Below are 57,671 nucleotides of genomic sequence, written 5' to 3' on the forward strand. Positions count from 1 at the left end.
CCCACTTAGGTTGAAAACTGAGGGGATGAGTTGTGGGTAGGGGTGAAAGGCCAATCAAACTCCGTGATAGCTGGTTCTCCCCGAAATGCATTTAGGTGCAGCGTCGCGTGTTTCTCACCGGAGGTAGAGCTACTGGATGGTCTAGGGGGCCCACAAGCTTACCGAAATCAGCCAAACTCCGAATGCCGGTGAGTGAGAGCGCGGCAGTGAGACTGCGGGCGATAAGGTTCGTAGTCGAGAGGGAAACAGCCCAGATCGCCAGCTAAGGTCCCTAAGCGTGTACTAAGTGGAAAAGGATGTGGGGTCGCGAAGACAACCAGGAGGTTGGCTTAGAAGCAGCCACCCTTGAAAGAGTGCGTAATAGCTCACTGGTCAAGTGATCCTGCGCCGACAATGTAGCGGGGCTCAAGTACACCACCGAAGCTGCGGCATTCACGCAATAGCCCCCAGTTGATCCAAGGATTTTCTGGCAGGTGTGTGGATGGGTAGGGGAGCGTCGTGTGGCCATGGAAGCGGCAGGGTGACCTAGCCGTGGAGGCCACACGAGTGAGAATGCAGGCATGAGTAGCGAAAGACGAGTGAGAAACTCGTCCGCCGAATGACCAAGGGTTCCTGGGCCAGGTTAATCCGCCCAGGGTGAGTCGGGACCTAAGACGAGGCCGACAGGCGTAGCCGATGGACAACGGGTTGATATTCCCGTACCCGTGTGAACGCGCCCATGGTGAATCAGTGATACTAACCATCCTGAAGCCACGAGAAGACCTTCGGGTCTCGAGTTGGTGGATGCATGGGACCTGATCTGGTAGTAGCCAAGCGATGGGGTGACGCAGGAAGGTAGCTGAGCCAGTCAGTGGTAATACTGGTGTAAGCGTGTAGGGCGTGACCTAGGCAAATCCGGGTCACACATAGCCTGAGACGTGATGCGTAGCCGATTGAGGCGAATTCAGTGATCCTATGCTGCCGAGAAAAGCCTCTAGCGAGCTTTCACACGGCCCGTACCCCAAACCGACACAGGTGGTCAGGTAGAGAATACTAAGGCGATCGAGATAACTATGGTTAAGGAACTCGGCAAAATGCCCCCGTAACTTCGGGAGAAGGGGGGCCCTGTTTGGTGACGACATTTACTGTCTGAGCTGGGTGGGGCCGCAGAGACCAGTGAGAAGCGACTGTTTACTAAAAACACAGGTCCGTGCGAAGTCGTAAGACGATGTATACGGACTGACGCCTGCCCGGTGCTGGAAGGTTAAGAGGACCGGTTAGTTCCTTCGGGAGCGAAGCTGAGAATTTAAGCCCCAGTAAACGGCGGTGGTAACTATAACCATCCTAAGGTAGCGAAATTCCTTGTCGGGTAAGTTCCGACCTGCACGAATGGCGTAACGACTTCTCAGCTGTCTCAACCGTAGACTCGGCGAAATTGCATTACGAGTAAAGATGCTCGTTACGCGCGGCAGGACGAAAAGACCCCGGGACCTTCACTACAGCTTGGTATTGGTGTTCGGTTCGGTTTGTGTAGGATAGGTGGGAGACTGTGAAACGGTGACGCCAGTTATCGTGGAGTCGTTGTTGAAATACCACTCTGATCGAATTGGACCTCTAACCTCGGACCATGATCTGGTTCAGGGACAGTGCCTGGTGGGTAGTTTAACTGGGGCGGTTGCCTCCCAAAATGTAACGGAGGCGCCCAAAGGTTCCCTCAGCCTGGTTGGCAATCAGGTGTCGAGTGCAAGTGCACAAGGGAGCTTGACTGTGAGACTGACAGGTCGAGCAGGGACGAAAGTCGGGACTAGTGATCCGGCACCGGCAAGTGGAAGCGGTGTCGCTCAACGGATAAAAGGTACCCCGGGGATAACAGGCTGATCTTCCCCAAGAGTCCATATCGACGGGATGGTTTGGCACCTCGATGTCGGCTCGTCGCATCCTGGGGCTGGAGTAGGTCCCAAGGGTTGGGCTGTTCGCCCATTAAAGCGGCACGCGAGCTGGGTTTAGAACGTCGTGAGACAGTTCGGTCTCTATCCGCCGCGCGCGTTAGAAACTTGAGGAAGGCTGTCCCTAGTACGAGAGGACCGGGACGGACGAACCTCTGGTGTGCCAGTTGTTCCGCCAGGAGCACCGCTGGTTAGCTACGTTCGGAAGGGATAACCGCTGAAAGCATCTAAGCGGGAAGCCTGTTCCAAGATGAGGTTTCTCACCCCCTCGAGGGGGTAAGGCCCCCGGCAGACCACCGGGTTGATAGGCCAGAACTGGAAGTGCAGTAATGCATGCAGGTGACTGGTACTAATAGGCCGAGGACTTACCACAAAGAAGCTACGCGTCCACTGTGCGGTATCTGAAACAACACACAGATACTGATGAGAAACCCTGTTTTCTCCGTCATCCATCCACCCGGTAACGGGTTCGGGTTGGTGCACGGTGAAACCAGGTGATCAGAAGTTGGTTACTGTGACAGTTTCATAGAGTTACGGCGGTCATAGCGAAGGGGAAACGCCCGGTCCCATTCCGAACCCGGAAGCTAAGCCCTTCAGCGCCGATGGTACTGCACTCGACAGGGTGTGGGAGAGTAGGACACCGCCGAACACAATGTAGAGAAGCCCCCCAACCAGTGATGGTTGGGGGGCTTTCTCGTACCCAAAACACCCTGAAACATCCCGTCGCCGGCACCCCCCGGATCGAGCGAACGGCACGTCCGTCGCCTCAGATCGACCGAACGTACCGTTCACACCATCACGAGCGGAAGCACGACTGACGACGACGGCCGCTTTGCCCTGATCAGTCGATGCCGTCGGCGGTGGCAGTTGCATACTTCGGCCGGCCAGTGGGCAGATACCGCTGGATCGTCACGCCCTTTGGTGTGGCTCGCGATTCGGCCAGCTCGAGTGCGATATCCGGTCCGGTATCGGGAAAGAGTCGTGTGCCCTGGCCTACGACCACCGGAACGATCAGCAGGATCATCTCGTCGACGAGATCGTTCGCGAGAAGCCAGCGGCACAACTCGCCACTGCCGTGCACCTGAAGCTCGCCGCCGGGTCTGGCTTTCAGTTCGCCGATCGCTGCGGCGGTGTCACCTGAAAGGGCCGTGGTGTTCTTCCATTGCGGATCGGTGACCGTAGTCGAGGCAAGATACTTGGGCCGCGTATTCAAGGCGCTTGCGATCGGGTTGACCTCTGGATTCTCGAACGCGCCCCAATAACCGGCGAAGATGTCATAGGTCCGCCGACCGAACAGGAAGGCGTCGGCGCGCTGGTAGACCTGGACAAGGTAAGACATGGCTTCTGTGTCCACCAGTGGCGCGGACCATCCGCCGCGTTCGAATCCGCCGCGTCGATCTTCGTCCGGCCCACCGAGTCCTTGCATCACCCCGTCGAGAGTGACGATGGTAAATGTCGTCAGTTTCATAGTCGTACCCATCTCCCCGGCATCGTCGGATTTCCGCTGTTTCGATATAGACCGTCGGGAAGCGGGAAAGTCATCGAGCGAACGTGGCGTTCATCGCCTTGGATCGACCGAACGTGCCGTTCGCTCAGGGTGGGCGGTGAGATCAGGGCTGAACGGGCACCGAGTCTGCCGGGGTGGTCTCGGACTCCAAGGCGTCGCAGGGAATTGCGAGCTCGGTCTGTTCGAGCCGGCCACGAAGGGTGATGTTCTCCGTGATCGACCACTGTGCGGCTTCGGCGCTGTCAGCGGCGGCCACAGCCCGTCCGGACGCGGCGAGGTTACCCGGAACCGTCTTGGCGACCTCGGACAGTCGCGCTGCTTCGTTGACGGGATCACCGATGACGGTGTACTCGAATCTTTCTCGCGCACCGACGTTTCCGGCAACAGCAATTCCCGCAGCGACGCCGATACCCGCGCTCACTTCCGGAACTTCGGCACGCAGGCGCTGCTGAATCTTGCGGGCGGCGGCGAGTGCACTGCCGGCGTGATCGTCGAGTGTCGTCGGCGCTCCGAAAATTGCCAGCGCCGCGTCGCCTTCGAACTTGTTGACGAATCCGCCGTGTGCATCTACCTCGTCGACGATGACGTCAAAGAATCGATTGAGTAGAGCGACCACCGCGGTAGGGGAGTTGGTGGCCGCGATCGTGGTCGAGCCGATGACGTCGACGAAGAGAACGGCAACGTCGCGTTCTTCACCGCCGAGTTCCGGGTTTCGGCGAACCGCGTTTGCGGCAACCTCGTGTCCGACGTGGCGCCCGAAGAGGTCGCGAATCCTCTCGCGCTCGCGCAGGCCCTCGGCCATGCGATTGAAGCCGGTCTGCAGCAGTCCCAGTTCGGTCCCGTCGTACACGACGACGGACGCGGTGAGGTCGCCACGGGTGACTTGCTCCATGCCTCGGCGTACGGACCGAATGGGGGCCGCGGCTGATCGGATGTTGATGTACGTCAGCCCGAGTCCGACGCACAGAGTGATCCCGCCGATGACGAGGATCGCGGTCGCGAGGGCTTGCCACGAAGCAGGTCGGATGAAGCTGAAGACCGCTACGAGCATCAAGCCGGTGACGGGGACCCCGCTTCCGAGCAGCCAGACGAGGATTGTCCGGCCGGTCAGTCCGAGAACGGCAGCCTTGCGGGGCGCTCCGGATTCGAGTGCACGCGCAGCAATCGGGCGGAGTGCGAACTCGCTGAGCAGGTAGCAGAAAGCGCAGGTGGTGATACCGCTGAAAGCCACGGTGAACAGAACTTTCGGAATGGTGTCGGGGTCGACGATTCCGTACATGGTCGTGAAGGTGATGAGCGCGGCCGTCCACAGGACGGCTTGCACTCGGGTCAGCCGCCACGGCCCGCGCAACGCCGCGCGTTGATTCTGCTCGGTTGGCCGGTGATCCTCGGTGGCCCACCGGAGATCCCTCATGAGGCGTTTGGTGCCCCACAGAAGTCCGATGAGAAAGACACACCCGATGAAGACGGGCACGGCAATAAAGTTGATCCACGCGAATTCGGGGTGGATGATCTCGGGTCCGGGAACCACGAATCCGACGAGCACGATCGCCAGCACCGCTCCGATCAGGTTGGTGACCAGGAGAGGGGCGGTGAGTAGTGCTTGGACGCGGATTCGGCGGCGCCTGGGGCTTTCGTCGGTGGATCCGAGCAGCCACGACCCCAGGGGCGCACTCGGGACACGGCTTCGCTGCATAGTGTGTCGAGAGTAGTCGTAATGATCGCTTAGGGTGGTCCGGTGCGCCTAGTTATTGCTCGTTGCCGTGTCGATTATGTGGGACGCCTGACCTCCCACCTCCCTACCGCAAGACGACTGCTGTTGGTGAAGGCCGACGGCTCGGTCAGCATTCATGCCGACGATCGGGCGTACAAGCCGCTGAACTGGATGAGTCCGCCGTGCTGGTTGGTCGAGACCACCGGCGACAGCGACGACATCTTGTGGGTCGTCACCAACAAGGCGGGCGAGGAGCTTCGGATCACTCTCGAAGAGGTCGAGCACGATTCGTCGTATGAACTCGGTCTCGATCCGGGATTGATCAAGGACGGAGTCGAGGCACACCTTCAAGAACTTCTGGCGGAGCATGTCGAGACACTCGGCCCCGGCTACACGTTGGTGCGGCGCGAGTACATGACGGCCATCGGGCCGGTCGACCTTCTGGTCCGTGACGCGGACGGTGCATCGGTGGCGGTGGAGATCAAGCGCCGCGGCGAGATCGACGGCGTCGAGCAGTTGACGCGGTACCTGGAGTTGCTCAACCGCGATCCTCTGCTCGCGCCGGTCACGGGAGTTTTTGCAGCGCAACAGATCAAGCCGCAGGCAAAGACTTTGGCCAACGACCGTGGGATCCGTTGCCTGGTCTTGGACTACGAGGCCTTGCGTGGTACCGAAAGCACCGAGTTCCGACTTTTCTGACGCTGTTTAGACTCGAACCATGCCGCGCCGCAAACCTTCGCCGAAGCAATCCCGTCGAACGGATACTCGGCGTGCTCGGGATTCGAGCGCGGAATCGCAGTCACCCAGTGGTGTGTTGTTCGGCGGGGCGCTGGTCCGGGAGGAGCCAGGGCCGGGCGGTGAAATGTACATGGTGAGGCCGATACCCGGCTCCAACGCGACGAAGTTCTATCGCTGCCCCGGTTGTGATCACGACATCAGGCCCGGTGTCGCCCATGTTGTGACGTGGCCTTCGGAACCGGGCGGCGCGAACGAACGTCGACACTGGCACACCGGCTGCTGGTCAGGCCGCGGAACTCGCAGCCTGACCAGACGGTGGTCCTGAGCGTCGATCAGTTCCGGGACTGGGCTCGCTGCTCGACGGCGCGGGTGTCGATCTCGGCGGTGTTGGTCTCGTCCGAGTCCTCGAGCACATCGTCTTCGTCGATACTCGGTTCTGAGTCGACCGGATCTGAGTCGGCCTTCTTGTCTTCGATCTCGAGATCTTCCTCGGCTTCGACGATGACCGGAGCGGGCGGTGCATCGAGGAGTTCGCTCTCCCGGTTGACCGATGCGAGCATGGCCGGAACCGAATCGAGTTGTCCCCGAATGCCCAAGAGCTGAGCCAGAATTCGACCACGGAGAACACGCAGTTCTTCGGTCAGTTCCTTCGCGTGAGCGATCTTGCGCTCGGACTGATCGGTGGCGGCCTGCAGCCTGCGCTGAGCCTCGTGCGACGCATCGGAGAGTCGACGCTCGGCCTCTGCCTTGCTCGACGACTCCAGGTCGTTGACGGCGGCGACGACCTTGGCGCGACGCTCGGACATCGAGATGTCGAAGTCTTCGCGGATCTGAGTGCGCTTGGCCTCGGACTCGGCAGCCAGGCGATCCCGCTCGGCCTGTGCGGCTTCGACGATCCGGGCGGCTTCGGTACGGGCCTGCGCCATGGTCTGCTCGTGCATGGTTTCCATCGCGTTGCGACGGTCCTCGAGTTCGGCAATCAGCGACTCGTAGTGTCCGCGCAGGCGGGCGCCGTCCTGTTCGGCGATGGAGGTCATCTCGGCTGCGTCGGCCTCGGCCTTCGCGCGCACCTCCGAAGCCTCGTCGGAGGCAAGGCGCAGCATGCGGCTGATGCGATCGCTCATGCCCTCCGCAGTGGTGGGCGGTACCGAGAGGCGGTCGACGTCCTTGCGGAGGTCGTCGATGTCGTCGCGTGCATCGTCGAGCTGCTTGGCAAGGTCACGGGCCTGCGCAGCGGCAGCATCACGATCGGCCGCGGTAACTCGCAGCTCCGCGTCGAATCGCTCGAAGTAGTTACGTACCTCGTCGCGGTCGTATCCCTTCCGTGCGATCTGGAACGGAAGTTGGATCGAACCGCGGTCCTGCTCGTATGCCATGGCGACAATCTACCTGGCATACGAGCTGGAGTCGGGTCTGCTAGTGGCTCGCGTCGGGTTCGACCAGTTCCACCAGGACGCCGCCGGCGTCCTTCGGGTGAATGAAGTTGATGCGCGAGTTGGCCGTACCGCGCCGGGGAGCGTCGTACAGCAACCGAACACCGCGCTCGCGAAGCTCGGCGGAGATGGCGTCGATGTCGGTGACCCGGTAGGCGAGCTGCTGCAGTCCGGGGCCGCTTCGGTCGATGAACTTGGCGATGGTCGAGTTCTCGTCCAGTGGTGCGAGCAGCTGAACGGCAGTGGATCCGGCGGGGGAGCCGACGACGGAGAGCATGGCTTCGCGCACGCCCTGCGATTCGTTGATTTCCTCGTGGGTCGACACCATGCCCAGGTGCTGCGTGTACCACGCGATTGCCGCGTCGAGATCGGGCACCGCGATTCCGACGTGATCGATCGCGACGACGAGGTCGGACGACAAAGGTGCGAGTGCAGAACTGGGGGAGGTCTGTGTCATACCTTTCACGGTAGCGCTACCGTTTGAGGAGTACACGTCGGGATGTGACTTGGCTCTTAGGCCGCACGGAACCGACGACTATGTCTCTTTTGCAGCCGGAGGAAATCGTGACCAGTTCTGTGATTGTTGCGGGAGCTCGTACCCCGATGGGTCGACTCCTCGGATCGTTGAAAGACCTCTCCGGGTCCGACCTCGGCGGCATCGCCATCAAAGGCGCCCTCGACAAGTCCGGAGTCGCCCCCGAACAAGTCGACTACGTCATCATGGGACAGGTCCTCACCGCCGGCGCCGGCCAGATGCCCGCCCGCCAAGCCGCCGTCGCCGCCGGCATCCCCATGAACGTCCCCGCCCTGAGCATCAACAAAGTGTGCCTCTCCGGCATCGACGCCATCGCCCTCGCCGACCAACTCATCCGCGCCGGCGAATTCGACATCGTCGTCGCGGGCGGGCAGGAATCGATGTCCCGCGCACCCCACATGCTCGAAAAAAGCCGCGAAGGCTTCAAATACGGCGACGTCACCCTCCGCGACCACATGGCCTACGACGGCCTCCACGACATCTTCACCGACCAGGCCATGGGCCTGCTCACCGAACAAGTCAACCAACAAGAAACCGCCCACATCACCCGCGCCGAGCAGGACGCCTTCGCCGCCGCCTCACACCAGAACGCGGCCCGCGCCTGGAAAGACGGCTACTTCGACAACGAAGTAGTCCCCGTCTCCATCCCCCAACGCAAGGGTGACCCGATCGTCTTCGCGCAGGACGAAGGCATCCGCGCCGACACCACCACCGAATCCCTCGGCAAACTGCGTCCCGCGTTCAGCAAGGGCGGCACCATCACCGCCGGCTCCGCCTCCCCGATCTCCGACGGCGCCGCCGCCGTGATCGTGATGAGCAAAACCAAAGCCGAAGAACTCGGCCTGACCTGGATCGCGGAAATCGGCGCCCACGGCGTCGTCGCCGGACCCGACTCCACCCTCCAGTCCCAACCCGCCCGCGCCATCGCCAAGGCCTGCGCCAAGGAAGGCATCGACCCCACCGACCTCGACCTCGTCGAAATCAACGAAGCGTTCGCCGCCGTCGGGATCGCCTCCACCCGCGAACTCGGCCTCGACCCCGCCAAGGTCAACGTCAACGGCGGCGCCATCGCCGTCGGACACCCCCTCGGCATGTCCGGCGCCCGCATCGCCCTGCACCTCGCCCTCGAACTGCAACGCCGCGGCGGCGGCATCGGCGCAGCCGCACTCTGCGGCGGCGGCGGACAAGGCGACGCACTCATCATCCGCGTCCCCAAGGCGTGAGTGTCTAAATACACCTGAACGAGCGCTCTCGCTCTGCGACGCCCCGTGGTTTTGCTCACACAACTACGGGGCGTCGTAGTTGTTCGGGCACAATGGCCTCATGGCGAACATCTTTGACGTATCCACTCCCGCGAAACGCTTCCGTCTGGTGGCGTGGTGGGAAGCTGTGACCTGGGCGGCCTTGCTGGTTGCCATGTTCTTCAAGTGGGTCCTCGGACACGAAGAAGCGATTCGCATCCCCGGAATGGTCCACGGCACCGCGGGCTTCCTGGTGTTCATCGTTGTTGCTCTGCTGACTGCGTGGTCGCTCAAGTGGGACATCAAGACCACGATCCTTGCGCTGATCTCGAGCGTTCCCCCGTTCGGCACCGTGATATTCGAACGCTGGGCAGTGCGAAACGGCAAGCTCGGTGAGCTGTCCACGGAGTTCGAGGCGTCCAAGGGCAACGCGGCGCTCGTCTGAGTGCTGCATCCCTCTACGTAGCTTCGCGCAACTCGTGACAAACTGGGAGTCGTGACTCGACCAGGTTCCAGGCCCCCCGCGCGTTCGTCCGCAGTTGCTGCCGCCATGAGCGGCGCAGTCGACTTGTCCGCCTTCAAAGAGCGGGCCACGGCCCCACCACCGCCGCGTAACACCAGCGGCGACGGGGCCGTTTCTGCTGTCTCCGGGGCAGTGATCGAGGTGACCGAGGAGAACTTCGAAAGCGAAGTCCTGCTGAAGTCGAGCCAGGTGCCGGTCATCGTCAACATCGGTGGCCGCGCATACGAGCCCTCGGTCGTGTTCACCGAAGTTCTCGAATCATTGGCGGCGCGCGCCGGCGGCAAGTGGATTCTTGCCAACGTCGACGTCGACGTGAGTCCTCGCATCGCGCAGGCATTCGGTGTCCAGTCGGTGCCGACGGTTGTTGCCGTCGCAGCTGGTCAGCCGTTGGCCGATTTTCAGGGCGCTCAGCCAGAGGCGCAGCTCAGTCAGTGGTTCGACGCAGTGCTCCAAGCTGTCGAGGGCAAGTTGAGTGGGCCGGTGTCCGACGGGGACGAACCGGTGGAGGAGGTCGAGGATCCTCGCTTCGTGGCCGCTGAAACCGCGCTGGACGAGGGCGATCTCGACGCCGCCATCGCTGCGTACCAGGTGATTCTCGACGCCGAACCCAACAACGCGGAGGCCAAGAGCGCTGTCCGCCAGGTGAAGTTCATGGCTCGGGTTCAGGGCGTCGATCCCGAGTCGATTGCGGCCGCGGATGCTGATCCGTCCAATCTCGAACTGCAGTTCGCTGCAGCCGACCTGGAAATGTTCGCCCAGCAACCCGAGGCTGCGTTCGCTCGCTTGATCTCGGTGGTATCGCGAACCGCCGGCGACGACAAGGCCGCAGCGCGGACGCGCCTGCTCGAATTGTTCGAACTGTTCGACCCGGCAGAACCGATCGTCATCGCGGCCCGGCGTAAGTTGGCTTCCGCTCTCTACTGACGTGTGGACCGGCAGCCGCTACTCCGTGTAGCGGCTGTCGCACACTTCTCGGCCACCCAGTACACCGGTCCGGAACGCGTCGACGCGCGCAAACCCGCTCGGCACCGTCTCACCGTTGACGTCACTGGCGGCGAGGCCGTCGGTCAGCAGCCCCGATACGGCTTCGTCGAGGTCGCCGGGGGAGAGTGTGACTTGAGCTCCGGACGCCGCAGCGTTGGTGGGACTGAGCGCTGCGGTGATGACGCCGGACAGGCAGGCGGCGCGCAAGGCAGTCTGCGGAGTGTCGAGCGATTGGCCGTTCTCCTTCTGCATCGCGAGGGTGTACCTCGACGCGAGCAGGACGTAGGCGTTGTAGTCACCGGTGATGTTGGTCTGGATCAACTCACGTCGACCGACGCGACCCGGCGTGCCGCGCTCGGCCAGGTCGTCGACGCTGATTCCGATGGTGTTCGTCGACGGGCAGTACGAGACGGGCTCGGTCGCAACGGCGTCGCTGCACCCGGTGTCTGCGCCGGTGAACACGACCTTCGGCGGCTCGGGTAGATCGAAGATCGCTTGGAATGTCTTCACGAACTCGTCGAGCGTTGCCTCGGTGACAGGCAGTTCTCCGGAGTCGTTGCCTTCGGCGAACTGTTGCGGGAGGTCTGCGCGTCGTGACTCGATTTCGTCGGCGTCCATCTTCGCGCAGGCGCCGGCGCCGTCGGTGAAGCCGATCTGAGTGGCGGTGACGCGCTCGAACGCCGAACCATGGTGGCTCTCAGGATCATTAGGGTCTTCGTCGCGGATGGCGACCGCCGAGGCCAACACCTTGTTGAGGCCGTCGGAGGTGTTCATCGTGAAGTGTGCGGCCTTGTCCTCGGCGACGTGCCGCAAGAAGGCGCCACCGAAACAGTCGGCTTGCTGTTCTCGCACCAGGGCCGCATCTCGTTTGCCGCCGACGATCCCGGCTTTGCGTTGAACGGCGTGGCCGTACTCGTGCGCGAAAATGAAGGCGACGGCCACTTCGCCGAACTTCTCTCGTACCTCGGGCAGTAGCAGTTCGCGATCCCAACCGATGGTGTGATCGATGCTGCAGTACCCGGCGTTGATGAGTTCTTCGGTGGTCTCTTCGCAGAAGTCCGGGCCGTTCGATTCGGTGGGGTCCCACGAGATCAGCTCGTCAACCGGCTCGAAGGGCTTGTCGAACAGAGCCGGGTACTCGGCGGCCCAGTAAGTTTCGATGTCGGTGATGGCATTGGCCGCCAGGGCGTCGATGTCCCCGCCGTCGGTACCGGTGATTGCTCGGTCGGCATTGGGGGCTCCCGGGCGCAATCCGCTGGGGCCTGCTGTTGCGTCGAGTCCGGCGACGCGGAACGGATCGTGATAGATCGAGACGGCGTGCCCGTTCGTTCCGCTTGCACAACCGGCGAGCAGTGCGGCCACTGCGAACAGTGACGACGTGACAATGACTACTCGCCGGCCGACCATCAACGCTCCAGACTTATCCAAATCGCTCCAGCAGCTGGCAGCGCCACCTGTGCGGAGGCTGGCCGACCGTGCCACGAACGCGACGTTGCCGTGACCGCTCCGAGGTTCCCGACTCCGGAGCCGCCGTACACCTCGGCATCGGTGTTGAGAATTTCCACCCATCGGCCGGGCTCTGGTAGCCCGACGCGGTAGCTCGAGTGCTCACTGCCCGAAAAGTTGAACAGGCAGGCGACAATCGAACCGTCAGTACCGTAACGCAGAAAACTGAGGACGTTGTTCTCGGTGTCGTTGGCGTCGATCCAGGAGTATCCGCCGGGGGAGGTGTCGAGGGTCCACATCGCCGGATGGCGTCGGTACGCGGAGTTGAGATCTCCGACCAGTCGCTGGACGCCGCGGTGGAGAGTGCCGGTGTACTGATCGTCGAGTTGCCACCAGTCGAGGCCGCGTTCTTCGGACCATTCCGCGCTCTGACCGAACTCCTGTCCCATGAACAGCAGTTGCTTGCCCGGATGCGCCCACATGTACGCAAGCAGTGAGCGCAGGCCGGAAGCCTTGGCGAAGTCGTTGCCGGGCATCCGGGTCCACAGAGTTCCCTTGCCGTGCACCACTTCGTCATGGCTGATCGGTAGCAGGTAGTTCTCACTCCACGCGTACATCAGCGAGAAAGTGATCTCGTGATGGTGGTAGGTCCGGTGCACCGGGTCGTGACCGAGGAATCCGAGGGTGTCGTGCATCCACCCCATGTTCCATTTCATGTTGAACCCGAGGCCACCGACATTGGTCGCCCGAGTGACTCCGGGCCACGCCGTCGACTCCTCGGCGACGGTGACGACTCCTCGGTGGTTCTTGTGGACGGTGGCGTTCATCTCCTGCAGGAACGCAACGGCTTCGAGATTCTCGCGGCCACCGTGAATGTTGGGAGTCCATCCACCTTCCGGACGTGAGTAGTCCAGGTACAGCATCGATGCGACGGCGTCGACGCGCAGTCCGTCGATGTGGAACTCCTCGAGCCAGAAGAGCGCGTTGGCGACGAGGAAGTTCCGGACCTCGCGGCGACCGAAGTCGAATACGTATGTGCCCCAGTCCAACTGCTCGCCGCGACGCGGATCGGCGTGCTCGTACAACGGCGTTCCGTCGAAACGGGCAAGCGCCCATTCGTCTTTGGGGAAGTGTGCAGGCACCCAGTCGACGATGACGCCTATCCCTGCGGCGTGCAGGTGGTCGACGAACCAGCGGAAGTCATCCGGGGTGCCGAAGCGGGAGGTCGGTGCGTAGTACGAGGTGACCTGGTACCCCCACGATCCACCGAACGGATGCTCGGAGACGGGCAGCAGTTCGACGTGGGTGAATCCGGTTTCGGTGACGTATACGGCGAGTTGCTCGGCCATCTGCCGGTAGTCGAGTCCCGGACGCCACGATCCGAGGTGCACCTCGTACACGCTCATCGGGGACTGCGAAGGGTCGACACCAGCGCGGGTTTCCAGCCAGGCCGCGTCGTTCCATTCGTGCGAACTGGTGGTCACTCGCGACGCTGTCGCCGGCGGTACCTCGGTACCGAAGGCCATGGGATCGGCCTTGTCGCGAACCGAGCCGTCGTGGCCGTGGACCCGGAACTTGTACAGCGAACCGACTGCGATGTCGGGCAGGAAGAGTTCCCAGACCCCGGTGGAGCCGAGGACTCGCATGGGGGCGAATTGCCCACTCCACCCGTCGAAGTCGCCGACGACGGTCACGCCGCGGGCGGCCGGAGCCCAGACGGCGAACGAGATGCCGTCGACGGGTCCGTCCGGTGTCTCGTACGAACGCGGATGTGCGCCGAGGATGTCCCACAGTCGTTCGTGCCGACCTTCGCCGAACAGGTGAAGGTCGAGTTCACCGAGAGTCGGCAGGAATCGGTAAGGGTCGGCTGCGAGAACCGTGTGGCCACCCGGGTACGTCACGGAATAGCGATAGTCGATCAGGTCGGGGTAGGGGACCAGGGCCGCGAAGATCCCGTTCGAAACATGTTCGAGAGGAAAGGTTTTGCCGCCGATGACGGCGCTGACGGACTCGGCGTTGGGACGCAACGCTCGAAGAACGGTGCCGTCGGCGTGGGGATGGGCGCCGAGGACACTGTGCGGATCGTGATGTTCACCGCGCGCCAACAGTTCCAGATCGTGATTGTCCGGCGCGATACCCGAAGGGGACTTTTCGGTTGGCATCACTTGCCTCCACCTGCGCGGTGCGCATTGCGTGCTTGGTAGGCCAGAGAGATCCGGGCCGGATACGGAACGGGTGGGAGCGCGAGGATGTGCGCCACCGAACGCCAGGGCTCGAGGCGGACGAAATTGGCCTGGCCCCAATTGAACTGCTCACCGGTAACCTCGTCGAGCACGGTCATGTGGTCGTGCCATTCCCGGCCGAGCGCCGGCATGTCCAACCAGACGGTGCCCTCTTCTGCCGCGAACGGGTTGAGGTTGATCACCGTCAGGACGGCGTCACCGGTCGAGGCGTCGAACTTCGAGTAGGCGATCAACGCGTCGTTGTCGATGTGGTGAAAGTGCAGGTTCCGCAACTGCTGCAGGGCCGGGTGTGCACGCCGGATGCGGTTGAGAGCGGTGATCCACGGCTCGAGAGATTCGCCTCGCGCTGCCGCTTCGGCGAAACGGCGCGGCCGAAGTTCGTATTTCTCGGAGTCGAGGTATTCCTCGCTGCCGGGGCGAACGGCTTGGTGTTCGTAGAGTTCGTAACCGGAGTAGACGCCCCACGTCGGCGCCAGGGTGGCGGCGAGAGCTGCTCGCAGTGCAAACATTCCGGGCCCACCGTGCTGGAGGGACTCGTGCAGGATGTCCGGTGTGTTCACGAAAAGGTTCGGTCGGGCTTCGTCGGCCTTTGCCGCCAGCTCGTTACCGAATTCGGTGAGCTCCCACTTCGCAACTCGCCAGGTGAAGTACGTGTACGACTGCGTGAACCCGCGCCGGGCAAGGCCGTACATGCGCGCCGGACGAGTGAAAGCCTCGGCGAGGAACAAGACGTCGGGGTCGGTTTTCTTGACTTCCGAGATGAGTGTCTCCCAGAAGTTGGGCGGCTTGGTGTGCGGGTTGTCGACACGAAAGATCTTGACTCCGGCGTTGATCCAGTGGCGGACCACGCGCAGGATTTCCTTGTCCAGACCGCGAGGATCGGTGTCGAAGTTGATCGGGTAGATGTCCTGATACTTCTTGGGCGGGTTCTCGGCGTAGGCGATGGTGCCGTCGGGAAGGACGTTGAACCACTCCGGATGCTTCTGAGCCCATGGATGATCCGGGGCGCACTGCAGCGCGAGATCCAGTGCCACTTCGAGATCCAGCTTGCGGGCCGCAGCGACGAAGGCCTTGAAGTCCTTGAGCGTGCCGAGTTGGGGGTGAACAGCGTCGTGCCCGCCGTCGGCAGAGCCGATCGCCCACGGCGAACCAACGTCGCCGGGTTCGGGGGTGAGGGTGTTGTTGCGACCCTTGCGGTTGATCTCGCCGATGGGATGGATCGGCGGAAGGTAGACGACGTCGAAACCCATTGCGGCGATGCGGGGCAGGTCTTCGGCAGAGGTACGGAACGTGCCGTGCTGCGGTACTCCGTTCTCGTCCCATCCACCGGTCGAGCGGGGGAAGAACTCGTACCAGGAGCCGAACAGTGCACGGTTGCGATCAACGACGACGGGGTGGGACTCGCCCTTGGTGACCAGTTCGCGAAGCGGAGTGGCGCGGAGCAGTTCGGCGACGTCGGAGGCGAAGGCCGGAGCGACGCGAGCAGTCAGCGCCTGATCGCTGCGCAGCGACGCCGTGACGGCCTCGAGCCTGGACCTGTTGCCCCGCGGCACTTCGTGCGCGGCCAGTTCGAACAGGCGCGCACCGATTTCCAGGTCGTTGGCCAACTCGGCCGCCCCTTGCCCGACGGCGAGCTTTGCTTCCACGGCGTGCTTCCAGGTGGCAATGGGATCGCTCCACGCCTCGATCCGGAACGACCACATACCTTCGGCGGACGGCGTGAACACCGCGTCGACGGTGTCCGGTTCGGTCCCGGGATCCATCGGAATGCGCAGCGGCTTGGTACCGCGCGGACCACGCACGACCAGAGTGGCGGAAATGGCGTCGTGGCCTTCTCGCCACACCGTGGCGTGCACCGGGAAGACTTCACCGACCACGGCCTTTGCCGGATAGTTACCCGAGATCTCGGGTACCACGTCGTCGATACCGAGGCGTCCTGACACGGGAAGCTCCATTTCTGATGATGGATCGCGGTAAAACTTTCTTTCGCCGGGTTCAACCGTAGTGGGTGCGGCGCTGCGGTGCTGATAACGGCGAAGCCGCCAGGCTGATAACGGCGAAGCCGCCAGGCTGATAACGGCGAAGCCGCCAGGCTGATAACGGCGAAGCCGCCAGGCTGATAACGACGAATTCGGGTCTGTCGGTGGTCAGGTCGGCTCGGGCGTTCGGTTCCACCGGACAGAGTGCAAGGAACTCGACTAGGGTTCGCGGGGTGAAAGCCTTGCGTCGGTTCACTGTCCGAGCCCACATTCCGGAGCGCCTCGCCGCGCTCGGCCCCCTGTCCACCAACCTTCGGTGGTCGTGGCATCCCGAGACACAGGATCTGTTCTCGCGACTCGACCCCGAACTCTGGCAAGCAGTCCAGTTCGATCCGGTCCGCATGCTCGGGGAAGTCAACCCCACCCGTCTCGACGAACTCAGCAGTGACGAGGCATTTCTCGGTGACCTCGACACTGCAGCAGCCGATCTCGATGCCTATCTGAGCACGCCGCGCTGGTATCAGTCCCAGCAGGCCAAGGGCACATCGTTGGCTGGCGGAATTGCGTACTTCTCCATGGAGTTCGGAGTCAGCGAAGTTCTGCCCAACTACTCCGGCGGATTGGGCATCCTCGCGGGCGATCACCTCAAGGCCGCGTCCGACCTCGGGCTGCCGCTCATCGGCGTCGGACTGCTCTACCGATCCGGCTACTTCCGCCAGTCGCTGACCGCCGACGGTTGGCAGGCCGAGCACTACCCGCCGCACGACCCTCAAGGGTTGCCTCTTCGTTTGCTGACGGACGCAGGCCCGACTTCCGACGACGGATCACCGGTCGTCATTCACGTCGCGATGCCCGGTGGACGAGTGCTGCGTGCGCGAGTGTGGATCGCTCAGGTCGGACGAGTGCCGTTGCTGCTGCTCGATTCCGACATCTCCGAGAACGACGCGGATCTGCGCGGCGTCACTGACCGTCTTTACGGTGGGGACCAGGATCACCGCATCAAGCAGGAGATCCTCGCAGGTATCGGCGGCGTCCGCGCGGTGCGTGCCTACACCGCGGCGTACGGATTGCCCGATCCCGAGGTTTTCCACATGAACGAGGGGCATGCCGGATTCCTCGGCATCGAACGGATTCGGGAACTTGTGACCACCAGCGGTCTGGACTTCGATTCGGCTCTGGCCGCGGTCCGCGCCGGAACGGTCTTCACGACGCATACTCCGGTTCCCGCCGGAATCGACCGCTTCCCGGCGGATCTGGTCCGTCACTACTTCGGCGGAGCGAACGGCGAGAACGAATCGAGTTTGCTTCCCGGACTGACCGTCGACCGCATCGTCGGGATGGGGCGCGAATCCGATCCGTCGATCTTCAACATGGCGCACATGGGTCTTCGCTTGGGCCAGCGAGCCAATGGCGTCTCGAAGTTGCACGGCATCGTCAGTCGCGACATGTTCAACGGACTCTGGCCGGGATTCGACGCCGACGAGGTGCCGATCGGATCGGTCACCAACGGTGTCCACGCTCCGACGTGGGCTGCGCCGGAGTGGATGGACGTGGCCAGGCGGATCGTGGGGCAGGAGCAGCTCGAAGAAGCGCGCGGTTGGGAGCGCCTACACGAGTTGTCGGCCACCGAACTGTGGGAAACACGTAATGCGTTGCGCGGCAAGTTGGTCGACGAAGTCCGTCGTCGCGTCCGAGCGTCGTGGCTCGAACGCGGCGCGACCGAAGCTGAACTCGGCTGGACCACTGGAGTTTTCGATCCCAACGTCTTGACTGTCGGATTCGCCAGGCGCGTGCCTACGTACAAGCGGTTGACGCTGATGCTCCGTGATCCCGAGCGTCTGCGTGCGATGTTGCTCGACGAGAAGCGTCCGGTGCAGTTGGTGGTGGCCGGTAAGTCGCACCCCGCCGACGACGGCGGTAAGGCACTCATCCAGCAGGTCGTACGGTTCGCCGACGAAGCGGATGTGCGTCACCGCATCGTTTTCCTGCCCGACTACGACATGTCGATGGCCCGGTACCTCTACTGGGGCTGCGACGTGTGGCTCAACAACCCACTTCGCCCACTCGAGGCGTGCGGCACTTCCGGCATGAAGTCCGCGCTCAACGGTGGACTCAACCTCTCCATTCGCGACGGATGGTGGGACGAGATGTACGACGGCGAGAACGGGTGGGCCATTCCGACGGCCGACGGTGTTCTCGACGACGTGCGGCGTGACGATCTGGAAGCCAGCGCCCTCTACGAACTTCTCGAGCACGCGGTACTGCCGACGTTCTACGACCGTGATGCAGCCGATCTGCCGACACGCTGGGTCGAGAGGGTTCGCCACACCCTCGAGAATCTGGGCCCGAAGGTGTTGGCATCACGCATGGTTCGTGACTACGCCGTCGACTACTACGCCCCTTCGGCGGAATCAGCTCGAGCGGTAGTGGCGGACGATTTTGCCGGCGCGCGTGAGGTGGCCGAGTTCCGTCGTCGCATCGAATCGCAGTGGCCGTCCGTCGCCGTCGAGCAGGTGGACGGTTCCGGCTTGCCGGACACTCCGGAGATCGGTGCGACCATCTCGTTGAAGGCCAAGGTCCGCCTCGGCGGCTTGTCGGTCTCGGATGTCCAGGTCCAGGCAGTCCTGGGACGCGTCAGTCCGGGCGAGGAACTCACCGACGTGGTGACGTTCCCGATGACACACTTCGGCGCCGAGGACGGAACCGAGATCTTCGAAGCCGAGGTTGCACTTCCGGTCTCCGGTTCCGTGGGATACACCGTGCGGGTGCTGCCGCATCACCGGTTGTTGGTCGATGCGTCCGAACTCGGGTTGGTGACCACTCCGAGCGTCTGACGTATTGCATTCTGCCCCGGTCCGTTCGGTCGGTACCGGGGCAGAATTGTGCCAGCGTGAGAACTGGCTCAGGGGCGTGAGTCACGGATGCGGGTGAGCGCCTTGCGGACGACTTCGGGGTTGGTCGTCTCCCAGAAGGGCGGCAGCGATGCGCGAAGGTAACCCGCGTATCTCGCCGTGGCCAGACGCGGATCGAGCACGGCCACCACGCCCTTGTCGTCGGTGCTGCGAAGCAGGCGACCCACGCCCTGTGCCAGGAGCAGCGCCGCGTGATTGGCCGAGACGCTGAGAAAGCCGTTACCGCCATGGGATTCGATGGCTTGTTGGCGAGCCATCAACAGTGGATCGTCCGGGCGCGGGAACGGAATCCGGTCCAAGATGACGAGGCTGAGCGATGGGCCAGGGACATCGACGCCCTGCCACAGGGACAACGTGCCGAACAGTGACGTGGGTTCGTCCTTGGCGAAGGCCTTGACGAGGGTGCCGGTGGCGTCGTCGCCCTGGCACAGGATCGGGGTGTCGAGGCGTTCGCGCATCGCCTCCGATGCGGCTTTGGCGGCGCGCATCGAGGAGAACAAGCCGAGGGTGCGTCCGCCGGCAGCCTCGACAAGTTCGGCGATCTCGTCGAGATAGACCGGGGAGAGGCCGTCGCGGCCGGGCGTGGGCAGGTGGCGGGCAATGTAGATGATGCCGGCCTTGGCATGGTCGAAGGGCGACCCGACGTCGAGCGAGTTCCAGCGGAAAGCAGAAGCGTCAGAAGGTGCTTCGGTGCCGATGGCGGTACCCGAGTCGGGTCGCACCGACGATTCCGCGGGAAGGCCCCAGTTGACGGCGAGACCGTCGAACGATCCGCCGACGGTCAGTGTCGCGGAAGTGAGAACGACGGTGGATTCGGCGAACAGTCGCGAGCGCAGCAATCCGCCGACGGAGAGCGGAGCCATCCGGACGGAGCGCCGCACCGATCCGCGGAACTCGTCCGAGGACAGCCAGACGACGTCCTTGCGTTTGGCCGGGTCTGGTTCGTCGAAAGCGGTGAGAATGCGCACGGCACTGTCGTGGACGTCGTCGACGGACGAGAGCGCAGCGTTGCGGGCTGCAGCGGCTTCGGGGTCTGCGGCTGCCATGCCCGGTTTGGCCGGACCGATCGCGGTGCGCAGCGACCAGGCCGCGTCGCGTATCGCGGCCAGTGCGGGCGCCGCACCGTCCGGGAGGCCTTCCCATCGACCTGGACGCAATTCCTCGAGGAGTCCAGCCCAACCCTCGCCGGCAGCTTCGAGTCGGTCGGCGTCCTGCTCTTCGGCGATCTTGCCGCAACGCCTGGCCGCGGCACTGATCGACGAAGCTGTGAGATCGGCCGTGGCAACGCCGGTGACGCGGTCGACCAACTCGTGGGCTTCGTCGATCACCACGACGTCATGGTCAGGGAGGATCTGGATGCCGGTGATGGCGTCGATAGCGAGCAGTGCGTGGTTGGTGACGACGACGTCGGCCTTCGACGCCTCGACGCGGGCGCGCTCGGCGAAGCAGTCCTCACCGACCGGGCACTGGTTCTTTCCGATGCACTCGCGGGAGGTGACGCTGACCTGCCGCCACGCCTGATCGGATACGCCCGGCACCAATTCGTCACGATCACCGGTTTCGGTGTCGGAGGACCATTCGGTGAGGCGGACGACCTCCCGGCCCAGACGCGAGACCGTGAACGGATCGAACAACTCGTCCTCGGGCGGCTGTTCGGACGCGCCGGTGTGGATCTTGTTCATGCACAGGTAGTTGTTGCGGCCCTTGAGGATAGCGAACTCGGCGCGCCGGCCGAGTGGCTTCTTCAGTGCATCGGCCAGCCGTGGCAGATCTCGATCGACGAGCTGGCGCTGAAGCGCGATGGTGGCGGTGGACACGACCACAGTGCGCCCAGACTCGACCGCATGGCGCAGGCTCGGAACGAGGTAGGCGAGTGACTTACCGGTACCGGTGCCGGCCTGGACGGCCAGATGCTCGCCCGTGTCGATCGAGTGCGCCACGGCCGACGCCATCGTCAGCTGACTGGTTCGTTCGGCACCGCCGAGCGACCGCACCGCTGTCTGGAGCAGTTCGGGAACGTTCGGGAGTTGATCGGCCACCCACGAAGGTTAATGGATCCCTACGTCAGAAACGTCCACGGATGATTCCCGGGGTAGTTCCCCGGCATTCGAGTCTTCTTCCGACGACGCCTCGTCTCGCCCGATCAGCTGCACTCCCGCCTCCTGCATCTGTACCAATGCCGACTCGATCGTGGCAGTCGACACACCTGCGGTGAAGGGGAGAAGGACCGTCGTGGCGAATCCCGCGCGCGCCGCGTCGATGGCCGTGGCCTTGACGCAGTGATCTGTGGCAATGCCGATCACGTCGACGTCGGTGATCTTGTGGGCGCGGAGCCAGTCCTCGAGCGTCGTGCCGTCCTCGGCTGCTCCTTCGAAACCGGAATAGGCCGCGCTGTAGGCGCCCTTGGAGAAGATCGCCGAACCGGCGACGGAAGCGTCGAACGCCGGATGGAACTCGGCGCCGGCCGTCCCGACGACGCAGTGAATCGGCCAACTGTCGACGAAGTCTGGGGTCTCGGAGAAATGCGCCCCAGGATCGATGTGGAAATCGCGAGTCGCGACTACGGCGTCGTACTCGTGGGAGTTGACGAAATCGTTGACGGCCGCCGCAACCGCAGCACCGCCGCCGACCGCGAGAGCGCCACCTTCACAGAAATCGTTCTGAACGTCGACGACGATCAGTGCTTTTGCACTCACTGGTGCTCACCTCCGGAGAATCGAACGGGCACAGCCGAGTCTCCGCGCGAGAGCTTGAGTCCTTCCCACGGCAGGCTCACGAGCCCGGCCTTCAGAACTGCGCGGCTCTCTTCGAGCGTCGGTGCGCTCTCGACGACCTTGCCTTCGCGAACCAACGGGATCAGCAGTTCGGTCGCGCCGTCCGCCTCGGAAACCGGAGCGGGCGAGCCGGCAGGGTAGATGACTTCTTCGACGATCGTTCCGGTCGGGCGAACCACGCGCAGTGCTTTCTTGGCGCCGCCGCGAGATGCCTTGTTGGTACTTCTCTTCTCGACCGCGATTCCGTCGACCTCGACCAGCTTGTAAACCATGCCTGCCGTGGGCGCGCCCGATCCGGTGACCAGTGAAGTACCCACGCCGTACGAGTCGACGGGTTCGGCGCGCAGAGCCGCGATCGCGTACTCGTCCAGGTCGCCTGAGACGACGATGCGTGTCTTGGTAGCACCGAGATCGTCGAGTTGTTGGCGTACCTGACGAGCAAGAACGCCGAGATCGCCGGAGTCGATGCGAACCCCACCCAGCTCGGGACCGGCAACGGCGACAGCCGTTTTCACACCCTCGGTGATGTCGTAGGTATCGACGAGCAACGTGGTGGATACGCCGAGTGCCGCGACCTGACCGCGGAATGCCGCTGCCTCGTCCGGACCGTCTTCGGTGGTGTGCAGGAGAGTGAAGGCGTGTGCACTGGTACCTGCGCTGGGAACGTCGTGACGCCGCGCGGCTTCGAGGTTGGAGGTGGCGTCGAAGCCGGCGAGATACGCGGCACGTGAAGCGGCGACGGCGGCCTGTTCGTGTGTACGACGCGAGCCCATCTCGATCATCCGTCGACCGCCCGCTGCGCTCACCATGCGGGCTGCGGCCGAAGCGATCGCGCTGTCGTGGTTGAGGATCGAGAGAATCAAGGTTTCGAGGATGACGCACTCGGCGAACGTTCCGCGGACCGAGAGGATCGGTGATCCGGGGAAGTAGAAGTCGCCCTCGCGGTAGCCGTCGATGTCACCGGAGAATCGATAGTTGCGCAGCCACTCGACGGTCGTGTCGTCGAGGAACTTCGCAACGATCGCCAGTTCCGGTTCGCCGAACCGGAACTGCTCGAGTGCGTCGAGAAGGCGTTCGGTACCGGCGACGACGCCGTAGCGACGACCGTCTGGCAGCCGCCGTGCGAATACCTCGAAACTGCAGTTGCGGAAGGCAGATCCGTCGGCGAGAGCCGCCGAGAGCATGGTCAGTTCGTACTGATCGGTGAGCAGTGCGGTGCTGGCACCGGCGTCGCGGATGTCGGAAATTTGCGTAGGCACGCACACAACTCTATGCGCGAGACGACGTGGGTGGGTGTTGTCGCCTCTCGTCGCGCCGTACCCTGGATACATGGTTTTCGGCGGCGCGACCGTGTCCGGCACTTACTCGGCGAACGTAACGATGAGAGGCGCTACGGCTTCCTCTCCTCAAGCCACGCCCGAGCAGTCGGAGGCTGTTGCGACCATCGAAGCCGCAGATCGGCCCTGGGTGACCATCGTCTGGGACGACCCGGTCAATCTCATGCATTACGTGACTTACGTGTTCCAGAAGTTGTTCGGTTACAGCAAAGCCAAGGCCACCGACCTGATGATGCAGGTCCATTCGGAGGGCAAGGCCGTGGTCTCGAGCGGTTCGCGCGACAAGATGGAGGCCGATGTTCGTCGCCTCCACGCTGCCGGTCTCTGGGCCACGATGCAACGCGACGACACCTGAGAAAAGCCCTGAGAAAAGCACTTTTTCGACCGATTTGTTCGCCTAACTCGTAGACGGGAGTCCGACGCGTGCGGACGTGGAGTAGGAAGAGTTCACTCGGCGGAGTGAAGTTCAAGTCCGAGATGGACGGCCACGAGGCGGCGGTTCTGCGCTCGCTCGTGGAGTCGGTGACCGGGCTTCTCGACGAGCGCGCGTCTTCGGCGCCGCAAGACGAGCTCGCCGCGCTGACGGGCCTTCGTACCGGAAATTCGGAGACGCCCGACAATCCGGTGTTGGCGCGTTTGCTTCCCGACTTCCAGCGCACCGATCCGGACAAGGTCGCTCCGGACAGTGACGATCTCGACGACGCCGGCGCCAATGTCAACGGCGCGCTGCGTAGTTTGCACGAACCCGAGATCATCGACGCCAAGCGTGAGTCCGCTCGCATGTTGTTGGCTTCGCTTCCGGAGGCCGGCGGCAAGGTCGTTCTCACGCAGGAACAGGCCGATGCGTGGCTGTCCTCGCTCAACGACGTCCGTCTCGCGCTCGGAACCAATCTCGGCATCGACGCCGACACCCCGGAGAGCCTCGAACCCGACGACCCGCGCGCCCCGCATCTCGACGTCTATCACTGGTTGACGTGGATGCAGGACTCCCTCGTCCAGGCGCTCATGCCATGACCACGACGCGGACCGGGCCCACTGATTCACTGACAGATGTCGCCGGCCTCGCTGTCGGCCATCACCACAAGCTCGACGAGGGAGCCACTCTCGGAAGCGGCGCAGCCACCGGCTGCACGGTCGTGCTCGCGTCGGCCGGTGTGGTTGCCGGAGTCGACGTCCGCGGCGGCGGTCCGGGTACCCGCGAGACCGACCTACTCGACCCGAGCCATTCGGTCCAGCAGGTCAATGCCGTGCTGTTGACCGGCGGTAGTGCCTACGGACTTGCCGCGGCCGATGGAGTGATGCGCTGGCTCGAGGAACACGATCGCGGGATCGCGATGGGTGCTCCTGGTCAGGTGGTACCGATCGTGCCCGGCGCCGTGATCTTCGATCTGCCGGTGGGGGACTGGACCGTTCGTCCGACCGGAGACTTCGGATTCCTCGCTGCCGACACCGCTTCGCGCGAATTCGCCACGGGCACGGTCGGCGCCGGCGTAGGTGCCAGAGCCGGAGCGCTCAAGGGTGGGGTGGGAACGGCCAGCGTCGTGATCGCCGACGGCCCGGCCGAGGGTACGACGGTCTCCGCGTTGATCGTGGCGAACCCGGTGGGTTCGGTCTTCGATCCCAGAACAGGCTTGCCGTGGGGCGTCGGCTCGGACGGGGCGGAGTCGTTCGGGCTCAGGCTTCCCGACGCGTCCGAACTCGCGGCGGCCAACGCCGTTGCAGCCAAGGGAACAGTCCTCAACACCACGATCGGTGTGGTCGCCACTGACGCCGCCTTGACAAAAGCCGGGTGCCGACGCGTCGCCGTCGCAGGGCATGACGGTCTGGCTCGTGCGATTCGGCCCGCGCATTCGCCGCTCGACGGCGACACGATCTTTGCGCTCGCCACCGGCGATCACACTCCGAATTCGGAGATCGCGGTTCCGGCCGCTTTTCCGAACGATCTGCCGATACTCGATGCGGTGTGTGCCGCCTCGGCGCAGGTCGTCGAACGTGCGATCGTCACAGCGATTCTCGACGCCACGTCGGTAGCCGGAATCCCGAGCTACCGCGAACTCTTTCCGTCGGCATTTCTCTAGGCAGCGCTCCGGGAATCGGCGGTAATCTCGAATTGAGCCTGGTCGCGAGTGACCGAATCAGAAAACCGGATCGACGGTGGAGGACGCACACGATGACGATGGATTTCAACAATCCGGACTTCGGCACCCGGACGCCGGCACCGAAATCCGGTCCGCCCTCGGTGTGGAAGCAGTCGGCCGTGTTGGTGGGCGGCTTCGCGATCCTGCTCTACGTGATCGAGATCGTGGATGTCATCTCCGGTCAGAACGTCCAGAACGCCGGCGTCACCCCGCGCACGCTCGACGGCCTGTGGGGAATCCTGTTCGCCCCGGTCCTGCACGACGACTGGGCTCACCTGATTGCCAACACCATTCCGGTCCTGATCCTCGGGTTCCTCGTGCTGGTGTCGGGAATTGCGCGCGGACTCGCGGCGACCGGCATCATCTGGGTGATCGGCGGTGTCGGGACCTGGTTGTTCGCCGGCTCGAACTCGAATCACGTCGGTGCGTCCGTGCTGATCTTCGGCTGGGTCACCTACCTGCTGGTGCGCGGGTTCTTCACACGGAGCTTCACACAGATCCTGATCGGTGTTGCCGTCTTCGTCGTGTACGGCGGAGTGCTGTGGGGCGTTCTGCCGAGCGATCCACGGGTTTCCTGGCAAGGACATCTGTTCGGAGCGATCGGCGGCGTGGTGGCCGCCTGGGCGCTGACGTCGAGGGAGAGGGCCAAGCGCGCAGGGTCGGCGCCGGCCGTCCGACCACCGAGTTTCTGAACGGACGTGGGTCACACCCTCGCTGCGGTGTGACTTCGACGCGCCAAAACCACCAAGAGCTTTTTTCCAGACGGGTAGACGTGGCAGCATGACCGGTATGCGCATGACCGTCCTGGGGTGTTCCGGCAGCGTCACGGGTCCGGATTCACCGGCTTCGGGATACCTGCTCACGGCACCGGGAACTCCGCCGCTCGTGATCGACTTCGGCCCGGGAGTTCTTGGGGCGTTGCAGCGATACGCCGATCCGGGCGAGGTGACGATCCTGCTTTCGCACCTTCATGCGGACCACTGTCTCGACATGCCCGGCCTGCTCGTCTGGCGTCGCTATCACCCCAACCCGCCGGTCGGGAGGGCTCTGGTTTACGGCCCCACCGACACGGCCTGCCGCATCGGAGTGTCCTCCGCCGAGTGTGCCGGCGAGATGGATGACATCTCCGACACCATCGACGTCCGGCTCTGGGCCGAGAACGAGCCGGTGACGTTCGGAGAACTGAGCGTCGTCGCCCGTCGGATGTATCATCCACCCGAGGCTTACGGTTTCCGGATCACCGGCGCCGACGGCCGCGTGCTCGTCTACACCGGTGACACGGGTATGTGCGACAACGTCGTCGAACTCGCCCGTGGAGCGGACGTGTTGCTCTCCGAAGCTTCGTGGACCGACAGTCCGGATCGCCCCGAGGGAGTTCACCTCTCCGGTAAGGAAGCCGGCCGTGTGGCTGCCCTCGCCGGCGTCAAGGAACTTCTCCTCACGCACATCCCGCCGTGGACCTCCCGCGAAGACGTGATCGCCGAAGCGAAATCCGAATTCTCCGGACCGGTCCATGCCGTCTCCGCCGGAAGCGTCTACGACATCTGATTCCCCTCACATTCGATGCAGTGCCGACCGGGCGACCGCTAGGCTCACGAAGGTGACTACACGAGAAGACGGTAGGGCGGACGACGAGCTCCGCACGGTCAAGATCACCCGGGGGTTCACCAGTCATCCGGCCGGATCCGTTCTGGTCGAGTTCGGGAACACTCGCGTCATGTGCACGGCCAGCGTCGAAGAGGGTGTACCCCGCTGGCGCAAGGGCTCCGGCTTGGGTTGGCTGACAGCCGAATACGCGATGCTTCCCGCCGCCACGCACACACGCAGTGGCCGCGAATCGGTCAAGGGCAAGGTCGGCGGCCGTACGCAGGAGATCAGTCGACTCATCGGCCGATCACTTCGGGCCTGCATCGATCTCGCTGCGATCGGCGAGAACACCATCGCCCTGGACTGTGATGTCCTCCAGGCCGACGGCGGTACCCGCACCGCGGCAGTGACGGGGGCGTACGTGGCCCTGGTCGACGCCGTGACGTACCTGCGCGCAGCCGACCTGCTCTCCGACCCTCAGCCCATCTCGTGTGGCATAGCGGCCGTCAGCGTCGGCGTCGTGGACGGACGAGTGCGCCTCGATCTTCCGTACGAAGAGGATTCGCGCGCCGAGGTCGACATGAATGTCGTGGCCACCGATACCGGCACGCTGGTGGAAATCCAGGGAACCGGTGAGGGCGCCACGTTCCCGCGCTCGACGCTGGACAAGCTGCTCGACTCCGCTCTGGCTGGTTGTGAGCAACTTTTCGAGATCCAGCGTCAAGCGTTGGCCGAGCCGTATCCCGGGGTGCTACCCGAACCGAAGAATCCGGAACCCAAGAAGAAGTTCGGTGCCTGAGCTGTGAGCGTACGAGTATTGGTTGCCAGCCGAAATGCCAAGAAACTGAAGGAACTTCACCGGGTGCTCGACGCCGCTGGAGTGAACGGAATCGAACTGGTCGGGCTCGACGAGGTGCCGCCGTTCCCCGAAGCCCCCGAGACCGGTGCGACGTTCGAGGAGAATGCACTCGCCAAGGCACGTGACGGCGCGGCGGCAACCGGAATGCCTTGCATCGCAGATGATTCCGGTGTCGAGATCGATGCACTCAACGGTATGCCCGGCGTGCTGTCCGCGCGATGGTCGGGCACTCACGGAAACGACGGCGCCAACACGGCGCTTGTCCTGGCTCAGCTGGGAGACGTGCCAGACGAGCGGCGCGGCGCGGCATTCGTCTCCGCCTGTGCACTGGTGATCCCCGGAGGCGACGAGACTGTCGTGCGCGGCGAATGGCGCGGGGTGATCGGCCGAGAACCAGCCGGCGACGGGGGTTTCGGATACGACCCCATCTTCCGTCCGGACGGCGACACCCGCTCTGCCGCAGAACTCACCCCGGCCGAGAAGGATGCGGCGTCACATCGAGGGCGCGCGCTCGTACAGCTCGTTCCGGCATTGTCCGCACTGGCCGGCTGAACCGAATCCGAAAAGTAGAGCCCTGAACGCGTCGCGTTCAGGGCTCTACTTTTCGAAACTCTCAGAGCTGATAAGCCTGCTTCACCTGGGCGGTTCGCTTGTGCTCGAACACGAACGACAGGAACGGGATCGTGCCGGCGAGCGCGGTGGCAACCGTCGTACCGGGCTTCCACCGGGCCTTGATCGCCAAGTCGATCGTGAACACGAGATAGAGCATGTAGAACAGGCCGTGGATCTGACCGATGTAGAACAACCACGACGGTGCGTCCGCCGAATTGTCGAGAATCAGGTACTTGTAGACCATCTCACCGGTCAGGAACAGCAGCCAGAGGCCGGTGATCCAGGCGAGAACGCGGTATCGGACGAGCGCCGACGCAACCTTCTTCTGCTTTTCTGCGTTGACTGCGGGGGTAGCGATGCTCGCTTCCGAACCGGTACTCACGTCGTGCTCCTATCGGACTCGCGAGCGGCGAGCTGCGCAAGGTAGTCGTTGTATTCCAGCATTTGGCGGGCTTCAGGGTCGTCGACGTCGAGGTTCACATCGTCGAACTCGGCCTGCGGGCGTTGCGGCAAGAGGTCGGCGGGAATCTCACGCGGCTCCGCGGCGGCTTCCTCGGCTTCGGCCTCTTCGGGGTCCACGTCTTCGAGCTGAACGAACTTGCGATACGCGTACACGACAAACGCCGCGAACAGCGGCCACTGGAACGCGTACCCGAGATTCTGTCCCGAGCCTCCGACGGCTTCGAAGCGCTCCCACTGCCACCAGCCGAGCGCGAGGCAGCCGGCAGCTGACACGATGACCAGCAGAATCAGCGCAGGTCGGCGTTTAGTAGCGTTCTTGGACACACTAAGACGGTACCTGAGAGCTATAGTGCCTCGCCCTGCGATCTCCGACACGGTGTCGTAGGGCGTTTCAAATCGTCGTGTCCGATACACATCGGAGGTCCTGGACTCACGTCACATCGATTTTCCACAGTGCGAAAAGCGATGATCGCAAAATGTCGCCAGTAACCTGACGGGGATAGTCGAGCCGTGGGTTGGATGCCCCGGTATCCCTCAGTCTTTGATTTGCTTCATCCATTGGAATGGCCACGTCCGCAGTGCGGTAGGAGAGAACGAAACCGACGTCACCGTTTCCTCCTGGAATGGGGATCGCATCTGACTTCACGACTGCTGGTGGGTGCAGCACAGTATCGACTCGACCTCGTGCGAGCGTGCGCGTATGAGCTAAGAACAGGACGTCGCCAACTCTGAACGGCGCGGCACCCGTATACCGGTACCAGTCGAGCCAGTACTTTTCGCGAGGGCCGGTGCTGCTTCGCGCTCGCACCTTACTCTGGCGGCGGATCTTCTTTTCGGCCTCGGACACCTTGTAAGCGGCGCTTTCGTCGAGAAAGACTCGGGTTATCGGTACGGGAAGAAAATCCGGCTCGGGTGTGGTCTGGCCGGCGACGCCAACAATATCGGCCCCCTGACCCTCATTCCAGACCTTGCGTGCGTGAACAAGGAAGTTAGCGTCGAGTTCCGTGGACTGAGCAATCAGGTTCATGACGAAGTCCCGAACCTGATTGATCACTGACTTTTGATCAGTGATGATTGTTGCTTCATCCGCACGCTCGGAATTAGCTGAAGCGTTCGCTGATCCGACGACCGCGAAAAGCTCAGTAGCGATGACCTTCGCATGGAGCGTGCCCACCGAGACGACACGCACACCACGTTCTATGAACTCCTCGATGGCATCTGGGGAAGTGGCGTGTGCGCGAATAGAACGGTCTGAGGCGTTCACCACCAGAACATCTCGTGATTTCAGAGGTAAAAGGCGTGGCGCATCTACGCCGAGGTAGGCCACTGCGACGTACCGGGGGCCGCGAGTCTTGACGGCTTTAGTTATTTCCGGCCAAGGGTTCGGCCCAAGGAATTTCGTAGTCATAGCTGTGATCTAACTGCATCCAGTTGGATTAGCGTGAGATTTGCGACTCATGAATGCAATTTCTCGGTGATCTGGACGATGGACTTGTATGTGCGCTATGCCCATCCTCACCCGCAACGCCAGGCACTGAACACATTCACCCAGCTGTGCTGCATCGATAACCTCGGGGTGTATCCGAAAGCAGGGGAGTGTTTCATGCACATCAGAGTCATTCGCCCGGTCATCGACACCACACTGACTCCGGCGGTGACAGACGAGGTGGAGCACTGGGCGGCGCCCGGCACGACGGTCGATGTCGTGTCACTGCTCTCTGGCACGGCGAGCATCGAGTCCGAGTACGACGAGGCACTGGCCGGCCCCGGGATCGTGCAGCGGGTCGAAGAGGCGGCAGTCGACGGCGTCGACGGTGTATTCATCACGTGTTTCGCCGATCCTGGAGTGCATGCCGCCCGAGAGATCATCGACGCTCCGGTGGTCGGCGGCTTCGAGCCGTCATTTCTGACAGCGATGAGTCTGGGCGATCGCGTCGGTGTCGTGACCATCCTGCCGAACGTCGTGCCCATGCTGCGATCGCTCACTCGGCGGTATGGGCTCGATAGTCGGCTGGGCAGTATTCGAGTCGTGGACATGCCGGTGCTTGGCCTCACCGATCGGGAGGAACTGATCGATCGACTGGCCGCTCAGGCGTCTGCGGCAGTGGAGAACGGCGAGGCCGATTCCGTCGTTCTCGGTTGCACCGGGATGCTCGGTGTGGCCAGTGCGGTCCGAGACAGGCTGCATGGCAAAGGGATTCACGTTCCGGTTGTGGATCCGACGGCGTCGGCGATCACGTGGTTGGAGAGCTCGGTCCGTCTGGGGCTGACGCCGAGCCGGACGACATACATGACCCCGCCGGTCAAGGCTCGAAAGCGCTGAGCCTGATCTAGAACCGAAAAAGCCCCGCCGGATCTGATCCGGCGGGGCTTTTCGTTGTGCGCGAGGGGGGACTTGAACCCCCACGTCCTGAGACACTGGAACCTAAATCCAGCGCGTCTGCCAATTCCGCCACTCGCGCGCGGAATTCAAAGGATACGCGAGTGGAATCGCTCGCGGGCACACCACCCTGGTCGGGATGCGCCCGCCCGCTCTCAGGCCGTTTCGGCGAGTGGATCCGCTGCGGGCGGCGTGGTGGATTTCTTCGATCTGCGAGGTTGCTCGGCCGTGCGTTGATACCGCCACGCAGCGTGGGTGAGTGTTGGAACATCGACATCGAGATGTTCGGCAACCGCAACGAGCAACTCGGCTGCGTCGGTGCTCGACAACAATTCCTCGCTACTGCTTGCTTCGGTGGCGAACCGTGCAAGTAGATCTATCGAAGTTGCCGTCAACTTCCCGGACAGGAACACCAGCGTCTCGAAGGTCCTGGGGCCCAGGCCTGGAACGGAGACGACTGCCGAACGGAGGCCTTCGGTGTCCTCGACGTCGGCACCGCACCGGCAACCGGCGTCGGCGAGCGCTTTGGCCGCACGAGCCGCGCCTTCGGCTTTGGTGAAGTAGTTGCCCGGCACGCGCTGGCGATTGCCGAGAATCGTTGCGAGCTCGTCGCCACGGTCGGTGAAGGCGGCGAGAGCGGACAAGCTGTCGAGGTGTTCGCCTGCGGCTACCGAGCGGTGTGTGCGCCAACGGTCGACGACGGCGCGGACTCCGGTCTTCGGTGTTCCGTAGGCGGCGCGCGACGAGAAGATCGCGTCGAGAAGGGCGGCTTCGGACTCGCGCGGCCATCCCTGATTCCAATGCGGCCACGCCTCGCGCGGAAGCTCGGCGCCGATGAATTCGGCCGCTCTGACTACGTCTGTGTCTTTCATGTTTTCTCCCCCCGAGAAGTCGTCCGGTGTGGACGCGCTGAACGTAGCGAGGGGGTCCGACAGATGGTGGCCCGGAACGCACGGGATCGACCGTCCGTCAAGGAGGTCACGAATTGGTAACAATAAATATGAGGGGTTCCTCAGGTTTCTGAAAATCCCGGTAACAGTCCCAGGCAGGGCGTTCGCGACCTACTCGCGAGTCACTTTCTCGAAGTCCCGTGAGGAAGATCACGGCCTCGAAAGTCCAGATTTCCAGGGTGCCGACAAACGTGAGGAAATCCTCATGATTCTGTGTAAACCTTGTCTTGCACGAACGCCCTGACTCCGTCGATTCTCTCGACGAATTCGCGAGCACTTCAGCCGGGCAGCACACCGCAAATCCCACCTCGCCGCAGAGGTGACCAGGAGAGGACGTACGCGTGACGATCGATGACACGACACCTACAGGAAACGGACGCGACTCGAAGGGTGGACGCCGTTTCGGCGTCGATGGGGGACAGTCCCGCACGACCAGCAAAGGTGCCCTCGTCGATTCGCTGAACAACGGCGTTTCCTACGCAATCGCTTTCGGTGGACAGGGCGCTCCCTGGCTCACTTCGCTCGAGGAGCTCAGCCGTGACAACGGCCTGGAGCCCGTTCTGACCGATCTGGTCAATGACGCAGCAGCACGCCTCGCGCCCGTCGCACAGGATCTCCTCGTGGTTCGCCCGGTCGGATTCGATCCGATCGCGTGGATGCTCGAAGCCGAGATCGTCGACGAAGAAGAAGGTGAGAAGTCGGCCGGGCCTTCCGCTGCCGCGCTCACCGCAGCTCCGGTGTCACTCCCCGGCGTCTTCCTCACGCAGCTTGCGGCGTTGCGTGCACTCTCCGCTCAGGGTCTGGATGTAGCCGGCAACCCGCCTGCTGCCGTCATCGGCCACTCGCAGGGCCTGCTGGCCACCGCTGCCGTAGCCGCGCAGGGCAACGACGACGGTGAACTCCTCGCCGTCGCACAGCTCGTCGGTGCTGCTGCCAGCCTGGTCGGCCGTCGCCGCGGCGTCATCGCCGGCGCCTCCGCGAAGCCGATGGTTGCGGTCTCGGGCGTCGATCCCGAGCGTCTCGCCGCCATCGTCGCCGAGCTTGCCGAGGGTGTTGCCCCCGAACGCGCGGCTGTTCTCGCCATTCGCAACGGCCGTCGCCGCGTCGTTCTCGCCGGACCGCCCGCTCAGCTGGCACGCGTGCAAGAGCGTTGCGAGCAGATCGAAGCCGAAGAAGCTCGCGAGCGAGAGGGCAAGAAGCGTGGCGGTTCCGTCTTCGCTCCGTCCTTCGATCCGCTCGACACCGAAATCGGCTTCCATCACCCAGCATTGGCCGAGGCCGTCGAACTTGTCGGCAGCTGGGCAACCCGTTGCGGTCTCGATGCCGACCGTGCGCGTGAACTTGCACAGGGTGTCCTCGTCGATCCGGTCGACTGGGTCGAGGCTGTCGACGGCGCAATCTCCGCCGGCGCCAAGTGGATTCTCGATCTCGGGCCCAGCGATCAGCTGACCCGTATGACGTCCTCTTCGCTGCGTGGGCAGGGCATCGGCATCATCGCCGCCGCCACCCGCGGCGGACACCGCAATCTGCTCACCCCCGGTGCTGCGCCTGAGGTCTCACGTTCGTGGAGCGAATTCGCGCCGAAGCCTGTTTCGCTTCCCGGTGGCCGCATCGGCGTCGAGACGGCGTTCACGAAGCTGACCGGTCGTTCACCCATCCTGCTCGCAGGCATGACGCCGACGACGGTCGACGCCAAGATCGTTGCCGCGGCAGCCAATGCCGGTCACTGGGCTGAGCTCGCCGGTGGCGGACAGGTCACCGAGGAAATCTTCGAAGACCGTGTCGCAGAGCTGAAGATGCTGCTCGAGCCGGGCCGCGCGGTCCAGTTCAACTCCCTGTTCCTCGACCCGTACCTGTGGAAGCTGCAGCTCGGTGGCAAGCGCCTGGTGCAGCGTGCCCGTACTGCCGGCGCTCCCATCGACGGCGTCATCGTCACCGCCGGTATCCCGGAACTCGAAGAGGCCGTTGCCCTCATCGACGAGCTGTCCGAGATCGGCATCACCAACATCGCGTTCAAGCCCGGCACCGTGGCGCAGATCCGCTCCGTGATCCGCATCGCCAACGAGGTTCCGAACTTCCCGGTCATCGTCCACATCGAAGGCGGCCGCGCCGGCGGACACCACTCGTGGGAAGACCTCGACGACCTGCTCCTCGACACGTACGCCGAGCTGCGTACACGTCCGAACTTGGTCATCTGCGTCGGCGGCGGCATCGGAACCCCCGAGCGAGCAGCCGATTACCTCACCGGTCGCTGGTCTGCCGCAGCCGGTTTCCCGGCCATGCCCGTCGACGGCATCCTGGTCGGCACTGCAGCCATGGCGACTCTAGAGGCCACCACCTCGCCCGAGGTCAAGCAGCTCCTCGTCGACACGCCCGGAACACCGGATTGGGTCGGTGCCGGTACCGCTGAAGGCGGAATGGCCTCTGGCCGTAGCCAGCTCGGTGCCGACATTCACGAGATCGACAACGCGGCTTCGCGCACCGGACGCCTCCTCGACGAGGTTGCCGGCGATTCCGAGGCAGTGGCCGAGCGCCGCGACGAGATCATCGCCGCCCTCGACGTCACCGCCAAGCCGTACTTCGGCGACGTCGAGACCATGACGTACGCACAGTGGCTGCGCCGCTACCTCGAGCTGACCGTCGGCATCGACGCGGCGAAGGAATTCGATTGCGGCGCAGATCTTCAGGACGCCATCGTCGAGGCGACCTCGAGCCCGTGGCTCGACATCACCTGGCGTGCTCGCTTCGGCGAGATGCTCCAGCGCACCGAGGCGCGTCTGCACCCGGTCGACCGTGGCCCGATCCCCACACTGTTCGGCGACGCCGAGACCCTCGAGCGCCCCGAGGCTGCGATCTGCGCACTGCAGGCGTCGTACCCGGACTACTCGACGACGGTTCTGCATCCCGCAGACGTCTCGTTCTTCACCTCGTTGTGCAAGACGCCGGGCAAGCCGGTCAACTTCGTTCCCGTCGTCGACGGTGACGTTCGCCGTTGGTGGCGCAGCGACTCCCTGTGGCAGGCACACGATCCCCGCTACACCGCCGATCAGGTTTGTGTCATCCCCGGCACCGTCGCCGTCGCGGGCATCACCCGTGTCGACGAGCCGGTCGGTGACCTGCTCGATCGCTTCGAGAAGGCGACCTACGACGAATTGGTTGCTGCCGGAGCCGCTCCGGTTGCACTCGCGAGCCGTCGCCACCAGGATTCCGCACCCGGACTTCTCGACGCCGTCCTCTCCGCTCCCGACCTCCAGTGGGCCGGCCGCCTGACCCAGAACCCCGTCCGTCGCCTCGGCGACCTCGACGAGTGGAACGCAGAGTCTGCCGACAAGGCAGTTCACGGCACCACGGGGTCCAGCTTGACCGTCGTCGATTCCTCGCACGTGCTGCTCTCGGTTCCGTTGGTGGCAGACAAGTCGGTCGACATCACGATCACCATCCCCGAGTCCGTCGTCGACGGCGGCGCTCCGGTTGTCACCGAGGCAGACGCCGAGGGTGCGATGTCCGCGCTGCTGGCAGTTGCTGCCGGACAGGAACTTCCGACAGTCAAGAACGGAAAGGCCCGCCTCAACGTCGCGTGGGTTCCCGATCGCATCGCCGATCACGCCGGTGTCACCGGTTCCGGCCTGCCCACCACGCTCAGTGTCAGCGGCAAGGCTGTTCCGGACGTCGTCGTCGGAGCATGCTGGCCTGCAGTGTTCGCAGTCCTCGGCGCAGCCAAGCTCGACAGTCTTTCCGTTATCGAAGGCATGCTCGACCTGGTCCACCTCGACCACACCGTCGACTTCGTCGGTGAACTTCCCTCCGAGACAAGCATTCTCGTGGTCAATGCCGAGGTCGCCTCGGTTCTCGACACCGACCTCGGTCGCGTCGTCGAGGTCAAGGTCGAGGTCGGTGCCATGCTCGGCGAGGGCCTCGACGCCCCCGCAGTCGTCACCATGACCGAGCGTTTCGCGATCCGCGGACGCACCGGCGCTGGCGAACTCGCCGACCCGGCTCGCGCAGGTGGATCGATCAGCGATGCGGCTGTCGACACCTCGCGTCGTCGTCGCCGTGACGCGAAGATCCTCGCGCCGGTCAGCATGGGTGCGTTCGCTCAGGTTTCCGGTGACCACAACCCGATTCACACCTCCGACAACGCCGCTCTGCTGGCCGGCCTCGGAACCCCGATCGTGCACGGCATGTGGCTCTCCGCCGCTGCGCAGCAGGTAGTCACCGCAGTCGACCCGGCCGAGACCCGCGTCCCGCCGCGCCGCCTGACCGCCTGGACCGCCCGCTTCCTCGGGATGGTTCGCCCCGGCGCCGAGATCGACGTCCGCGTCGACCGTGTCGGCATCGACCAGGGCGCAGAAATCGTCGAGGTCGGCTGCCGCATCGACGGCGAACTGGTGATGGTCGCCACCGGCCGCACCGCCGCGCCGAAGACCGTCTACGCCTTCCCCGGCCAGGGCATCCAGCGCCCGGGCATGGGCCTCGACGCTCGTGCACGCTCCAAGGCCGCCCGCGACGTCTGGGAGCGTGCGGACAAGCACACCCGCAAGGCGCTCGGATTCTCGATTCTCGCTGTCGTGCGCGACAACCCGGTGACCGTCAAGGCGCGCGGTGTCGAGCACAAGCATCCTGACGGTGTCCTGCACCTGACTCAGTTCACCCAGGTGGCCATGGCCGTTCTCGGTGTTGCCCAGGTTGCCGAGCTGCGCGAGTCCGGAACCTTCATCGAAGATTCCCTTCTGGCCGGTCACTCGGTTGGTGAGTACAACGCACTCGCTGCTGTCGCCGAGGTCTTCCCGCTCGAAGCACTTCTCGAGGTCGTCTTCCAGCGTGGCTCCGCCATGCACCAGCTCGTTCCCCGGGACGAAGCCGGACGTTCCGACTACCGCATGGCTGCTATTCGCCCGTCGCAGATCGGTGTTTCCGACGACGACGTGCAGGGCTTCGTCGCCGGTGTCGCCGAGACCTCCGGTGAGTTCCTCGAAATCGTCAACCTGAACCTGCGCGGCAGCCAGTACGCCATCGCCGGTTCGGTAGCCGGTCTCGACGCACTCGAGGTCGAAATCGATCGTCGCCGAGCAGAATTCGGTGGCAAGCGGGCATACATCCAGGTTCCCGGCATCGATGTGCCGTTCCACTCCACCGTCCTTCGTGGCGGCGTGGCGGACTTCCGCGTGTGCCTGCAGGACTTGCTCCCGCACGACATCGATCCGGACATCCTGATCGGCCGCTACATCCCGAACCTGGTTCCGAAGCCGTTCTCGCTGCGTCGTGACTTCGTTCAGGAAATCGCCGACCTGGTGCCGTCCGAGCCGCTGCAGGAAGTCCTTGCAGATTTCGACAGCTACGCAACGCGCACCCACGAGTTGTCCCGCATCATCCTGATCGAGCTGCTGGCTTGGCAGTTCGCCAGCCCGGTCCGTTGGATCGAGACGCAGGACCTGCTCTTCGGTGACGAGTCCGAAGGTGGACTCGGGGTCGAACGCTTCGTAGAGATCGGTCTCGGCGCTGCCCCGACCGTTGCGAACCTCGCGTCGCAGACCCTCAAGCTGCCGGGCCGCTTCGGCTACCCGGTCGAGGTTCTCAACGTCGAGCGCGAAGCTGCGATCGTCTACGGCACCGACGTCGACCCCGCCGTCGATGACGACGACGAGATCGAAGCGCCTGCTGCGCAGGCTGCACCGGTTGCCGCGGCCGCTGCTCCGGTTGCAGCTGCTGCGCCGGCTGCACCCTCGGGTGGACCGCGTCCGGACGACCTCACCTTCAAGGCGCCCGACGCCACGAAGGTCCTGATCAGCCTGTGGACCAAGCTCCGTCCCGATCAGGTCGGCCCCGCCGACACGATCGAGGCACTGTGCGACGGCGTCTCCTCGCGTCGTAACCAGCTTCTGGTCGACCTCGGCTCCGAGCTGTCCCTCGGCGCCATCGACGGTGCCGCGGATGCCGACATGGGCTCCTTGGGAGCAACCGTCGACAAGCTCGCCCGTACGTACAAGCCGTTCGGACCGGTGCTCTCCGATTCGATCAACGATCACCTGCGCAAGGTCTTCGGCCCCTCGGGCAAGCGTCCCGGCTACATCGCCGACCGCGTCAAGAAGGTCTGGGAACTGGGCGACGGCTGGGCGCACCACGTCACCGCAGCAGTGGCTCTCGGTACCCGTGACGGCGCCAGCATCCGCGGCGGCGACCTCGGTGGCCTGAGCTCCGGCGCACTGGCCGACGCCGCAGCGGTCGACGCAGTCATCGACAGCGCAGTTGCCTCGGTCGGCTCTGCACGCGGAGTCAGTGTCTCGTTGCCGGCTACCGGCGGCGGAAGCGGCGGAACCGTCGACGCAGCCGCCCTGGGTGAGTTCACCGAGAACATCACCGGGCGCAACGGCGTTCTGGCCTCGGCTGCACGCCTGGTGCTCGAGCAGCTCGGACTGAACGAAGAAGCGGCAGTCGCGACGGTCGAGGACACCGAACTGGTCGACCTGGTCTCGGCTGAACTCGGCTCCGACTGGCCGCGTCTGGTTGCTCCGGCATTCGACGCACAGAAGGCCGTGCTGCTCGACGACCGTTGGGCAAGTGCGCGTGAGGATCTCGCTCGTATTTGGCTCGGTGACACCGCGTTGTCGGTCGAGAACTTCATCGGTGCCGGTTCCACCGTCGCCGCACAGGCCAAGTGGTGGGCCACCCGTGCAACCGACGAGGGCCGCACGGCGCTCGCCGAGGTCTACACCCGCATCGTTGATGCAGCCGTGACGACAGAATCCGACGCACCCGAGTGGGCAGGCGAGGTCGCAGTAGTGACCGGCGCCAGCAAGGGTTCCATCGCGGCAGCCGTCACGGGCAAGCTCCTTGCCGGTGGCGCAACGGTATTCGTGACCACCTCACGACTCGACGGTCAGCGTCTGGGCTTCTACCGCGACCTGTACCGCGAGAACGCTCGCGCCGGTGCCGCCCTCTGGGTGGTTCCCGCGAACATGGCGTCGTACACCGACGTCGACGCACTGATCGACTGGATCGGCAACGAGGCCACCGAGAACGCAGGCGGCGCAAAGAAGCTCATCAAGCCGGCCATGACGCCGACGATGCTCTTCCCGTTCGCAGCTCCGCGTGTCGGCGGCGAACTCTCCGACGCCGGCGCTCGCGCCGAAATGGAAATGCGCGTGCTGCTCTGGTCGGTGGAGCGCCTCATCGGCGGTCTGTCGAAGATCGGTTACGACAGCGATGTCGACACGCACCTGCACGTAGTGCTGCCCGGTTCGCCGAACCGCGGAACGTTCGGCGGCGACGGTGCTTACGGTGAGGCCAAGGCTTCGCTGATCGCCGTGGTCAACCGCTGGAAGGCCGAGCGGAACTGGGCCGAGCGGGTCACGTTGGCACACGCGGTCATCGGTTGGGTTCGCGGAACCGGACTCATGGGTCACAACGATCCGATCGTCGACGCGGTCGAAGCTGCGGGCGTCCGCACCTGGTCCACCCAGGAGATGGCGACCCAACTGCTGAAGACGGCAACCCGCGAGTCGCGGCGCGCTGCAGCAGAGGCTCCGCTCGAGGTCGACTTGACCGGCGGACTGTCCGAGGCCAACCTGGATCTGGGTGCTTTGGCCAAGGAAGCTGCCGAGGTTGCCGAGATCGCCGAGGCTGTCGACGAAGCAGTGGACGAGTCCAGCATCCTGGCGCTGCCCACGCCGGCTCGCATCGACGACTCGGTCAAGGCTCCGAGCTGGCCCGAACTGGACGTCACCCCCGCGGACCTCGTGGTCATCGTGGGTGCCGGAGAGCTCGGACCCTACGGTTCCTCGCGTACCCGCTTCGAGATGGAGGTCGACGAGCAGCTCTCTGCCGCAGGCGTTCTCGAATTGGCGTGGAACACCGGACTCATCGTCTGGGAGAACGACCCCAAGCCGGGCTGGTACGACGTCGAATCCGGTGACCTGGTACCCGAGGCGGAAATCGCCGACAAGTACCACGACGCAGTCGTCGAGCGTTGCGGCATCCGTCGCTACGTCGACGAGGGCGCGATGATCGACAACACCGCTCCGCTGCTCACCTCCGTGTTCCTGGACAAGGATCTGAGCTTCGTGGTCGGCAGTGAGGCAGAGGCTCAGGCCTTCGTCGAATCCGATCCGGAGAACACGACGGCGACGGTTTCCGCCGAGTCCGGAGACTGGACAGTCACTCGCCGCGCAGGCACCGAGATCCGCGTCCCGCGCAAGATGAAGCTGACCCGTAGTGTCGGCGGCCAGATCCCGACCAACTTCGACGTCACCAAGTGGGGCATCCCCGCCGACATGGCAGATTCGGTCGACCGCGTCGGACTCTGGAACATCGTCGCAACGGTGGACGCCTTCCTCACCGGCGGCTTCACTCCGAGCGAACTGCTCCGCTGGGTACACCCGAGCCTGGTCGCCAACACGCAGGGCACCGGCATGGGCGGCATGACCTCCATGAGGAGCCTGTACATCGACACGCTGCTCGGCGAGAACCGTCCGAACGACATCCTGCAGGAAGCGCTGCCGAACGTCATTGCAGCGCACGTCGTTCAGTCGTACGTCGGCGGTTACGGCGCGATGGTTCACCCCGTCGCCGCCTGCGCCACGGCAGCGGTATCCGTCGAAGAAGGCGTCGACAAGATCCGACTCGGCAAGGCGCAGTTGGTTGTTGCCGGCGGGTTCGACGATCTGAGCACGGAAGGCATCATCGGCTTCGGTGACATGTCGGCAACTGCCAAGACCGAGGACATGCACGCCAAGGGCATCGAGGATCGCCGCTTCTCGCGGGCCAACGATCGTCGCCGCGGCGGATTCGTCGAGTCGGCCGGTGGCGGAACGATTCTCCTCGCTCGCGGAGACCTGGCACTCGAGATGGGCCTGCCCGTCCTCGGTGTGGTCGCCTGGGCCGGATCGTTCGCCGACGGTGTCCACACCTCGATCCCGGCACCGGGACTCGGAGCACTGGGCGCCGGACGTGGGGGAGCGGATTCGCAGCTCGCACTCTCGCTCAACGCTCTCGGCGTGAGCGCCGACGACATCGCCGTGATCTCCAAGCACGACACCTCCACTGCCGCCAACGATCCGAACGAGGCAGAGCTGCACGAGCGCCTCGCCGGGGCATTGGGACGCAGTGAAGGTGCGCCGATGTTCGTGGTCTCGCAGAAGAGCCTGACCGGTCACGCCAAGGGTGGTGCCGCAGCCTTCCAGCTGATCGGGCTCTGCCAGGTACTGAGCCAGGGCATCGTCCCGCCGAACCGCAGCCTCGACTGCGTCGACGACAAGATGGCCGAGTTCGAGCACCTCGTGTGGGCACGTCAGCCGCTCAAGTTCGGTGATCAGCTTCCGCTGCGTGCCGGCCTGCTGACCAGCCTCGGCTTCGGTCACGTCTCCGGCCTGATCGCAGTCGTTCACCCGCAGGCATTCGTCGAGTCGGTTCCGGCCGACAAGCGCGCCGACTATGTTGCTGCGGCGCAGCAGCGGACGATCGACGGTCAGCGCCGCCTCGCCAAGGCGATGTGCGGTGGCGACAGCCTTTACGAGCGCCCGGCGGATCGTCGCCTCGGTGCCGACGGAACGCCGGCCAAGGCGTCGCGTCAGCTCGAAGCGGACATGCTGCTGAGCGAGGACGCACGACTCGGCGCAGATCTGGTGTACCGCTCGAATCTGCCCGGCTGCAAGTAATAATCACGGTATGGGAGTTCTGGGTATCGGCTTCGACCTCGTGACGGTGTCGGAGTTCGCCGAGCAATTGAACAGGCCGGGAACGGCAATGCTCGACAACTTCACACCGGGCGAGCGTCGAGACGCCGCTACCCGGAGCTCCGAACCGGCACGACATTTCGCCGCCCGGTGGGCAGCGAAGGAAGCAGTGATCAAGGCATGGTCAACTGCTCTCTTCGCCAGCCCGCCGGTGCTGGGGGAGATGATCCACAATCAGATCGAAGTCGTCTCGGACGCCTGGGGTCGCCCGGGCATACGGCTTCGCGGTGACGTGGCCAAACACCTCACCGGAGTGAAGATTCATATCTCGCTCACCCACGACGGGGACATGGCGGGCGCTTTCGCGGTCATCGAATCCGACCCGGAGTAGCACTGCCGGACACGAAAGAGCCGGTCTCCCAAGGGGAGACCGGCTCTTTGTCGTTCGACTAGTCCTTCGTGCGGGATTCCTTCTCGGCGACGAGGAGATATGCGATCATCAATCTTTTCAGTTCGGCGACGGCGTCGGCATGCGACTGACCGTCCTGAACCGAGAAATTCAGCATCGAATACACCACGTGGACAAGAACTTCCGCCATCATCAGGCGACGATCTCGCCGCGTACGAGGCGTCAACGGACCGAGCATTTTCGCTACGGTCTCGGCGAATTGCTTTTCGTGAATGACTCCGGTGGCCCGCGTGGACGGCGTCGACTGCATCGCCAGCCAGACCTCGCGGCGCGACGGATCGGACGTCCACAGTCCGGCCATGTGATCGACGAAACTGTTCAGGAACCGCAACCAGTCGAGCGAGGGTACTTCGCCGCCGAACTGCGCAAGCTCGTGCTGGACCCCGACGAGATCCTGGCGGTTCAATTCGCACACTATGACGTACTTGTTCGCGAAGAATTGGTAGAGCGTCCCGATCGGGACGTCGGCACGTGCCGCGACCTCTTCGCAGGTGAACGATTCGAAACCGACATCGGTGAGGAGTTCCCGTGACGCCGCCAGGAGTGCGTCGAATTTACGCTGGCTGCGCTCTTGCGTCGGACGCTTGCGCGGCAGCAGTTCCTGCGGTTCTTCGAGGCTCTGGGGATTCTCCAGTGCTGGGTCGACTCGTCGCCGCGCGCGGTTACGAGTCGTGGGCTGCACGTCTTCCAGGCTATCGGTGTTTTCTGTCGAATTTGGGACTTGTGCATTATCCGGTGTCATCGGCCACCTACTTCGGCGGTCGTGATCGGTCGAAACGCACCGCGCAGGTGCGCGCACACGAGTCCCGATGCTGTTGCCACACCTCGATACTAGGTGACCACCTGTCCAGTAGCTGAAGAGGTTGCTGCGCGGTGTGGCGCAACGGCGATCCTGCCGACTCCCTACGCCCGATTCGGGCACACTGAGATTCTTCGGGCACACCGAGGTTCGATGCCGAGGAGAGGGAGACGATGACGGAAGAACTGCGAACCGCGGTACGTGAACTCATGCCGCGTGCCCATGAGGATCTGAGTGCACTTGTGGCGATGAAGTCCGTCGCAGATGCAAGGCAATACCCGCCGGAAGAATGCGCGGCCGCGGCACATTGGGTCCTGGAGGCATTCCGCGATCAGGGTTTCGCCGATATCGAGGCGATCGAGACCTCCGACGGCTCGGCCGCCGTCGTCGGTCGTCGACCAGGTCCAGGCGGTGCTCCGACGGTTCTGCTGTACTGCCACTACGACGTTCAGCCGCCCGGAAACGAAGAGCTCTGGGGCTCGCCGCCTTTCACGCTCACCGAGCGGGGTGGACGGTGGTACGGACGCGGCGCTTCGGACTGCAAGGGCAACGTCGTCATGCATCTGACAGCTCTGCGAGCGCTCGCCGCAGCAGGTGTGGATCCGAGCGCACATCTGACGATCGTCGCCGAAGGATCAGAGGAGATGGGCACTGGCGGTCTCGAGGATCTGGTGCGAGAGCGGCCCGAACTTTTTGCGGCCGACATGATCCTGATCGCCGATACCGGCAACACCGAGGTCGGGGAGCCGACGATCACGACATCACTACGCGGGATCGCCAACGTGGTGGTCCACGTGTCGACGCTCGAGGGTGAGATTCACTCCGGTGTCTTCGGTGGACCGGCACCCGATGCGATCACCGCGCTGGTGCACATTCTCTCGACGCTGCACGACGGCGCCGGAAACACCACTGTCGAAGGCTTGACCAACGACCAGGAGTGGGAGGGAATCAGTTACGACGGCGATCAGTTCCGCTCCGACGCCGGGGTACTCGAAGGGGTACAACTGACTGGTTCCGGTTCGGTCGCCGAGCAGGTGTGGGCTCGTCCGGCGCTGACCATCCTGGGTATCGACTGCCCGCCGGTCGTGGGTTCTGCGGCGGCAATCACGCCCCGTGCATCCGCACGCCTGAATCTTCGTGTCCCGCCTGGCACGGATCCGGCGCAGGCACAGAAGTTGTTGACGGACCACCTCCGCCCAGCGGCTCCGTGGGGCGTCCACATCGAGGTCGTACCGGAATCGACGGGATCACCGTTCTCGTCCTCGACGGAAGGGACGGGATTCGCGCAGCTGAAGTCTGCGCTGACCGATGCCTACGGCCGCGAAGTGGGGTTTGCCGGCCAAGGGGGATCGATTCCGCTGTGCAGTGCGTTGGCCGAGCAGTTCCCCGACGCGGAGATCGCGTTGATCGGCGTCGAGGAACCGCAGTGCCGCATTCATGCACCTGACGAAAGCGTCGACCCGTCGGAGATCGAGAATCTCGCTTTCGCGGAGGCGCTGTTCTTGAGCAGGTACGGGAGTTAGACGGATAGATCGCGTCGTAGCTTGGCGACGTGGCCGGTGGCCCGGACGTTGTACTGGGCCACCTCGATCTTGCCTTCCTCGTCAACGAGGAACGTCGAGCGGATGACGCCCTGGACCGTCTTGCCGTACATCTTCTTCTCACCGAATGCGCCCCAGGCTTCGAGCGTCGCCTTCTCGGGGTCGGAGAGCAGCGGGAAGGTCAGCTCTTCGGTATCGCGGAACTTCGCGAGTTTTGCTGGCTTGTCCGGCGAGATTCCGACGACCTCGAGCCCGGCGCCGTTCAATTCGGCGAGGCTGTCGCGGAAGTCGCAGGCCTGCTTGGTGCACCCCGGGGTGCTGGCCGCGGGGTAGAAGTACACGATGACCTTGCGGCCGCGGTAATCGTGAAGCGAAACCTCGTTGCCGTCGGCGTCTGGGAGCGTGAAATCCGGCGCGACGTCGCCGGCGGACAATCTACTGTTCTCGGTCACGGGAATCGAGGTTAGTCGAGAAATTGCGCGGCAGGTGGGCGCGAGGGCATTCTGCTCCTCTACGGTAGAGCGAAGTGTCGGCGCGCTGCGTCCGCACAGCAGACCCGCACACAGAGCAGCAGAACACAGACAAGTTGGAGGACACGTGCCCAGGGACACCGAGAGCATCGAACGCGAGATCGAGAAGGCGCGTAACCAGCTCGCGAGCACACTCGACGAACTGACGGTCCGCACCAACCCGAAGCGGCTGGTCGAGAACACCAAGAAGACGGTGCTCGCCAAGCTCAACGAGCCGGCAGTGAAGTACGCGCTTATCGCAGTTGGTTCAGTGGTGGGACTACTCGTGGTCCGGAAGATCATTCGCTGACCCGAGTTTTCGAAGGCAGAACATGAAGAAGGCCCCCACCTGGTGAGGTGGGGGCCTTCTTGCAAGTGCGCCCACAGGGACTCGAACCCCGGACCCAGTGATTAAGAGTCACTTGCTCTACCAACTGAGCTATAGGCGCTCGCTCTTGCGAGACAGAACATTAGCCGACAGGCTCAGGAGTTTGCAAAACGCGTGTTCATCGTGGTGACGATGGTTACATCGCTTCCGGAATTCACGAGTGTGGCGGGCGTGAATCCGGCCGGCGGACGGTGCTTTCCAACTGCTGTGCGACGGCGAGAATCGCCGATTCGCCACCGCTGCGCGCAACCAGTTGGACGCTCAGGGGGAGTCCGTGTTCGGAGAAGCCGGCGGGTACCGCGGCCGCCGGGTTGCCGCAAACATTCCAGATAGAACAGTAGGCGGCGATCGGCAACGCCTTGCGGACTGCGGACAGAAGGCCGGTTCCTTCGAGTTGTCCGATCGGGCGTGGCAGCGCGGGCGTCGTCGGCATCAGGACCAGGTCGAAGGTGTCGAAGACCTGGTTGACCGTCGCTGCAATTCGCTGACCTTTGCGGTAGGCGAATTTGCCGACGCGCGCGGGTGCAGCTATCCGGCCGATCGAGGCGAGCGCTCGCGTGCGCTTCTCGAGAAGCGCTGGATGATCGACACGAAGCGCTTCGTCGCGGACACCGCCGAGTACCTGCGGGAGAAAAGCGGCAGTGGCGTCCGGGTACTCGGGATCGTGTTCTTCGACGTGATGTCCCAACGCGCTCAACATCTCTGCGATCGAGAGCACCGCGGCAACGATCTCCGCTGACGGGCGGACGCCCCGGATCGGACTCCGGGTGGACACCGCGATGCGAAGCGGCCCGGGTGCCGACACGGCCGCGTCGGCAAAGCTGGTTCGGAGCGTTTCGGCTGTGTAGTCGTCGGTCTCGGTGGTGCCGGTGATTGCGTCGTATACGAGCGCGCTGTCCTCGACCGAACGAGTGAGAGGCCCGAGTGTGCCGAGTCCGCGCCAGAGGTTTCGGTTCGGCGCGGTGCTCACCCGACCGCGTTGCGGCTTGAGTCCGAACAACCCGCAGAACGCCGAAGGCAATCGTATGGAACCGCCGCCGTCGCCGCCTATTGCCGCCGCGACCATTCCCGACGCGACGGCCGACGCAGATCCTCCGCTCGATCCGCCGGTGGATATGCCGGTGTCCCAAGGGTTTCTCGTGTATCCGTTTGCGGCAGTCTCGGTGAAGGGCCAGATGCCGAACTCGGGCATCGTCGTCTTGCCGACGATCACCGCACCCGCTTCGCGCAACCGACGGACAACCTCTGAATCGGCCGATGCGATGCGCGTGGCTGCCGCACCGCCGTACGTCGTCGGCGTTCCGGCGACGTCGTTCTCGTCCTTGATTGCAATCGGGACTCCGTGCAGTGGGCCCAGGGTTTTGCCGTCGGCCTGACGTTGATCGAGCCGTGTCGCCTCGTCGAGTGCTTCGTCCGCGAGAACTCGTACAAATGCGTTGAGCGTCGAATCGAGGCGCTCGATACGGCGAAGTGTGGTCTCGGTGAGTTCGCGGGCGGACAAAGCTCCGGACCGGATCAGAGCTGCCTGACCTGCCACCCCGGCAAATGCCAGTTCGCCGCCGGGCGTGAATTCGCGCTCAGTCATCAGACCTCCAGGCCGTGGTTCCGGTAACTGTGAAGTCTATTCACCACGACCTGTCCACCAAGCCACAAAGAAAAATCCCCACCTTCCGAAGAAGGTGGGGACCTTTGCAAGTGCGCCCACAGGGACTCGAACCCCGGACCCAGTGATTAAGAGTCACTTGCTCTACCAACTGAGCTATAGGCGCTCGCTCTTGCGAGACAGAACATTAGCCGAATCGCCGGTTCGGGAGCAAATCGCCAGGTGGCGGCCTCGCTGCCGTAGTCCAATCGGAGGAAATCCGCTGAAAGCGGTAACAAAACGGACGGTTCGGAGCGATTGATACTTGAACGTTACTGACGGCGTGGCCCTTCATGACCGTTGGTAACGAGCGCGCCTGGCATCATTGGTGCAGCGCAGTCATACCGCAAGTCCCACTTGCCTTCCGGTAAGTGGGATTCGCATGTGATGCGGAAGTTAGTCGGAGAAATTGTGAAGCGGAGTCGAACGATGAGTCGTCAAAGGTGGGGTCTGTCCGTGCGCGGGGGGAACGGTCGAGTGTCGAAGAGTGCGGCGATGATCGCGGTGTCTCTCGGTGCGCTCGTTCTGGTCACCGCGTGCACGTCGGGTGGCAAGGACGTCAGCACCGAGGGATCGGCGCCGATCGATTCCAATCCGCTCACCGAACTCATCAAGCCGAAGCTCACCTCGACCGCCGCCGACGGCGCTGTCGGCTTCTCGCCGGGCGACCCGGTCAAGATCAACGTCGCTGACGGCGCCCTGTCCGACGTGACGATGGTCAATCAGGACGGCAAGGCAGTTGCCGGCGCGATTGCTGCCGACGGTGCGTCGTGGACGACCACCGAACCGCTCGGCTACAACCGCAAGTACAAAATCGAGGCCCGCGCATTCGGATTGGGCGGCGCCAGTACGACGGTCACGTCCTTCACCACCAGCGCACCCGGCAACGTCACCAAGCCGTATGTCTTGCCGAACGAGGGCGACGTGGTCGGCATCGGTCAGCCCATCGCGGTGCAGTTCGACGAGAACATCCCCGATCGCAAGGCTGCCGAAGCCGCGATCACCGTCACCACGACTCCGACCGTCGAAGGTGCGTTCTACTGGGTCAACAATCGTGAGGTCCGTTGGCGTCCGGAGAACTACTGGGCACCCGGCACCAAGGTCGACGTGAGCGTCAACGTGTACGGGCGCAATCTCGGCAAGGGAGTCTTCGGGCAGGAAGACGCGAAGAGTTCCTTCACCATCGGTGATGCCGTCATCGCCACGGCGGACGACAACACCAAGCAGGTCACTTTCCAGGTCAACGGTGAGACCGTCATGACCATGCCCACCTCCATGGGCAAGGACAGCACTCCCACCGACAACGGCGTCTACATCATCGGCGACCGCTTCGCGAACATGATCATGGACTCGTCCACGTACGGCGTCCCGGTCACCTCGGCGCAGGGTTACAAGACCCCCGTCGACTGGGCGACCCGAATGTCCTACAGCGGCATCTTCTTCCACTCGGCGCCGTGGTCGGTCGGGCAGCAGGGCTACTCCAACACCAGTCACGGCTGCCTCAACCTGAGCCCGTCCAACGCCAAGTGGGTCTACGACAACACCAAGCGTGGGGACATCGTCGTCGTCAAGAACACCGTCGGCGGAACGCTCTCCGGCACCGACGGCCTCGGTGACTGGAACATTCCCTGGAGCGTCTGGAAGACCGGCAACGCGGACGTCTGATCGCGTCCCTGAAGCACTGAACGTCAGAATGCCCCCGACCGTCCGGTTGGGGGCATTTCTGCATCTGTATTCCTTTTGTGAGCGAAAGTGCCTCTCGGTCTATCTGAGGCGACGGGAGGTACGTTCGCTCGGCGTCAGCGTCGACCGAAGGCGTCCACTCCGGTCATTTCAGCGGACAGTGCCCACAATCTCCGTGCGTCGTCGCGATCGGTAGCCCAAGGCTTCACGCCGCCGACGCTCATGTCATCAGTCTGCGCGACGTCCGCGATGTTGCAGTCCTGGAGGTACGCGCCGGCGTGATCGGCGAGTATCGGTGCCGTCGCTGCCAACACCGTTGTAGCGGCGCCCTGGGAGGGAGTCTTGAATCCCGGCACGGCGTCGCCATTCGACGTCGTCCATCCGAGATCGTGTTTCTCCGATGCAGAGAAGTGACGTTGAAGGGGAGTGAGGATGCTCCCGGGATGGACGGAGAACGCAGTGATGCCGCGTGAAGCACCGGAGCTCGCCAGCTGTACAGCGAATAGAGCATTTGCAGTCTTGGCTTGACCGTACGCAAGCCAGCGGTCGTAACCGTTGCGGAAATGTATGTCATCCCAACGCACTCCCGACAGAAAATGTCCCGCCGACGAGACAGCGACTACGCGAGAACCGTTTGCGGGCATGGCTGGCACCAGCAGGTTCACCAGTACAAAGTGCCCGAGGTGATTGATCGCGAATTGTGATTCCCAGCCCGAGCCGACACGGAGTTCCGGGCAGGCCATGACCCCCGCATTGCAGATGATGATGTCCGGAGTGATCCGGGATTCGAGAATTTCTCGCGCACACGATCTGACACTGCTCGGGTCCGACAGGTCGCACGCTCGCACTTCGATACCCGGAAGGTCGGCCACCGCGCTCCGTGCCTGTTCTGGTCGGCGGGCAAGAACTACAACTCGCGCCCCGACCGAAGAAAGTGACCGCGAAATCTCGTATCCGAGTCCGGAGTACCCGCCAGTGACCAAAGCAGTTGTGCCGGTTAAATCTTGTCCGGCAAGTACGTCGTCGGCAGTGGAGATTCGGGAGAATCCGGTGTTGATTTTGCGCTGAATGGAATTCATGGCCGCGACCGTAAAATCTGGAGTGCACTCCAGGTCAAGGAAAGGTAGACGGGCAATGCGTGAACTATCAATCGGTGACGTAGCTGTCGAGACCGGAATCAGCATCGATTCCCTTCGATACTTCGAACGTGAGGAATTGCTCGTTCACGAGGTTGCGCGCTCGGCAGGTGGGCGTCGGGTCTACGCCGAAAACGATGTCGCTTGGTTGAAGCTGTGCAATCGATTCCGAGACTCGGGTATGCCGATCGCAACGATCCGCGAATTCGCCGCACTCGTCAGGTCAGGGCCGGGAAACGAGAAGGAACGGCTTTCACTTCTACAAAAGCATGAGGTGTTGATTCGATCCAGGATCTCTGCGCTGCAGGACAACCTGACCGTCATCCACGACAAGGTTTCGGCATACGAGCGACACGTTCGCGAGGGGACCGTCGCAGGTGTCTGGGAGCCGCAACCGTCGCCCGAGTGATCGACGGCTGGGCCATGTGCGGCGATTTCCAGCTACCCCCATGTGAGCGAAAGTGGCTTTCGGTCTATCTGAGGCGACGAGAGGTACGTTCACCCGGCTGTGGAAGGGGGGATTGGGGCCGGCGCACAAACCAAAAGAACCCCCGAAAATGTCTTTCGACATCTTCGGGGGTTCCGCTTGGGTGAGCGACGGGACTCGAACCCGCGACAGCCAGGATCACAACCTGGTGCTCTACCAACTGAACTACGCCCACCATTGCCTCGGCCACCGGTTTGACCCGGCTGCTTTGACGAAAGAGATACTAGCGCGAAAGTCGGTCAGGAAGCCAATCGGCAGGTCAGGCGGGACCCAAGCCCTCTACGACGGCTGCGATCTCCGCGCTCGACGGTCCGGGCGCCGCGACGAATGCAGTGCCGCGGTAGTACTTGAGTTCGCGGATGGATTCCTTGATGTCGGCGAGTGCCCGGTGGGCGAGACCTTTTTCGGGCTGGCCGAAGTAGATTCGCGGGTACCAGCGGCGGGAGAGTTCCTTGATGGAGCTGACATCGATCATCCGGTAGTGCAGGTATGTGTCCAGCGCCGTCATGTCACGCGAGATGAATCCGCGGTCGGTGGCGATGGAATTACCTGCCAGGGGAGCCGTACCGGCGACGGGAACGTGCTTGCGGATGTACGCGAGCACCTCTTTCTCCGCCTCGGCGAGGGTGACCGTCGACTTACGAACCTCTTCGGTCAGTCCCGACTTCGCATGCATCTTCTTCACGACGTCGGGCATTGCAGCCAATGCGTCGTCGTCGGCGTGGATGACGATGTCCACACCTTCGCCCAAGATGTTCAAGTCGCTGTCGGTCACCAGAGCCGCAATCTCGATGAGTTTGTCCGACTCGAGTCGCAGCCCGGTCATTTCACAATCGATCCATACCAATTTGTCCTGCACCAGGAACACAGTAGTGCGCGCGGGCGCGGGATAAGGTCTGCGGTGGAAACTCGACGTGTGTAAGACGGCGTTCGGGTGATGACAAGAACTTCGCCGCATTGCAACGAGGAGGGCTTTCGATGACCGTGGATCCGAAGGACGGAGCCGCGCCGCTGACGCCGGCGGAGAAGGCGAAAGCTGCCAAGGCTGCCGCTGCCGAAGCCGCTCGGATTGCAGCTGAAGCCGCTGCGGCAGCTGAGGAAGCCGAGAAGGAAGCGGCTGCCGCTGAAGCCGAAGCATCGGCCGGAGCCACCCCCGCTGCTCAGGCGCCGTCGGGTGCTGCAGCTGAAATCGCGGCGGGCTATTCATCCGAGGGGCGGGCACTCGAGCTCGGCTCGGTGGTGATCGACGGAGTGGCAGATCCCACCGCGCGGGTGCGGATTCCATTGGCGACGATCAACCGTCACGGTCTGATTGCCGGTGCGACGGGTACCGGCAAGACCAAGACGTTGCAGGGCATCGCCGAGCAGCTGTCCGCCGCGGGTGTGCCGGTAGTGATGGCCGACGTCAAGGGCGACCTCTCGGGTCTGTCGAAGGCGGGGGATCCGAGCGAGAAGATGAAGGCTCGCGCCGTCGAGACGGGCGACGATTCGTGGACTCCCGCTGGGATGCCAGTCGAGTTCTTGTCGTTGGGTACTGACGGAATCGGTATCCCGGTGCGCGCGACCATCACCAGTTTCGGGCCGATCCTGCTCAGCAAAGTGTTGGGCCTCAACGAGACCCAGGAATCGACTCTCGGACTGATCTTCCACTGGGCCGACACTCAGGGCCTGGCCCTGCTGGACCTCAAGGATCTGCGTTCGGTCATCGCCCACCTGACTAGCGCTGAGGGCAAAGCGGATCTGAAGGGTATCGGCGGAGTTTCCTCCGCGACGGCGGGAGTGATTCTGCGTGCGTTGGTCAACCTCGAAGCCGACGGCGGTGACACCTTCTTCGGCGAACCGGAACTCGAAACCGAGGACCTGCTGCGTGTCGTCGGCGGTGCCGGTGTGATCACGCTGTTCGAACTCGGTGCCCAGGCCGCGCGTCCGGCAATGTTCTCCACCTTCCTGATGTGGGTGCTCGCGGACTTGTTCCAGACGCTGCCCGAAGAGGGAGATCTTGACAAGCCGAAGCTGGTGTTCATCTTCGACGAGGCGCACCTTCTGTTCGCGGACGCGTCGAAGGCTTTCCTGCAGCAGGTCGAACAGACGGTCAAGCTGATTCGCTCCAAAGGTGTCGGCGTGTTCTTCTGCACGCAGCTTCCGACCGACATTCCCAATTCGGTGCTGTCACAGTTGGGCGCGCGCGTTCAGCACGCCCTACGCGCATTCACGCCCGACGATCAGAAGGCGCTCAACAAGACCGTCCGCACGTACCCGAAGACCGAGCACTACGACCTGGAAAAGGCACTGACTTCACTCGGCATCGGTGAAGCCATCGTGACTGTGCTCTCGGAAAAGGGTGCGCCGACGCCGGTGGCCTGGACCAAGATTCGTCCTCCGAGGTCGCTGATGGACACCATTGGCAACGACGCGATCAAGGCGGCAGCGTCGTCGAGTCCGCTGAATCAGAAGTACGGCCAGACCATCGACCGCGAGTCGGCGTACGAAAAGTTGACGGCGAAGGTGGCCGGTGCTCCGACGGCGGATCAGTCCCTGGATCTTCCGTCGCTGCCCGATCTGCCGCCACCGCCGCCGGCCGAACCTGAGGGCCCCAACATCGCCGAGCAGATCCTGGGTAACTCGGCCGTGAAGAGTTTCCTGCGTTCGGCGGCTTCGGCTGCGGGACGCGAGATTTCGCGAAATATCTTCGGTACCGGTAGCCGTCGCAAGCGCTGAGGCTTAGGCGCCCGCGAGGTCAGATGCCGACCTCGCGGGCCAGCAGGTCGTTGATCGATTCGCGCCTGATCAACGGCCGCGCAATCCCGCCCAGCACAGCGACGACCGGTGGCCGGCCGACGCTGTTGTAAGTGGAGGCCATGCTGTGGTGGTATGCGCCCGTACACGGCACTGCCAACAGGTCACCTTCATGTAGGTCGGCGGGAAGCCTTGCTCCGACGGCGATTTCGTCGCCCGATTCGCAGTGCCGCCCGGCGACGGTGACTTCCTGGAGCGGTGCGCTCGAATGCCGGTTCACCAGTTCGACGTCGTAGTGGCTGTCGTACAACGACACCCGAGGGTTGTCGCTCATCCCACCGTCGACGGAAACGAAGGTTCGACCGCCGCTGATCGACTTGATGTTCTGTACGCGATATAGCGTGACTCCGGCGCGCGCGGCGATCGCTCGGCCAGGCTCGAGCACGATTTCGGGGCGAGGGAAGCGGTTTCGGGTGCACGCGTCGTCGAGAGTTTCGTCGATGACGTGAGCGAGGCGGGTCAGATCCAGTTGGGCGTCTCCCGGCATGTATGCGATCCCATGGCCACCGCCGAGATCGAGTTCGGTGAGGATGATTCGATGCGTGCGTCGTATGTCGTCCATCTGTGCGATCATCGTCTCGATCGCGGGGCGGAAGAGTTCGGGATCGGTGATCTGGGAGCCGAGATGGCAATGCAGGCCGATGAGTTGCAGGTGCGCCGCGTTGGCGACGACGGATACCGTACGTTCCAGTTCTTCGGAAAACGCTGGTAGGCCGAACTTTTGGTCCAAGATGCCTGTGGACACTGCCTTGTGTCCGTGTATGTCGATGCCGGGTGTGACTCTGATCAACACCTTCTGTCGGTGGGTACACACCGACGCGAGCCGTACCGCTTCGCTGGGGGAGTCGAGGACGATCCGGCCCACACCCGCGTTGACCGCCGCCCTCAGTTCGGAAACCGATTTGGCATTGCCGTGCAGGATGATTCGGTGGGGGTCCACGCCCGCGGCGAGCGCGACGGCGAGTTCACCGGCGGAACAGACATCCACCCCGAGTCCCTCGTCGGAGACCCAGGTAGCCATCGCTCGAATCATCAGTGCCTTGCCGGCGTACACGATCTCCGAGTCGGGGAAGATCTCTCGATACGTGCGGCAGCGGTGCCGCACGTCCGCCTCGTCGACGACGTACGTCGGTGTGCCGTACTGGTCCGCGATCTCTTCGAGGGAGACGTCGCCGATGCAGACACGCCCGCTGTGGTCGTGGCGAGTACTGATGGGCCACAACGCAGGATCCATACGCGGTGTCATTGCGCCGCGTAGGGAGGGGAAGATTTCGAGTAGCGTCACGTCGATCTCCTGAAGGTGACCCGCCGTGTTGCGGGCTACCTTCAGATCTACTCCCGAAGATCACCGGTGGGGCGGATCTTGACGCTTACTTGACGCGCCGCCGAACGAGGTTGACGCGGCCCTGACGGGGCTCGAATCACTGTGCCTGTCGAATCACTGTGCTCGCCGGCGCTTCCATCCGAACCAACCGAGCACCGCGAGCAATGCCACCGCGGCGCCTCCGCCGATGACCGCCGATCTGTCGGCGGACACACCAACGGACGGAGTTCCGCCGGGGCTCGGGGCGTAACCGGCGCCGTACACGGACTCGACCGCCGCTTGGATGTCGAACCCGGTTTCGGTAGCCGGCCCGCAGCTGTGCCCCTCGTGCTCGGCGTCGACGTCGTACGGCGCAGAAACGAACATCAGCTGCTCGGTGCCGAGCACATAGCTTGTGCCACAACCGTTCCCGTTCGCGAGTGTCCCCACCGACGTCACCGATGCCAGATCGCCTTTGTAGACCCGGCTGACGTCGAACAGGTAGGTGTCCTCGAACCCGTCCGAAGTTTTCTCCGTCGGAGTCCCGAGGAAAACGGTGCTGGAGACGCTCACGGCTTCTTCCGGGGTAGCCGATGATGCGCACGAACATGCATTCGCTGCCGTGGGCAGCAGTAAGGGCAACCCTCCGGTCAAAAGAAGGATTGCCCCGACTGCCAGTGTTCTTCGCATCGCCATTAACCGACTATATGGTCTGCTACGGCCTGCTCTGAGAAGTTTGCGTGAATCAGCCGCCGAGCCTCTTGTAGAACGTGCCCACGATGGGCGCAACGACGGCACGCGGGCTGTAACCGCCCGCGACGGACATCGCCTTGCTCAAGATGCCCGGTACGACGCGCATCTTGTTCTCGGCCAGGCCGTCGAGCGAGACCTTGGCGGTGTACTCGCTCGAGATCCAGAAGAAGTCCGGGACGAGCTTGTCGACGATCGACGCTTCGGCCGGGTCCGGGGTTTCGGTGCGTACTGGGCCTGGGGCGAGCAGGGTGACGTTCACTCCGGTGCCCTTGAGTTCACCTCGCAACGATTCCGCGAAGGTGTTCACGAACGCCTTCGTGGCGGCGTACGTCGCGTTGTTGGGGATCGGCATGTTTCCGGCCGCGGACCCGACCATCAGGATGGCTCCGGACTTGCGTGCGAGCATGCCGGGCAGCACGGCCAGCGTGAGATCGTGCACTGCAACGGCGTTGAGCTCGACCTGGTCGCGCTCGTATGCCGGGTCCAGCTCGGCGATCGGCCCGAAGGTGGCGATACCGGCGTTGTTGCACAGGATGCTGATGTCGCGGCCACCGAGTTCCTCGACCAGAACGGCACGCGCCGCGCTGTCGGAGAGGTCCGATGCACGGACCTCCACCTCGACGCCGTGCGCGGCGCGAAGCTTCTCGGCGAGGACCTCCATGACCTCGCCACGACGGGCAACGAGGATCAGGGAATGTCCGCGTGATGCCAGATCAGCGGCCAGTGCCTCTCCGATGCCGGAGGAGGCGCCGGTCACTACGGCGCGGGCTGTGGTTGTGGGTGTCGGCAGGCTCACGATCAGTCAGCGTAGCCGGTCAGATCTTCGCGGCCAGTCGTGTGCCCTGTTCGATGGCACGCTTGGCGTCGAGTTCTCCTGCCACGTCGGCGCCGCCGATGATGTGGGTCACCACGCCCGCGACGGTCAGTTCGTCCACGAGATCGCGAACCGACTCCTGCCCGGCGCAGATGACGATGGTGTCGACCGCGAGAAGTCGGGGCTTCTCGTGCTTCTCACCGAAGGTGATGTGCAGGCCGGCGTCGTCGATGCGCTCGTAGTTGACGCCCGAGAGCTCGTGGACGCCCTTGTTCTTGAGGGCCGCCCGGTGGACCCAGCCGGTGGTCTTCGCGAGGCCGGCGCCGATGCGTCCTGGCTTGCGTTGGAGGAGGTAGACCTCCCGCTCGGAGAGCTCCGGTACCGGAGTGGTGAGAGCGCCCGGGGCCATTTCGGGTTCGGTGACGCCCCATTCCTGCTTCCACTCCTTGAGATGAAGAGTGGGGGAAGTGGGGTGCGTGAGGAATTCGCTCACGTCGACGCCGATGCCGCCGGCACCGATGACGGCGACGGACTTGCCGACGGGCTTGCCCTCTCGGACGACCTCGGCGTAGGTCAGCACCTTCGAGTTCTCGATGCCGGGGATCTTGGGAACCCGCGGCGTCACGCCGGTGGCAACGACCACTTCGTCGAAGGAGCCGATGAGATCTGCCGGTGCGACGCGGGTTTCGAGCTTGACCGTCACTCCGGCCACGTCCAGCATGCGGGTGTAGTAGCGAATGGTTTCGGCGAACTCTTCCTTACCCGGAATGAGCTGTGCGATCCCGAACTGTCCGCCGATCTTGTCCGAAGCCTCGAACAACGTGACCGAATGACCACGCTGAGCGAGATTGAGTGCTGCGGAAAGTCCGGCAGGACCGGCGCCGACGACGGCGAGATTCTTGGTCCGCCGAGTGGGGGAGAGTATCAGCGTGGTCTCACGGCCCGCGCGCGGATTGAGCAGGCAGGAGACCTGCTTGTGAACGAAGGCGTGGTCGAGGCAGGCTTGGTTGCAGGCGATGCACGTGTTGATCTCGTCGGACGCTCCGCGCTCGGCCTTGTTCACCCAGTCGGGATCGGCGAGCATCGGCCTGGCCATCGAAATCAATTGTGCGTCACCGCGGTTGAGGATCTCTTCGGCAGTCTCGGGCATGTTGATCCGATTCGAGGCGGCTACCGGAATGTCGACGTGCTTCTCGAGTTTGCCGGTGATGTCGACGAAGGCTGCTCGGGGAACCGAGGTGACGATGGTGGGCACCCGTGACTCGTGCCACCCGATGTCGGTGTTGATGATCGTGGCGCCGGCGGCTTCGACTTCCTTTGCCAGTGAGACGATTTCATCCCAGGTCTGACCGCCCTCGACCAGGTCTGCCATCGACAGCCGGAACACGATGATGAAGTTCG

General features: G+C 63.7%; 44 protein-coding genes, 4 tRNA genes and 2 rRNA genes (2 of these 50 cut by a window edge). 23 read left to right on the forward strand and 27 right to left on the reverse strand.

What is annotated here, in order from left to right:
• Together CPI83_RS10695 and rrf are read left to right on the forward strand one after the other, a co-directional pair.
• Positions 1–2,298 (forward strand): 23S ribosomal RNA (locus CPI83_RS10695) (it extends 837 nt beyond the left edge of the window).
• Between the two features lie 159 nt (positions 2,299–2,457).
• Positions 2,458–2,574 (forward strand): 5S ribosomal RNA (gene rrf / locus CPI83_RS10700).
• Positions 2,575–2,766: 192 nt separating this feature from the next.
• On the opposite strand, the gene CPI83_RS10705 is transcribed toward rrf, so the two are convergent.
• Positions 2,767–3,393 (reverse strand): dihydrofolate reductase family protein, encoded by a 627-nt coding sequence (locus tag CPI83_RS10705; protein WP_097388171.1) that lies wholly within the window; start codon positions 3,391–3,393, stop codon positions 2,767–2,769.
• A gap of 142 nt (positions 3,394–3,535) precedes the next feature.
• Entirely contained in the window at positions 3,536–5,128 is a 1,593-nt protein-coding gene (locus CPI83_RS10710) for an adenylate/guanylate cyclase domain-containing protein (RefSeq protein ID WP_019749166.1), read from the reverse strand.
• A gap of 42 nt (positions 5,129–5,170) precedes the next feature.
• Between CPI83_RS10710 and nucS the strand changes: the two genes are divergently transcribed.
• Positions 5,171–5,845: an endonuclease NucS gene (gene nucS / locus CPI83_RS10715; protein ID WP_003945160.1), complete on the forward strand. Its 675-nt coding sequence runs from the start codon at positions 5,171–5,173 to the stop codon at positions 5,843–5,845.
• Between the two features lie 19 nt (positions 5,846–5,864).
• Entirely contained in the window at positions 5,865–6,209 is a 345-nt protein-coding gene (locus tag CPI83_RS31195; RefSeq protein ID WP_020908287.1) for a hypothetical protein, read from the forward strand.
• Between the two features lie 7 nt (positions 6,210–6,216).
• On the opposite strand, the gene CPI83_RS10725 is transcribed toward CPI83_RS31195, so the two are convergent.
• Both CPI83_RS10725 and mce read right to left on the reverse strand, forming a co-directional pair.
• On the reverse strand, positions 6,217–7,260 hold the full coding sequence (locus CPI83_RS10725) for a hypothetical protein (protein ID WP_019749164.1): 1,044 nt from the start codon (positions 7,258–7,260) through the stop codon (positions 6,217–6,219).
• A 40-nt stretch (positions 7,261–7,300) separates the two neighbouring features.
• On the reverse strand, positions 7,301–7,774 hold the full coding sequence (gene mce, locus CPI83_RS10730) for a methylmalonyl-CoA epimerase (protein WP_020723660.1): 474 nt from the start codon (positions 7,772–7,774) through the stop codon (positions 7,301–7,303).
• A gap of 107 nt (positions 7,775–7,881) precedes the next feature.
• Between mce and CPI83_RS10735 the strand changes: the two genes are divergently transcribed.
• The 3 genes from CPI83_RS10735 (at position 7,882) to CPI83_RS10745 (ending at position 10,540) form a co-directional block, all read left to right on the forward strand.
• The gene (locus CPI83_RS10735) at positions 7,882–9,075 is read left to right on the forward strand and encodes an acetyl-CoA C-acetyltransferase (RefSeq protein ID WP_097388172.1); all 1,194 of its coding nucleotides are present in this window, start codon (positions 7,882–7,884) and stop codon (positions 9,073–9,075) included.
• A gap of 100 nt (positions 9,076–9,175) precedes the next feature.
• Positions 9,176–9,538: a DUF3817 domain-containing protein gene (locus CPI83_RS10740; protein WP_020908283.1), complete on the forward strand. Its 363-nt coding sequence runs from the start codon at positions 9,176–9,178 to the stop codon at positions 9,536–9,538.
• Between the two features lie 105 nt (positions 9,539–9,643).
• Entirely contained in the window at positions 9,644–10,540 is an 897-nt protein-coding gene (locus CPI83_RS10745) for a tetratricopeptide repeat protein (protein WP_020970043.1), read from the forward strand.
• Positions 10,541–10,558: 18 nt separating this feature from the next.
• On the opposite strand, the gene CPI83_RS10750 is transcribed toward CPI83_RS10745, so the two are convergent.
• The 3 genes from CPI83_RS10750 to CPI83_RS10760 are packed head-to-tail and all read right to left on the reverse strand — an operon-like array spanning position 10,559 to position 16,232.
• Positions 10,559–12,007: a neutral zinc metallopeptidase gene (locus CPI83_RS10750; protein ID WP_020970042.1), complete on the reverse strand. Its 1,449-nt coding sequence runs from the start codon at positions 12,005–12,007 to the stop codon at positions 10,559–10,561.
• The gene (gene glgB / locus CPI83_RS10755; RefSeq protein ID WP_097387201.1) at positions 12,007–14,208 is read right to left on the reverse strand and encodes a 1,4-alpha-glucan branching protein GlgB; all 2,202 of its coding nucleotides are present in this window, start codon (positions 14,206–14,208) and stop codon (positions 12,007–12,009) included. Before glgB ends, CPI83_RS10750 begins: the two co-directional genes overlap by 1 nt.
• Positions 14,208–16,232, reverse strand: coding sequence for an alpha-1,4-glucan--maltose-1-phosphate maltosyltransferase (locus CPI83_RS10760; RefSeq protein ID WP_097388173.1), 2,025 nt, complete (start codon positions 16,230–16,232; stop codon positions 14,208–14,210). Before CPI83_RS10760 ends, glgB begins: the two co-directional genes overlap by 1 nt.
• A gap of 269 nt (positions 16,233–16,501) precedes the next feature.
• Between CPI83_RS10760 and glgP the strand changes: the two genes are divergently transcribed.
• Positions 16,502–19,102 carry an alpha-glucan family phosphorylase gene (glgP, locus tag CPI83_RS10765; protein ID WP_021333461.1) on the forward strand — a complete coding sequence of 867 codons (2,601 nt, stop codon included), beginning with the start codon at positions 16,502–16,504 and terminating at the stop codon, positions 19,100–19,102.
• A 68-nt stretch (positions 19,103–19,170) separates the two neighbouring features.
• Here the strand turns inward: glgP and CPI83_RS10770 are convergent, their stop codons facing one another.
• The 3 genes from CPI83_RS10770 to CPI83_RS10780 are packed head-to-tail and all read right to left on the reverse strand — an operon-like array spanning position 19,171 to position 23,213.
• Positions 19,171–21,219 carry an ATP-dependent DNA helicase gene (locus tag CPI83_RS10770; RefSeq protein ID WP_019749155.1) on the reverse strand — a complete coding sequence of 683 codons (2,049 nt, stop codon included), beginning with the start codon at positions 21,217–21,219 and terminating at the stop codon, positions 19,171–19,173.
• 9 nt (positions 21,220–21,228) lie between these two features.
• Entirely contained in the window at positions 21,229–21,876 is a 648-nt protein-coding gene (locus CPI83_RS10775; RefSeq protein WP_097387202.1) for an isochorismatase family protein, read from the reverse strand.
• Entirely contained in the window at positions 21,873–23,213 is a 1,341-nt protein-coding gene (locus CPI83_RS10780) for a nicotinate phosphoribosyltransferase (protein WP_020970036.1), read from the reverse strand. Before CPI83_RS10780 ends, CPI83_RS10775 begins: the two co-directional genes overlap by 4 nt.
• 121 nt (positions 23,214–23,334) lie before the next feature.
• Between CPI83_RS10780 and clpS the strand changes: the two genes are divergently transcribed.
• From clpS to rdgB, 7 genes are all read left to right on the forward strand, one after another.
• The gene (gene clpS, locus CPI83_RS10785; protein WP_029255695.1) at positions 23,335–23,646 is read left to right on the forward strand and encodes an ATP-dependent Clp protease adapter ClpS; all 312 of its coding nucleotides are present in this window, start codon (positions 23,335–23,337) and stop codon (positions 23,644–23,646) included.
• A gap of 68 nt (positions 23,647–23,714) precedes the next feature.
• On the forward strand, positions 23,715–24,305 hold the full coding sequence (locus tag CPI83_RS10790) for a DUF2017 domain-containing protein (protein ID WP_003945318.1): 591 nt from the start codon (positions 23,715–23,717) through the stop codon (positions 24,303–24,305).
• Positions 24,302–25,369, forward strand: a complete 1,068-nt coding sequence (locus CPI83_RS10795; RefSeq protein WP_020970034.1) for a P1 family peptidase — start codon at positions 24,302–24,304, stop codon at positions 25,367–25,369. The genes CPI83_RS10790 and CPI83_RS10795 overlap by 4 nt, the downstream gene beginning before the upstream one ends.
• Positions 25,370–25,461: 92 nt before the next feature.
• A complete protein-coding gene (locus CPI83_RS10800; protein ID WP_020908272.1) occupies positions 25,462–26,121 on the forward strand; it encodes a rhomboid family intramembrane serine protease in 660 nt (219 codons plus the stop codon).
• 97 nt (positions 26,122–26,218) lie between these two features.
• Positions 26,219–26,977, forward strand: a complete 759-nt coding sequence (locus CPI83_RS10805; RefSeq protein ID WP_198586368.1) for a cyclic nucleotide-degrading phosphodiesterase — start codon at positions 26,219–26,221, stop codon at positions 26,975–26,977.
• Between the two features lie 52 nt (positions 26,978–27,029).
• Positions 27,030–27,815: a ribonuclease PH gene (gene rph / locus CPI83_RS10810; RefSeq protein ID WP_003945332.1), complete on the forward strand. Its 786-nt coding sequence runs from the start codon at positions 27,030–27,032 to the stop codon at positions 27,813–27,815.
• A gap of 3 nt (positions 27,816–27,818) precedes the next feature.
• Positions 27,819–28,427, forward strand: a complete 609-nt coding sequence (gene rdgB / locus CPI83_RS10815) for an RdgB/HAM1 family non-canonical purine NTP pyrophosphatase (RefSeq protein ID WP_046378799.1) — start codon at positions 27,819–27,821, stop codon at positions 28,425–28,427.
• 61 nt (positions 28,428–28,488) lie between these two features.
• On the opposite strand, the gene CPI83_RS10820 is transcribed toward rdgB, so the two are convergent.
• The 3 genes from CPI83_RS10820 to CPI83_RS10830 all read right to left on the reverse strand — a co-directional run bounded on the left by CPI83_RS10820 (position 28,489) and on the right by CPI83_RS10830 (position 30,357).
• A complete protein-coding gene (locus CPI83_RS10820) occupies positions 28,489–28,869 on the reverse strand; it encodes a DUF3817 domain-containing protein (RefSeq protein ID WP_003945334.1) in 381 nt (126 codons plus the stop codon).
• Complete coding sequence (locus CPI83_RS10825) at positions 28,866–29,273, reverse strand: hypothetical protein (RefSeq protein ID WP_021333455.1); 408 nt, start codon at positions 29,271–29,273, stop codon at positions 28,866–28,868. Before CPI83_RS10825 ends, CPI83_RS10820 begins: the two co-directional genes overlap by 4 nt.
• A gap of 106 nt (positions 29,274–29,379) precedes the next feature.
• Complete coding sequence (locus tag CPI83_RS10830; protein ID WP_069147358.1) at positions 29,380–30,357, reverse strand: hypothetical protein; 978 nt, start codon at positions 30,355–30,357, stop codon at positions 29,380–29,382.
• A 195-nt stretch (positions 30,358–30,552) separates the two neighbouring features.
• Between CPI83_RS10830 and CPI83_RS10835 the strand changes: the two genes are divergently transcribed.
• A complete protein-coding gene (locus CPI83_RS10835; protein ID WP_097387204.1) occupies positions 30,553–31,272 on the forward strand; it encodes an aspartate/glutamate racemase family protein in 720 nt (239 codons plus the stop codon).
• A gap of 57 nt (positions 31,273–31,329) precedes the next feature.
• Here CPI83_RS10835 and CPI83_RS10840 read toward each other — a convergent pair.
• Both CPI83_RS10840 and CPI83_RS10845 read right to left on the reverse strand, forming a co-directional pair.
• Positions 31,330–31,411: transfer RNA gene (locus tag CPI83_RS10840), tRNA-Leu, on the reverse strand.
• Between the two features lie 73 nt (positions 31,412–31,484).
• On the reverse strand, positions 31,485–32,201 hold the full coding sequence (locus tag CPI83_RS10845; protein WP_020908269.1) for a hypothetical protein: 717 nt from the start codon (positions 32,199–32,201) through the stop codon (positions 31,485–31,487).
• Between the two features lie 419 nt (positions 32,202–32,620).
• On the opposite strand from CPI83_RS10845, the gene CPI83_RS10850 reads away from it, so the two are divergent.
• Together CPI83_RS10850 and CPI83_RS10855 are read left to right on the forward strand one after the other, a co-directional pair.
• Complete coding sequence (locus tag CPI83_RS10850; RefSeq protein ID WP_097387205.1) at positions 32,621–41,932, forward strand: type I polyketide synthase; 9,312 nt, start codon at positions 32,621–32,623, stop codon at positions 41,930–41,932.
• 10 nt (positions 41,933–41,942) lie between these two features.
• Entirely contained in the window at positions 41,943–42,341 is a 399-nt protein-coding gene (locus CPI83_RS10855; protein WP_021333452.1) for a holo-ACP synthase, read from the forward strand.
• 58 nt (positions 42,342–42,399) lie between these two features.
• Here the strand turns inward: CPI83_RS10855 and CPI83_RS10860 are convergent, their stop codons facing one another.
• Positions 42,400–43,101 (reverse strand): TetR family transcriptional regulator, encoded by a 702-nt coding sequence (locus CPI83_RS10860; RefSeq protein ID WP_019749142.1) that lies wholly within the window; start codon positions 43,099–43,101, stop codon positions 42,400–42,402.
• A gap of 290 nt (positions 43,102–43,391) precedes the next feature.
• On the opposite strand from CPI83_RS10860, the gene CPI83_RS10865 reads away from it, so the two are divergent.
• A complete protein-coding gene (locus tag CPI83_RS10865) occupies positions 43,392–44,741 on the forward strand; it encodes a dipeptidase (RefSeq protein ID WP_097387206.1) in 1,350 nt (449 codons plus the stop codon).
• On the opposite strand, the gene bcp is transcribed toward CPI83_RS10865, so the two are convergent.
• Positions 44,738–45,211, reverse strand: coding sequence for a thioredoxin-dependent thiol peroxidase (gene bcp / locus CPI83_RS10870; protein ID WP_019749140.1), 474 nt, complete (start codon positions 45,209–45,211; stop codon positions 44,738–44,740). The two genes, CPI83_RS10865 and bcp, sit on opposite strands and share 4 nt — an antisense overlap.
• 145 nt (positions 45,212–45,356) lie before the next feature.
• On the opposite strand from bcp, the gene CPI83_RS10875 reads away from it, so the two are divergent.
• Positions 45,357–45,578, forward strand: a complete 222-nt coding sequence (locus CPI83_RS10875) for a DUF3618 domain-containing protein (protein WP_003945299.1) — start codon at positions 45,357–45,359, stop codon at positions 45,576–45,578.
• A 66-nt stretch (positions 45,579–45,644) separates the two neighbouring features.
• On the opposite strand, the gene CPI83_RS10880 is transcribed toward CPI83_RS10875, so the two are convergent.
• From CPI83_RS10880 to CPI83_RS10890, 3 genes are all read right to left on the reverse strand, one after another.
• Positions 45,645–45,717, reverse strand: a tRNA-Lys gene (locus CPI83_RS10880).
• A 93-nt stretch (positions 45,718–45,810) separates the two neighbouring features.
• Complete coding sequence (locus CPI83_RS10885; RefSeq protein ID WP_097387207.1) at positions 45,811–47,241, reverse strand: amidase; 1,431 nt, start codon at positions 47,239–47,241, stop codon at positions 45,811–45,813.
• A gap of 111 nt (positions 47,242–47,352) precedes the next feature.
• Positions 47,353–47,425: transfer RNA gene (locus CPI83_RS10890), tRNA-Lys, on the reverse strand.
• A gap of 329 nt (positions 47,426–47,754) precedes the next feature.
• Between CPI83_RS10890 and CPI83_RS10895 the strand changes: the two genes are divergently transcribed.
• Positions 47,755–48,963 (forward strand): Ig-like domain-containing protein, encoded by a 1,209-nt coding sequence (locus CPI83_RS10895; protein WP_019749139.1) that lies wholly within the window; start codon positions 47,755–47,757, stop codon positions 48,961–48,963.
• A gap of 134 nt (positions 48,964–49,097) precedes the next feature.
• Here CPI83_RS10895 and CPI83_RS10900 read toward each other — a convergent pair whose 3' ends face one another.
• Positions 49,098–50,060, reverse strand: a complete 963-nt coding sequence (locus tag CPI83_RS10900; protein WP_097387208.1) for an oxidoreductase — start codon at positions 50,058–50,060, stop codon at positions 49,098–49,100.
• A 55-nt stretch (positions 50,061–50,115) separates the two neighbouring features.
• On the opposite strand from CPI83_RS10900, the gene CPI83_RS10905 reads away from it, so the two are divergent.
• Complete coding sequence (locus tag CPI83_RS10905) at positions 50,116–50,526, forward strand: MerR family transcriptional regulator (protein ID WP_019749137.1); 411 nt, start codon at positions 50,116–50,118, stop codon at positions 50,524–50,526.
• 180 nt (positions 50,527–50,706) lie between these two features.
• Here the strand turns inward: CPI83_RS10905 and CPI83_RS10910 are convergent.
• Both CPI83_RS10910 and orn read right to left on the reverse strand, forming a co-directional pair.
• A tRNA-His gene (locus CPI83_RS10910) sits at positions 50,707–50,779 on the reverse strand.
• Between the two features lie 84 nt (positions 50,780–50,863).
• On the reverse strand, positions 50,864–51,463 hold the full coding sequence (orn, locus tag CPI83_RS10915) for an oligoribonuclease (RefSeq protein ID WP_024487359.1): 600 nt from the start codon (positions 51,461–51,463) through the stop codon (positions 50,864–50,866).
• Between the two features lie 119 nt (positions 51,464–51,582).
• On the opposite strand from orn, the gene CPI83_RS10920 reads away from it, so the two are divergent.
• Positions 51,583–53,322 carry a helicase HerA-like domain-containing protein gene (locus tag CPI83_RS10920; protein ID WP_020970020.1) on the forward strand — a complete coding sequence of 580 codons (1,740 nt, stop codon included), beginning with the start codon at positions 51,583–51,585 and terminating at the stop codon, positions 53,320–53,322.
• Between the two features lie 19 nt (positions 53,323–53,341).
• Here CPI83_RS10920 and lysA read toward each other — a convergent pair whose 3' ends face one another.
• The 4 genes from lysA to CPI83_RS10940 all read right to left on the reverse strand — a co-directional run.
• Positions 53,342–54,685 carry a diaminopimelate decarboxylase gene (gene lysA, locus CPI83_RS10925; protein ID WP_020908262.1) on the reverse strand — a complete coding sequence of 448 codons (1,344 nt, stop codon included), beginning with the start codon at positions 54,683–54,685 and terminating at the stop codon, positions 53,342–53,344.
• Positions 54,686–54,838: 153 nt separating this feature from the next.
• The gene (locus CPI83_RS10930) at positions 54,839–55,276 is read right to left on the reverse strand and encodes a hypothetical protein (RefSeq protein WP_070797084.1); all 438 of its coding nucleotides are present in this window, start codon (positions 55,274–55,276) and stop codon (positions 54,839–54,841) included.
• A 172-nt stretch (positions 55,277–55,448) separates the two neighbouring features.
• Entirely contained in the window at positions 55,449–56,252 is an 804-nt protein-coding gene (gene cmrA, locus CPI83_RS10935; protein WP_097387209.1) for a mycolate reductase, read from the reverse strand.
• A gap of 19 nt (positions 56,253–56,271) precedes the next feature.
• Positions 56,272–57,671 carry the 3' portion of an NADPH-dependent 2,4-dienoyl-CoA reductase gene (locus CPI83_RS10940; RefSeq protein WP_097387210.1) on the reverse strand. The gene runs 631 nt beyond the window's last position, so the window shows 1,400 of its 2,031 coding nt (coding positions 632–2,031); the start codon falls outside the window, past its right edge — the gene reads right to left on this strand; the stop codon is at positions 56,272–56,274.

The organism is Rhodococcus sp. H-CA8f (genome assembly GCF_002501585.1).
In the GTDB taxonomy this organism is placed as follows: Bacteria; Actinomycetota; Actinomycetes; order Mycobacteriales; family Mycobacteriaceae; genus Rhodococcus_F; species Rhodococcus_F erythropolis.

What these genes read in the sequence shown, in the direction of transcription:
- CPI83_RS10745 (WP_020970043.1), top strand. Translation starts at nt 9,644, where the DNA reads ATGAGCGGCGCAGTCGACTTGTCCGCCTTCAAAGAGCGGGCCACGGCC.
- CPI83_RS10885 (WP_097387207.1), bottom strand. Translation starts at nt 47,241, where the DNA reads ATGACTGAGCGCGAATTCACGCCCGGCGGCGAACTGGCATTTGCCGGG.
- CPI83_RS10920 (WP_020970020.1), top strand. Translation starts at nt 51,583, where the DNA reads ATGACCGTGGATCCGAAGGACGGAGCCGCGCCGCTGACGCCGGCGGAG.
- glgB (WP_097387201.1), bottom strand. Translation starts at nt 14,208, where the DNA reads ATGCCAACCGAAAAGTCCCCTTCGGGTATCGCGCCGGACAATCACGAT.
- CPI83_RS10725 (WP_019749164.1), bottom strand. Translation starts at nt 7,260, where the DNA reads ATGGCATACGAGCAGGACCGCGGTTCGATCCAACTTCCGTTCCAGATC.
- CPI83_RS10800 (WP_020908272.1), top strand. Translation starts at nt 25,462, where the DNA reads ATGACGATGGATTTCAACAATCCGGACTTCGGCACCCGGACGCCGGCA.
- CPI83_RS10830 (WP_069147358.1), bottom strand. Translation starts at nt 30,357, where the DNA reads ATGACTACGAAATTCCTTGGGCCGAACCCTTGGCCGGAAATAACTAAA.
- CPI83_RS10795 (WP_020970034.1), top strand. Translation starts at nt 24,302, where the DNA reads ATGACCACGACGCGGACCGGGCCCACTGATTCACTGACAGATGTCGCC.
- CPI83_RS10805 (WP_198586368.1), top strand. Translation starts at nt 26,219, where the DNA reads ATGCGCATGACCGTCCTGGGGTGTTCCGGCAGCGTCACGGGTCCGGAT.
- CPI83_RS10740 (WP_020908283.1), top strand. Translation starts at nt 9,176, where the DNA reads ATGGCGAACATCTTTGACGTATCCACTCCCGCGAAACGCTTCCGTCTG.
- CPI83_RS10900 (WP_097387208.1), bottom strand. Translation starts at nt 50,060, where the DNA reads ATGAATTCCATTCAGCGCAAAATCAACACCGGATTCTCCCGAATCTCC.
- clpS (WP_029255695.1), top strand. Translation starts at nt 23,335, where the DNA reads ATGAGAGGCGCTACGGCTTCCTCTCCTCAAGCCACGCCCGAGCAGTCG.
- CPI83_RS10865 (WP_097387206.1), top strand. Translation starts at nt 43,392, where the DNA reads ATGACGGAAGAACTGCGAACCGCGGTACGTGAACTCATGCCGCGTGCC.
- mce (WP_020723660.1), bottom strand. Translation starts at nt 7,774, where the DNA reads ATGACACAGACCTCCCCCAGTTCTGCACTCGCACCTTTGTCGTCCGAC.
- CPI83_RS31195 (WP_020908287.1), top strand. Translation starts at nt 5,865, where the DNA reads ATGCCGCGCCGCAAACCTTCGCCGAAGCAATCCCGTCGAACGGATACT.
- CPI83_RS10845 (WP_020908269.1), bottom strand. Translation starts at nt 32,201, where the DNA reads ATGAAAGACACAGACGTAGTCAGAGCGGCCGAATTCATCGGCGCCGAG.
- CPI83_RS10855 (WP_021333452.1), top strand. Translation starts at nt 41,943, where the DNA reads ATGGGAGTTCTGGGTATCGGCTTCGACCTCGTGACGGTGTCGGAGTTC.
- CPI83_RS10905 (WP_019749137.1), top strand. Translation starts at nt 50,116, where the DNA reads ATGCGTGAACTATCAATCGGTGACGTAGCTGTCGAGACCGGAATCAGC.
- CPI83_RS10705 (WP_097388171.1), bottom strand. Translation starts at nt 3,393, where the DNA reads ATGAAACTGACGACATTTACCATCGTCACTCTCGACGGGGTGATGCAA.
- CPI83_RS10835 (WP_097387204.1), top strand. Translation starts at nt 30,553, where the DNA reads ATGCACATCAGAGTCATTCGCCCGGTCATCGACACCACACTGACTCCG.
- CPI83_RS10710 (WP_019749166.1), bottom strand. Translation starts at nt 5,128, where the DNA reads ATGCAGCGAAGCCGTGTCCCGAGTGCGCCCCTGGGGTCGTGGCTGCTC.
- CPI83_RS10750 (WP_020970042.1), bottom strand. Translation starts at nt 12,007, where the DNA reads ATGGTCGGCCGGCGAGTAGTCATTGTCACGTCGTCACTGTTCGCAGTG.